General features: G+C 66.1%; 49 protein-coding genes (1 of these 49 running past the window's edge). 24 read left to right on the plus strand and 25 right to left on the minus strand.

Features of this window, described 5'->3' with window-relative positions; all coding sequences use genetic code 11:
* On the minus strand, positions 1-311 hold a 311-nt coding region (locus BLQ74_RS16495; protein ID WP_280139870.1), incomplete at its 3' end, for a serine dehydratase beta chain.
* Between the two features lie 178 nt (positions 312-489).
* On the opposite strand from BLQ74_RS16495, the gene BLQ74_RS16500 reads away from it, so the two are divergent.
* The 3 genes from BLQ74_RS16500 (at position 490) to fusA (ending at position 5,258) form a co-directional block, all read left to right on the plus strand.
* Positions 490-1,149, plus strand: coding sequence for a hypothetical protein (locus BLQ74_RS16500; RefSeq protein WP_090264071.1), 660 nt, complete (start codon positions 490-492; stop codon positions 1,147-1,149).
* 152 nt (positions 1,150-1,301) lie between these two features.
* Positions 1,302-2,348: a threonine aldolase family protein gene (locus BLQ74_RS16505; RefSeq protein ID WP_090264074.1), complete on the plus strand. Its 1,047-nt coding sequence runs from the start codon at positions 1,302-1,304 to the stop codon at positions 2,346-2,348.
* A gap of 864 nt (positions 2,349-3,212) precedes the next feature.
* Positions 3,213-5,258, plus strand: a complete 2,046-nt coding sequence (gene fusA, locus BLQ74_RS16510) for an elongation factor G (RefSeq protein ID WP_090264076.1) — start codon at positions 3,213-3,215, stop codon at positions 5,256-5,258.
* Between the two features lie 102 nt (positions 5,259-5,360).
* Here fusA and BLQ74_RS16515 read toward each other — a convergent pair whose 3' ends face one another.
* Positions 5,361-5,942 (minus strand): alpha/beta hydrolase, encoded by a 582-nt coding sequence (locus tag BLQ74_RS16515; RefSeq protein WP_090264078.1) that lies wholly within the window; start codon positions 5,940-5,942, stop codon positions 5,361-5,363.
* A gap of 192 nt (positions 5,943-6,134) precedes the next feature.
* Here BLQ74_RS16515 and BLQ74_RS16520 point away from each other — a divergent pair, with 192 nt between their 5' ends.
* Positions 6,135-6,350 (plus strand): DUF3079 domain-containing protein, encoded by a 216-nt coding sequence (locus tag BLQ74_RS16520; protein WP_090264081.1) that lies wholly within the window; start codon positions 6,135-6,137, stop codon positions 6,348-6,350.
* 1 nt (position 6,351) lies between these two features.
* Here the strand turns inward: BLQ74_RS16520 and BLQ74_RS16525 are convergent, their stop codons facing one another.
* The 15 genes from BLQ74_RS16525 to zur all read right to left on the minus strand — a co-directional run bounded on the left by BLQ74_RS16525 (position 6,352) and on the right by zur (position 20,339).
* Positions 6,352-6,999: a gamma-glutamylcyclotransferase gene (locus BLQ74_RS16525; RefSeq protein WP_090264083.1), complete on the minus strand. Its 648-nt coding sequence runs from the start codon at positions 6,997-6,999 to the stop codon at positions 6,352-6,354.
* Positions 7,000-7,105: 106 nt separating this feature from the next.
* Positions 7,106-8,431, minus strand: coding sequence for an LLM class flavin-dependent oxidoreductase (locus BLQ74_RS16530; RefSeq protein WP_090264085.1), 1,326 nt, complete (start codon positions 8,429-8,431; stop codon positions 7,106-7,108).
* Between the two features lie 7 nt (positions 8,432-8,438).
* Positions 8,439-10,775 (minus strand): TonB-dependent receptor, encoded by a 2,337-nt coding sequence (locus BLQ74_RS16535; protein WP_425287503.1) that lies wholly within the window; start codon positions 10,773-10,775, stop codon positions 8,439-8,441.
* Between the two features lie 148 nt (positions 10,776-10,923).
* A complete protein-coding gene (locus BLQ74_RS16540; RefSeq protein WP_090264090.1) occupies positions 10,924-11,985 on the minus strand; it encodes an AraC family transcriptional regulator in 1,062 nt (353 codons plus the stop codon).
* Positions 11,986-12,012: 27 nt separating this feature from the next.
* On the minus strand, positions 12,013-12,630 hold the full coding sequence (locus tag BLQ74_RS16545) for a glutathione S-transferase C-terminal domain-containing protein (RefSeq protein WP_090264092.1): 618 nt from the start codon (positions 12,628-12,630) through the stop codon (positions 12,013-12,015).
* A 134-nt stretch (positions 12,631-12,764) separates the two neighbouring features.
* The gene (locus BLQ74_RS16550; protein ID WP_090264094.1) at positions 12,765-13,166 is read right to left on the minus strand and encodes an ExbD/TolR family protein; all 402 of its coding nucleotides are present in this window, start codon (positions 13,164-13,166) and stop codon (positions 12,765-12,767) included.
* Position 13,167: 1 nt separating this feature from the next.
* Positions 13,168-13,884 (minus strand): MotA/TolQ/ExbB proton channel family protein, encoded by a 717-nt coding sequence (locus BLQ74_RS16555; RefSeq protein ID WP_090264096.1) that lies wholly within the window; start codon positions 13,882-13,884, stop codon positions 13,168-13,170.
* Positions 13,885-13,921: 37 nt separating this feature from the next.
* Positions 13,922-14,734 carry an energy transducer TonB gene (locus BLQ74_RS16560; RefSeq protein ID WP_090264098.1) on the minus strand — a complete coding sequence of 271 codons (813 nt, stop codon included), beginning with the start codon at positions 14,732-14,734 and terminating at the stop codon, positions 13,922-13,924.
* A gap of 357 nt (positions 14,735-15,091) precedes the next feature.
* Positions 15,092-15,874 carry a MetQ/NlpA family ABC transporter substrate-binding protein gene (locus BLQ74_RS16565; RefSeq protein ID WP_090264100.1) on the minus strand — a complete coding sequence of 261 codons (783 nt, stop codon included), beginning with the start codon at positions 15,872-15,874 and terminating at the stop codon, positions 15,092-15,094.
* A 73-nt stretch (positions 15,875-15,947) separates the two neighbouring features.
* Positions 15,948-16,613, minus strand: a complete 666-nt coding sequence (locus BLQ74_RS16570) for a methionine ABC transporter permease (RefSeq protein WP_090264102.1) — start codon at positions 16,611-16,613, stop codon at positions 15,948-15,950.
* Positions 16,610-17,620, minus strand: coding sequence for a methionine ABC transporter ATP-binding protein (locus BLQ74_RS16575; protein WP_090264104.1), 1,011 nt, complete (start codon positions 17,618-17,620; stop codon positions 16,610-16,612). The genes BLQ74_RS16570 and BLQ74_RS16575 overlap by 4 nt, the downstream gene beginning before the upstream one ends.
* Before the next feature lie 198 nt (positions 17,621-17,818).
* On the minus strand, positions 17,819-18,193 hold the full coding sequence (locus tag BLQ74_RS16580; protein ID WP_090264106.1) for a hypothetical protein: 375 nt from the start codon (positions 18,191-18,193) through the stop codon (positions 17,819-17,821).
* Between the two features lie 37 nt (positions 18,194-18,230).
* Entirely contained in the window at positions 18,231-19,019 is a 789-nt protein-coding gene (gene znuB / locus BLQ74_RS16585) for a zinc ABC transporter permease subunit ZnuB (protein ID WP_090264108.1), read from the minus strand.
* Positions 19,012-19,833, minus strand: coding sequence for a zinc ABC transporter ATP-binding protein ZnuC (znuC, locus tag BLQ74_RS16590; RefSeq protein WP_090264110.1), 822 nt, complete (start codon positions 19,831-19,833; stop codon positions 19,012-19,014). The genes znuB and znuC overlap by 8 nt, the downstream gene beginning before the upstream one ends.
* The gene (gene zur / locus BLQ74_RS16595) at positions 19,833-20,339 is read right to left on the minus strand and encodes a zinc uptake transcriptional repressor Zur (protein ID WP_170842818.1); all 507 of its coding nucleotides are present in this window, start codon (positions 20,337-20,339) and stop codon (positions 19,833-19,835) included. Before zur ends, znuC begins: the two co-directional genes overlap by 1 nt.
* A 71-nt stretch (positions 20,340-20,410) precedes the next feature.
* Between zur and BLQ74_RS16600 the strand changes: the two genes are divergently transcribed.
* From BLQ74_RS16600 to BLQ74_RS16610, 3 genes are all read left to right on the plus strand, one after another.
* Positions 20,411-21,331 (plus strand): zinc ABC transporter substrate-binding protein ZnuA, encoded by a 921-nt coding sequence (locus tag BLQ74_RS16600; RefSeq protein WP_090264801.1) that lies wholly within the window; start codon positions 20,411-20,413, stop codon positions 21,329-21,331.
* A gap of 153 nt (positions 21,332-21,484) precedes the next feature.
* Positions 21,485-23,632, plus strand: coding sequence for an adenosylcobalamin-dependent ribonucleoside-diphosphate reductase (locus BLQ74_RS16605; RefSeq protein ID WP_090264115.1), 2,148 nt, complete (start codon positions 21,485-21,487; stop codon positions 23,630-23,632).
* A 17-nt stretch (positions 23,633-23,649) separates the two neighbouring features.
* Positions 23,650-24,336, plus strand: coding sequence for a TSCPD domain-containing protein (locus BLQ74_RS16610; RefSeq protein WP_090264118.1), 687 nt, complete (start codon positions 23,650-23,652; stop codon positions 24,334-24,336).
* Between the two features lie 28 nt (positions 24,337-24,364).
* On the opposite strand, the gene BLQ74_RS16615 is transcribed toward BLQ74_RS16610, so the two are convergent.
* Positions 24,365-25,315 (minus strand): homoserine kinase, encoded by a 951-nt coding sequence (locus BLQ74_RS16615; RefSeq protein WP_090264120.1) that lies wholly within the window; start codon positions 25,313-25,315, stop codon positions 24,365-24,367.
* A 34-nt stretch (positions 25,316-25,349) separates the two neighbouring features.
* Positions 25,350-25,640 carry a DUF2782 domain-containing protein gene (locus BLQ74_RS16620; RefSeq protein ID WP_090264122.1) on the minus strand — a complete coding sequence of 97 codons (291 nt, stop codon included), beginning with the start codon at positions 25,638-25,640 and terminating at the stop codon, positions 25,350-25,352.
* 74 nt (positions 25,641-25,714) lie between these two features.
* On the opposite strand from BLQ74_RS16620, the gene polA reads away from it, so the two are divergent.
* Positions 25,715-28,456: a DNA polymerase I gene (polA, locus tag BLQ74_RS16625; RefSeq protein ID WP_090264124.1), complete on the plus strand. Its 2,742-nt coding sequence runs from the start codon at positions 25,715-25,717 to the stop codon at positions 28,454-28,456.
* 262 nt (positions 28,457-28,718) lie between these two features.
* Here the strand turns inward: polA and yihA are convergent, their stop codons facing one another.
* Positions 28,719-29,390 carry a ribosome biogenesis GTP-binding protein YihA/YsxC gene (yihA, locus tag BLQ74_RS16630; protein ID WP_090264126.1) on the minus strand — a complete coding sequence of 224 codons (672 nt, stop codon included), beginning with the start codon at positions 29,388-29,390 and terminating at the stop codon, positions 28,719-28,721.
* Positions 29,391-29,573: 183 nt separating this feature from the next.
* Between yihA and BLQ74_RS16635 the strand changes: the two genes are divergently transcribed.
* The 10 genes from BLQ74_RS16635 to BLQ74_RS16680 all read left to right on the plus strand — a co-directional run bounded on the left by BLQ74_RS16635 (position 29,574) and on the right by BLQ74_RS16680 (position 40,598).
* Positions 29,574-29,864, plus strand: a complete 291-nt coding sequence (locus BLQ74_RS16635; RefSeq protein ID WP_090264128.1) for a c-type cytochrome — start codon at positions 29,574-29,576, stop codon at positions 29,862-29,864.
* Positions 29,865-29,907: 43 nt separating this feature from the next.
* The gene (locus BLQ74_RS16640) at positions 29,908-30,513 is read left to right on the plus strand and encodes a c-type cytochrome (protein WP_090264130.1); all 606 of its coding nucleotides are present in this window, start codon (positions 29,908-29,910) and stop codon (positions 30,511-30,513) included.
* Positions 30,514-30,666: 153 nt separating this feature from the next.
* Positions 30,667-31,308 carry a thiol:disulfide interchange protein DsbA gene (gene dsbA / locus BLQ74_RS16645; protein ID WP_090264132.1) on the plus strand — a complete coding sequence of 214 codons (642 nt, stop codon included), beginning with the start codon at positions 30,667-30,669 and terminating at the stop codon, positions 31,306-31,308.
* Positions 31,309-31,319: 11 nt separating this feature from the next.
* Positions 31,320-32,186, plus strand: a complete 867-nt coding sequence (locus BLQ74_RS16650) for an endonuclease/exonuclease/phosphatase family protein (RefSeq protein WP_090264134.1) — start codon at positions 31,320-31,322, stop codon at positions 32,184-32,186.
* Positions 32,183-34,087 carry a GGDEF domain-containing protein gene (locus BLQ74_RS16655; protein ID WP_090264136.1) on the plus strand — a complete coding sequence of 635 codons (1,905 nt, stop codon included), beginning with the start codon at positions 32,183-32,185 and terminating at the stop codon, positions 34,085-34,087. The genes BLQ74_RS16650 and BLQ74_RS16655 overlap by 4 nt, the downstream gene beginning before the upstream one ends.
* A 207-nt stretch (positions 34,088-34,294) precedes the next feature.
* Positions 34,295-35,065, plus strand: coding sequence for a DeoR/GlpR family DNA-binding transcription regulator (locus BLQ74_RS16660; protein ID WP_090264138.1), 771 nt, complete (start codon positions 34,295-34,297; stop codon positions 35,063-35,065).
* 11 nt (positions 35,066-35,076) lie between these two features.
* Positions 35,077-36,912 carry a glutamine--fructose-6-phosphate transaminase (isomerizing) gene (glmS, locus tag BLQ74_RS16665; protein ID WP_090264140.1) on the plus strand — a complete coding sequence of 612 codons (1,836 nt, stop codon included), beginning with the start codon at positions 35,077-35,079 and terminating at the stop codon, positions 36,910-36,912.
* A 329-nt stretch (positions 36,913-37,241) separates the two neighbouring features.
* Positions 37,242-38,240: an NAD-dependent epimerase gene (locus BLQ74_RS16670; RefSeq protein ID WP_090264143.1), complete on the plus strand. Its 999-nt coding sequence runs from the start codon at positions 37,242-37,244 to the stop codon at positions 38,238-38,240.
* A 48-nt stretch (positions 38,241-38,288) separates the two neighbouring features.
* Positions 38,289-39,029 (plus strand): glycosyltransferase family 2 protein, encoded by a 741-nt coding sequence (locus BLQ74_RS16675; RefSeq protein ID WP_090264145.1) that lies wholly within the window; start codon positions 38,289-38,291, stop codon positions 39,027-39,029.
* A 3-nt stretch (positions 39,030-39,032) separates the two neighbouring features.
* Positions 39,033-40,598 (plus strand): ArnT family glycosyltransferase, encoded by a 1,566-nt coding sequence (locus BLQ74_RS16680; protein ID WP_090264147.1) that lies wholly within the window; start codon positions 39,033-39,035, stop codon positions 40,596-40,598.
* Positions 40,599-40,959: 361 nt separating this feature from the next.
* On the opposite strand, the gene BLQ74_RS28040 is transcribed toward BLQ74_RS16680, so the two are convergent.
* Positions 40,960-41,619: a lipid-A-disaccharide synthase N-terminal domain-containing protein gene (locus BLQ74_RS28040; RefSeq protein WP_139199079.1), complete on the minus strand. Its 660-nt coding sequence runs from the start codon at positions 41,617-41,619 to the stop codon at positions 40,960-40,962.
* A gap of 196 nt (positions 41,620-41,815) precedes the next feature.
* Here BLQ74_RS28040 and BLQ74_RS16690 point away from each other — a divergent pair, with 196 nt between their 5' ends.
* Positions 41,816-42,136 (plus strand): DUF2790 domain-containing protein, encoded by a 321-nt coding sequence (locus BLQ74_RS16690; RefSeq protein ID WP_090264152.1) that lies wholly within the window; start codon positions 41,816-41,818, stop codon positions 42,134-42,136.
* 6 nt (positions 42,137-42,142) lie between these two features.
* Here BLQ74_RS16690 and BLQ74_RS16695 read toward each other — a convergent pair whose 3' ends face one another.
* Together BLQ74_RS16695 and BLQ74_RS16700 are read right to left on the minus strand one after the other, a co-directional pair.
* Complete coding sequence (locus tag BLQ74_RS16695; protein ID WP_090264154.1) at positions 42,143-43,534, minus strand: heavy metal sensor histidine kinase; 1,392 nt, start codon at positions 43,532-43,534, stop codon at positions 42,143-42,145.
* Positions 43,531-44,205, minus strand: coding sequence for a heavy metal response regulator transcription factor (locus BLQ74_RS16700; RefSeq protein ID WP_090264157.1), 675 nt, complete (start codon positions 44,203-44,205; stop codon positions 43,531-43,533). Before BLQ74_RS16700 ends, BLQ74_RS16695 begins: the two co-directional genes overlap by 4 nt.
* A 548-nt stretch (positions 44,206-44,753) precedes the next feature.
* Here BLQ74_RS16700 and BLQ74_RS16705 point away from each other — a divergent pair.
* The 3 genes from BLQ74_RS16705 to BLQ74_RS16715 all read left to right on the plus strand — a co-directional run bounded on the left by BLQ74_RS16705 (position 44,754) and on the right by BLQ74_RS16715 (position 50,698).
* Complete coding sequence (locus BLQ74_RS16705) at positions 44,754-45,953, plus strand: TolC family protein (RefSeq protein WP_090264160.1); 1,200 nt, start codon at positions 44,754-44,756, stop codon at positions 45,951-45,953.
* A gap of 89 nt (positions 45,954-46,042) precedes the next feature.
* A complete protein-coding gene (locus BLQ74_RS16710) occupies positions 46,043-47,524 on the plus strand; it encodes an efflux RND transporter periplasmic adaptor subunit (protein WP_425287504.1) in 1,482 nt (493 codons plus the stop codon).
* Between the two features lie 24 nt (positions 47,525-47,548).
* Positions 47,549-50,698 (plus strand): CusA/CzcA family heavy metal efflux RND transporter, encoded by a 3,150-nt coding sequence (locus tag BLQ74_RS16715; RefSeq protein WP_090264164.1) that lies wholly within the window; start codon positions 47,549-47,551, stop codon positions 50,696-50,698.
* Positions 50,699-50,982: 284 nt separating this feature from the next.
* Here the strand turns inward: BLQ74_RS16715 and BLQ74_RS16720 are convergent, their stop codons facing one another.
* The gene (locus BLQ74_RS16720) at positions 50,983-52,305 is read right to left on the minus strand and encodes an OprD family porin (RefSeq protein WP_090264167.1); all 1,323 of its coding nucleotides are present in this window, start codon (positions 52,303-52,305) and stop codon (positions 50,983-50,985) included.
* A gap of 661 nt (positions 52,306-52,966) precedes the next feature.
* Between BLQ74_RS16720 and BLQ74_RS16725 the strand changes: the two genes are divergently transcribed.
* The gene (locus tag BLQ74_RS16725) at positions 52,967-54,268 is read left to right on the plus strand and encodes an MFS family transporter (RefSeq protein ID WP_090264169.1); all 1,302 of its coding nucleotides are present in this window, start codon (positions 52,967-52,969) and stop codon (positions 54,266-54,268) included.
* A 53-nt stretch (positions 54,269-54,321) separates the two neighbouring features.
* Here BLQ74_RS16725 and BLQ74_RS16730 read toward each other — a convergent pair whose 3' ends face one another.
* Positions 54,322-55,797 (minus strand): MDR family MFS transporter, encoded by a 1,476-nt coding sequence (locus BLQ74_RS16730; RefSeq protein WP_090264172.1) that lies wholly within the window; start codon positions 55,795-55,797, stop codon positions 54,322-54,324.
* A gap of 280 nt (positions 55,798-56,077) precedes the next feature.
* Between BLQ74_RS16730 and cfaB the strand changes: the two genes are divergently transcribed.
* Positions 56,078-56,852, plus strand: the 5' portion of a protein-coding gene (gene cfaB / locus BLQ74_RS16735; protein ID WP_090264174.1) for a C17 cyclopropane fatty acid synthase CfaB. The gene runs 410 nt beyond the window's last position; the window shows 775 of its 1,185 coding nt (coding positions 1-775); it begins with the start codon at positions 56,078-56,080; its stop codon lies off the right edge, out of view.

The raw sequence follows: 56,852 nt of genomic DNA on the forward strand, positions 1-56,852 counted from the left end.
CGCCGTTCGCCGGCCAGGTGCAGTTCGCCGCTGTCCAGCAGGGCGGCCATGCGCGGGGCGATCTGGGACGGGTCGATGCGGTCCGGCCACTCGCCCATCAGGCCCATGATCACCGCGCGGTCGGTGCCGTGCCCGACGCCGGTGGCGGAGAGCGAGCCGTACAGGCGCACTTCGAGGCGCTCGACGCGCGCGAGCAACTGGCGCTCGCGCAGGGCGCCGATGAACAGCGCGGCGGCGCGCATCGGCCCCACCGTATGCGAGCTGGATGGGCCGATACCGATCTTGAACAGGTCGAACACACTGATAGCCATGCCGGGCTTCCTCGAGTCGCTTGACGCCTGGTAGCGATTGTCCGCGCCCGCAGCCGAGAGAAAATGTCCGTTTCCGACCCGTAAATTCACCTGGACACCGACCATCCGCCAGCGCCGGCGGCTGCCCGTCGAGGCTGGCAGCGGCTAAACTGCGCGCTCTTCGTCCTGCGAGAACCCCATGAAACGCTCCCTGATCCTGCTCAGCGCCCTGATGATCGGCGCGACCCTCCACGGCTGCGGCGGTGGCGATGACAAGACCAAGACCGAGAAGGCAGCGGCCGCCGCCGCACCGGCCGACAGCTGCACCGGCCATCCGCTGGAAAAGGCCCTGCCGCCCATGGCCACGCTGTACGGCTACCCCTACCTGTCGCGCAAGTGCGGCTACAACGACGCCAGCGTCGTCTACGGCAAGGCCGACGGCAGCCAGCGCCTGGAAATCAGCCTGATCGACACCGGCATGCCGGCGCCGGCCCAGGACGGCAACAGCGATGCCGCCATCGCCTACCGTGGCGCCCAGGACAAGCTGCGCGAGATGACCCACTCCAGCCTGACCCTGCTCAACAGCACCCGCGAAGCCGCGCTGAAGAACGGCACCGCCGACAAGTTCGGCGGCGAGGACTACCTGCCGGTGATCGACACCACGCGCATGGGCGATCCGCTGGCGATCGTCGCGCCCGCCAAGGGCGAGAGCGGCGTTTCCACCCTCACCGGGCTGATCAAGAGCCGCTACGTGCTGAGCATCAGCTCCGCGGACAAGCCCAACGGCGGCAACGCCCAGGCCATGCGCCAGCTGTTCGTGCCCTTCGTCGAGCAGATGAAGCTGACCGCGCTGCCCTGAGCCTGCGCAACGCCGCGGCCGGGCTCCGACCAGGGCGTACAACCTTCGCGGTGGTATGCCCTGGCACCTCGCCTGATCGGCAGCCCCGCGGCCCCGCCCGCAGTGAACTTCGCTACGCTGCCTGGAGGATTTCCGCTTCCGAGGGCGTAGCCATGTTCGACAACTCCCAGCAATTCGCCAGCGACAACTATTCCGGTATCTGCCCGGAAGCCTGGGCGGCGATGGCCGAGGCCAACCGCGGCCATGAGCGCGCCTATGGCGAGGACCAGTGGACCGCGCGCGCCGCCGATCACTTCCGCCAGTTGTTCGAAACCGATTGCGAAGTCTTCTTCGCCTTCAATGGCACCGCCGCCAACTCCCTGGCCCTGGCCGCGCTGTGCCAGAGCTACCACAGCGTGATCTGCGCCGAGACCGCCCACGTCGAGACCGACGAGTGCGGCGCGCCGGAGTTCTTCTCCAACGGTTCCAAGCTGCTGCTGGCCAAGACCGACGCCGTGGGCAAGCTCAGCCCGGCGGCGATCCGCGAGATCGCCCTGAAGCGCCAGGACATCCACTACCCCAAGCCGCGCGTGGTGACCCTCACCCAGGCCACCGAGGTCGGCAGCGTCTACCGCCCCGACGAGCTGCGCGCGATCAGCGAGACCTGCCGCGAGCTGGACCTGCACCTGCACATGGACGGTGCGCGCTTCGCCAACGCCTGCGCCGCGCTCGACGTGTCGCCGGCCGAGCTGACCTGGAAGGCCGGGGTCGAGGTGCTCTGTTTCGGTGGCACCAAGAACGGCATGGCGGTGGGCGAAGCCATCCTGTTCTTCAAGCGCGAGCTGGCCGAAGGCTTCGACTACCGCTGCAAGCAGGCCGGTCAACTGGCCTCGAAGATGCGCTTCCTCGCCGCGCCCTGGGTCGGTGTGCTGCAGGACGACGCCTGGCTCTACTACGCGCGGCACGCCAATCAGTGCGCGTGCCTGCTCGCCGAGCGGGTCGCCGATGTGCCCGGTGTGAGTCTGATGTTCCCGGTGGAGGCCAACGGCGTCTTCCTGCAGATGTCTGAGCCGGCGCTGGAGGCCCTGCGTCAGCGTGGCTGGCGCTTCTACACCTTCATCGGTGCCGGCGGCGCGCGCTTCATGTGCTCCTGGGATAGCGATAGCGCTCGGGTCGAAGCGCTGGCGCAGGATATCCGCGAGGTCATGGCGACGGCTTGAGCCACCGGCATCGGCCTCGCGCGAGTCACAGGACAAAACGGTAGACAGCCTGTGCACAGGCTGTGGACAAGGCTCTTGGTAGAGGGGCGGGCGGCACGCTCGCGGGTGTCCCTCACGGCGCCCGATGAAAGCCCTGAACGCCAGACGCTGCAAGGGCTGCATGGGGATTCCGGCGCTTTGCGAGTTCGTCCACAGCTGCTGTGGAGCGGCCCTTGGCTTTCCTGTGGAAAAACTGTGTGCCAAGGGCTGTACCCCAGGCGCTTCGCTGCCTGCCGATAGCTGTTCGTTTTTTGCTCAATGGTCTGCGGCGGCGTGCCCGCGCGCCTGTGCATGCTTTTTTCGCTGGCAAGCCTGCGCAGCCTGTTCCCTGCTATCCCCGGAAACTGTTGGCGGCGCTGTGGGCAGGCTGTGGATAAGAGGCTCGCGAAGGCGCCTGGCGAGGCTCGCCAAGGGCTGTGCGTTTTTTCGCCAGCGCTGCCGGAAAAATCGTCCAAGCCATTGATATTCATGGCTTCCCCTGTTCGCACCGAGCCTCGGCGGAACTGTCCACAGTGGCTGTGGGGCATTTCCCGGACAAGCTGTGGAAAAGCTGTCGGCAAATGTCTCCTGAGCCGACTCTGCCTGGCCGCGAAGCTTCTGCTCAGGGAATGAGCGATAGGCCCTGCCAAGGCATCCGCGCCGACCGCCGCCATGGGTTTTCCCCAATGCCTGTGGGGCGAGCGGCAGGGATGCTGTGCAAGGGCTGTGGACAAACCGCTGTGAGCCCCGTCCGGCAAGGGCTCGGTGTGCTTGGGTGTTTTTTGTCCAGGGGCTCGGCGGGCGCCTGCCTATACTTCGGAAGACCCCGGCGGCAGGAGGTGTCCCATGAGTCATTCGGTCGAACAGATCCGCAGCGTGGCCCTGGTCGGGCATGGCGACAGTGGCAAGACGCTGCTGGCGGAGGCCTTGCTGCAGCGCAGCGGGGCGATTCCGGTCATGGGCTCGCTGGAGCGCGGCGACACGGTCTGTGACGGCGACCCGCTGGAGCGCGAGTATCACCATTCGCTGTCCGCATCGCTGGCGCACTTCAGTTACGCCGATACCCATATCCAATTGATCGACACCCCCGGCGCGCCTGATTTCATCGGCCATGCCCTGCCGGCGTTGGCGGCGGCGGACACCGCCCTGGTGGTGGTCAATGCGCAGAACGGCATCGAGCTGAGCACCCGGCGGATGATGGCCTGGGCCGCCGAGCGCGGGCTGTGCCGGATGCTGGTGGTGAACAAGATCGACGCCGAACGCGTCGATCTGCCGAGCCTGCTCGCCGACCTGCGCGAGGCGTTCGGCAAGGAAGTGTTGCCGCTCAACCTGCCGGCCGCTGGCGCCACGCGGGTGGCCGATTGCTTCTTCGCGCCGGCCGGCGAGGCCGACTTCTCGTCGGTGGCGGATGCCCACCAGGCCCTGGTGGATCAGGTCGTCGAAGTCGACGAAGAGCTGATGGCGCGTTACCTGGAACAGGGCGCGATCCAGCCGGAAGAGCTGCATGAGCCCTTCGAGCGCGCGCTGCGCGAGGGCCACCTGATCCCGCTGTGTTTCGTCTCGGCGCGCAGTGGCGCCGGGGTCGGCGAGCTGCTGGAGGTGCTGGCGCGGCTGGCGCCGAATCCCACCGAGGGCAATCCGCCGCTGTTCGAACGGGTCGACGAGCAGGGCCGGGTGCAGGCCTTCCGTTCCCGCCCCGATCCGCAGGCGCATGTGCTGGCCCATGTGTTCAAGGTGGTGATCGACCCCTTCGTCGGTCGCCTGGCGGTGTTCCGCGTGTACCAGGGCAGCCTGCGCCGTGACATGCAGTTGTTCGCCGGCGATGGCCGCAAGGCCTTCAAGGTCGGCCATCTGCTGCGGCTGCAGGGCAAGCGCCACGAGGAGGTGGTGCAACTGCTGCCTGGCGATTTCGGCGCCTTGAGCAAGGTCGATGAGCTGGAATACGACGTGGTCCTGCACGACTCCCACGACGAGGACCATATCCGCCTGCAGCCGCTGGACTTCCCCACGCCCATGCAGGGCCTGGCCATCGAGGCCAGCCGGCGTGGCGACGAGCAGCGTTTGGCCGAGGTGCTGCAACGGCTGCGCGTGGAGGACCCCTGCGTGCGCCTGGATTACAACGCCTCGACCCAGGAAACCGTGCTGCGCGGCATGGGCGAGCTGCACCTGCGCTATCTGCTCGAACGCCTGACCAGCGGCTACAAGCTGGAGGTGAGCACCCGGCCGCCCAGCGTGCCCTATCGGGAAACCGCCACGCGCGCGGCCGACGGCCACAGCCGGCACAAGAAACAGACGGGCGGCGCCGGGCAGTTCGGCGAGGTGTTCCTGCGCGTCGAACCGCTGCCGCGCGGCAGCGGCTTCGAGTTCGTCGATGCGGTGAAGGGCGGGGTGATTCCCGGGCAGTTCATCCCCTCGGTGGAGAAGGGTGTGCGCTCGGCGCTGGCCGCCGGCCCCCTGGCCGGTTTCCCGGTGGAGGACATCAAGGTCACGGTCTTCGACGGCAAGAGCCACTCGGTGGACTCCAAGGACATCGCCTTCCAGGCCGCCGGGCGCAAGGCCATGCTCGATGCCCTGCGCAACGCCGGGGCGATCGTGCTGGAGCCGATCGTCAACGTCCAGGTGACCGCGCCCGAAGCCAAGCTCGGCGATATCACCGCCGACCTCACCGGTCGCCGTGGCCAGGTGCTCGGCGCCGAACCGCTGTCGACGCACCTGTCGCTGGTGCGCGCGCAGGTCCCGCTGGCGGAGTTGGAGGGCTATGCCAACCGGCTGAAATCGATCACCGCCGGGCAGGGCGTCTACAACCTCGAGGCCAGCCATTACAGCGCCGTGCCGCAAGAGGTGCAGCAGCGCCTGGCCAGCGGCTACAAGGTGGCGCAGGAAGAAGACTGAGCGCGATTCGTTGGGTGGGGGCGTTCGCGAGGTCCAGGCCCATGGGCCGCGCTGCCCTCAACCCCAGCCGACGGGGCGCGCCGGCTTGGCGAGCGGCGCCGCTCAGGCGCGGCGGCGGGCCTGCTGGTCGATCAGGTGTTGCAGACGGAACAGGTGGCGGTAGCCGGCTTCCCAGGCGCCGTGCCCGGATTTCACGTTGATGTGTCCGGCCTGCGGCAGGATCAGCGTCTCGGCGCCCCAGGCGCGGCCCAGCTGCAGGGCGCGCTGCGGGCTGCAGGCGAGGTCGTTGTCGGAGCCGACCAAGACGCTGGGGAAGGGCAGGGCGTCCAGTGCGATGGGGGCGAAATTGCGCAGCGCGGCGTGGCAGCTTTCCCGCTCGACGTCCGCCGGCGCCACCAGCAGTGCGCCGGAGACCTGGGAGCGCACGCGCGGATCGGCGCGACGCGCCCAGGAGGCAACGGTCACGCAACCCAGGCTGTGGGCGATGAGCACCACGCGGCCCGGCAGGCGGCGGATTTCACGATCCAGTTCGGCCACCCAGTCGGCGTGACGCGGGGTGATCCAGTCCTCTTGCTCGACCCGCGAGGCATTCGGCAGGGCCTGCTGCCAGTGACTCTGCCAATGCGCCTCTTCCGAGCCGTGCCAGCCCGGCACCAGCACATAGCGGACGCGTTCGTTACGCATGGATTCACCCCTCGGCATCAAGACGGGGAGCAGTGTAAGGCCGGCGATTAGATTGATTAAGGAATAAAAAATACTTTGCTTATTCTTTATATGCTTATGCCGGTCGCTCGTTGATCGGCTTGACCTGCGGCAAGCCGATTCCCGGCGACAGGGCGCTAAATCGAAGCACTGTCTTTGCCTGGGGATAAGCTCATGGCCAAACGCTTCCCGCTGCATCCCAAACACCCCGAACGCATCTGCTGGGGCTGCGATCGCTATTGTCCGGCCGAGGCCATGGGCTGCGGCAACGGCGCCAGCCGCACCCAGCATCCCAGCGAAGTCCTCGGCGACGACTGGCTGGCCAGCGGCGACTGGGGCTTCGAGGCCGAAGCCGAGGCGCCGCCGCAGGTGCCTGACGCGGCGCGCTGATTCAGTCCGCGGACTTGCCGCAGCAGCGCGCCAGCAAGGCTTCCAGGTTGAGATCGGGCATGGCGCAGGCGCGTAGCGCGTTGACCGTCTGCTCGACGTAATCGCGGGTGCTGCCGAAGTGCCCCTGGGCGCTGGCGAACACCCGTTGCACGATGCTGTCCGGCAGCGAACCGGCGTAGCTGGGCAGGTGGCGTTCGAGGACGAAGCCCAGGGCGCGCACGCGGCTACCGTCGTCCAGGCGGCAACTGAGCCATTCCGGGCGGTAGGAGGCGTAGGGCATCTCGCGCTGCCAGAGGGCGAAGAGGTTGGCGTCGAGTTCCTCTTCGGGCAGCCGGTAGGCGAAGCCGGCGCAGGAACCGCCGCGGTCCAGGCCCAGCACCAGGCCGGGCATTTCCGGGGTACCGCGGTGGGTCAGCGACCATAGATAGAGACCCCGGTGATAGCCATGCACGCGCGCCCGGCGCGTCTCGGCCACCGGGAATTCCGGGCGCCAGATCAGCGAACCGTAGGCGAACAGCCACACCGGCCCACCATCGTGCTCGGCCATGCTGATTTCCAGCGAGGCGCGCAGTTGCTCCGCGCTGAGCCGTTCCGGCGCCCCCAGCGCCGGTGGATAGAAGGGGCCGTCCAATGCCGTCGAGCTAGTCATGCGTAACCCCCCAGTTACCTCACGCTGTCTGAAAAGTTAGCGGATGTAAGGGTTTGACTGAAGGGCTGTGTCCGTAAGACACCTTTACCCGGACGAACGGCGGCGTTCAGCCGTTTCGCGGAGCATGCGCCGGGCGTTCCAGTCCGAGGTTCTCGCGCAGCGTGCGGCCTTCGTACTCGCGGCGGAACAGGCCGCGCCGCTGCAACTCCGGCACCACCTGATCGACGAAGGCATCCAGTCCCTCCGGCAGCAGCGGCGGCATGATATTGAAGCCGTCCGCCGCGCCTTCGCGGAACCATTCCTCCAGGTGGTCGGCGACCTGCAGCGGCGTGCCGACCAGCGTGCAATGGCCGCGCGCGCCGACGATCTTCAGATACAGCTGGCGGATCGTCAGGTTCTCCCGGCGCGCCAGCTCGATGAATAGCGCCTGGCGGCTCTTCATCGCGTTGCTTTCCGGCAGCGCCGGCAGCGGTCCGTCCAGCGGGTAGGCGGACAGGTCGATGCCACCGGCCATGCCCGACAGCAGGCCGAGGCCGAGTGACGGTTCGACCAGGTTCTGCAACTCGGCGTAGAGGTCCTCCGCCTCGCTCTGGGTGCGTCCGAGCACCGGCGAGATGCCCGGCATGATCTTCAGTTGCTCGGCGTGGCGCCCGTACCGGGCCAGGCGTGCCTTGAGGTCGCCGTAGAAGGCGCGCGCCTCGGCCAGGGTCTGCTGCGCGGTGAACACCACCTCGGCGGTGCGCGCCGCCAGCTCGCGGCCCGGCTCGGAGGAGCCGGCCTGCACCAGCACCGGCCGGCCCTGCGGCGAACGCGGCAGGTTCAGCGGGCCGCGCACGCGGTAATAGGTGCCCTGGTGGTCGAGGGTATGCAGCTTGCGCGGGTCGAAGTAACGCCCGCTGGCCTTGTCGCGGAGAAAGGCGTCGTCCTCGAAGCTATCCCACAGGCCCTGGGCGACATCGATGAACTCCTCGGCGTGGGCGTAGCGCTCGGCGTGATCGAAGTGCCGTTCGCGGCCGAAGTTGTGGGCTTCCTGGTCGGTGGCCGAGGTCACCAGGTTCCAGCCGGCGCGGCCGCCGGACAGGTGATCCAGCGACGCGAAGCGGCGCGCCAGCAGGTATGGATCGTTGTAGCTGGTGGAGACCGTGGAGATCAGGCCGATGCGTTCGGTGGCGGTGGCCAGCCCGGAGAGCAGCACCAGCGGATCGAGGACTTCGCCGCCGATGGTGCGGCTGGCCAGTTCCGGGCTGCCGAGCAGGGCCAGGTTGTCGGCGAAGAAGATGCTGTCGAACTTGCCGCGCTCGGCCGTGCGGGCCAGGCGCAGGTAGTGCTGGAAGTCCAGGGCGGCGGCGTGGGCGCGGGGATGGCGCCAGGCGGCCAGGTGGTGGCCGCTGCCCATGAGGAAGGCGCCGAGTTTGATCTGTGCTTGGCTCATGTTCGCCTCAGAAGTCGTAGCGCAGGGTGACGCCGGCCATGCGGGGCTGGCCAGGGGAGCCTACATAGAGGCCGTTGGAGGCAGTGGTCACCGCCAGGTAGTAGTCCTTGTCGAAGGCGTTCTTCAGCCACAGGGAGGCGTCCAGCTGGCCGTCGCCGAGGTCGCGGCGCACGCCCACGGAGAAGTTGGCCAGGCCGTAGCCGGGGATCTTCGACAGGGCGGAGTCGTCCAGCGTGCCTTCGGCTTCGGAGCGGTAGGCGTAGCTGGCGGTCACATAGGGCTGCAGGCGGTCCTCGAGTTGCCACTGGTATTCGCCGTTGAGGTTGGCGATCCATTTCGAGGCGCCCATCACCCGCTTGCCACTGAGGTCGCAGGTGGCCGGGGCGCCGGGCTGGGTGCTGATCTCCGCCGGGCACGGGGCGTCCTTGAACGACAGGTAGGTGACGTCGTTGTAGGAGCCGTTGAAATTCAGCGTCAGGCCGCGGAACGGCAGGGCGGTGGCCTCGAACTCCAGGCCGCGCGAGCGCAGCTTGCCGGCGTTGGCCAGCACCTGGAAGCCGGTCAGCGAGCCCGGCGGCTGGTAGTAGGTGGTGGCCTGGTAGCCGTTGATGCCGGTCCAGAACAGGTTGGCGTTGAGCAGCAGGCGGCGGTCGAACAGGGTCGATTTGATCCCCAGCTCGGCATCGTTGGCGCGTTCCGGGCCGACCAGCAGCGAGTCGGCGCCGGCGCTGGGGGCGCTGCCGACGGTGAGGTTCACCCCGCCGGACTTCTCGCCATGGGACAGCGAGGCGTAACCGAGCAGGTTGTCGTCGAACCGGTAGCTGAGGCTGAGCAGCGCGGAGGGCGCGGCGTTGTGCAGGTGCAGGTCGCCGGAGTCGTAGGCGCCGGCCTGGCTGGCGCGCACGGCGGCGGCCAGGCCGCGGACCGCGGCACCGCCTTCGGGTGCGTAGCGTTGCACCTTGGCGTCCTTTTCTTCGTAGGTGCCACGCAGGCCGGCGGTGAAGTCGAGCCTGTCGGTGAGGTGCCAGGTGCCCTGGGCGAAGAGCGCGTAGCTCTGCGTATCGATCTTGCCGTAGCTGGTGCTGCTGACGTTGTTCAGCGCATTGAGGTTGGCGCCGATCAGATCGAGGTCGGCCAGCGGGCCGAGGTCGGTGAAGTAGCGGTTGCCGAGGTCCTGCTTGAAGGCGTAGGCGCCGAGCACGTAGTCGAAGGCGCCGCCGCTGGGCGAGGCCAGGCGGATTTCCTGGGAGAACTGGCGGTCATGCACTTCGTAGCCGAGGTCGCGGATCACCGGGACGTTGAGCTGGTCGGAATCGTTGGCCGGGTTGAAGTGCCAGTAGCGGTAGGCGCTGATCGAGGTCAGGGTGAAGCCGCCGGCGAGGTTCCAGTTGGCCTCCAGCGAGCTGGCGTTCTGATGCACGCTGACGTTCTGCCGGCCGTCGATGTTGGCGTGGCCGAGCAGCGGATTGGCGCCGACCAGGCTGGCGCGCTTCCAGAACAGCGCGGGGGCGCCGTAGATCACGCCGCTGCCCTGGGTGGAGTTCTCGCTGTTGTATTCGTTGATCCAGCGCAGGCTGAAGTCGTCGTCGGGCTTGAACAGCAATTGCCCACGCAGCCCCTCGCGCTCGCCGCCGAGCAGGGTGCGGTTGTCGGCCAGGTTGTTCAGGAAGCCGTCGTCGCGGGTGCGGTACACCGACAGGCGCCCGGCCAGGGTATCGGTCAGCGGCCCGGAGAAGGAGCCCTTGCCCTGGAAGTAGCCGTTTTCGCCGCCCGAGGCTTCGACGCTGCTTTCCGGGGTGAAGGTCGGCTTGCGCGTGGTGATGTTGAGCACGCCGGCGGTGGTGTTCTTGCCGAACAGCGTGCCCTGCGGACCGCGCAGCAGATCCAGTTGTTCGACGTCGAGCAGATCGAATATCGCCATGCCCGGCCGCCCCAGGTAGACGTTGTCCAGGTAGATCCCGGCGGAGCCCTCCAGGCCGTCGCTGGCCGGGTTGTTGCCGATGCCGCGCACCGCCAGGCTCGACTGGCGCGCGTGGATGTAGGCGACGTTGACGCTGGGCAGGGCCTGCTGCAGGTCCTGCAGGCGGTAGATGCGCTGCTTGTCGAGGGTTTCGCCGCTGAGGGTGGTGATCGGTGTCGGCACGTCCTGGGCGTTCTCTTCGCGGCGGCGGGCGGTCACCGTCACCGTTTGCAGGGCATCGCCGCTCACGGCGTCAGGCGCGCGGCTGTCCTGGCCGGCGCCGTCGTCGTCGGCGGCAGCGCAGGCGCTGGCCAGCAGCAGCGCCAGGGCCAACGGATGGAGCGCCGGGCCCGCTCGGCCGGCGCGGTGGGTAAGTCTGCTCATGGGATGTCCTTGCATGGCGGGCCGTGGCACGCACGGCATTGAGTCGGCAACGGAGGCTCGGGCCTCTCTGGAGGGCCATGCTAGGAAGGCGTGCTGCATCGCGATGGGCTTTGCCGGACATTCCATGGTCCGGGCCGGACAACCCGGATCAGACCGCCAGGGCCAGCGGGCCGGGGCGTGCCGACGGCCCGCTCGGCGCCCGCGTGGCCTGACCGAGGGCGCGCTGGCGCCACTGTCCGGGGCTTTCCCCGGTCCAGCGGCGGAAGGCGCGGTTGAAGCTGCTCGGCTCGTTGAATCCCAAGCGGTAGCAGACTTCGTTGACCGAACAGTGCGACTGCCGCAGGTAGTCGAAGGCCAACTGGCGGCGGGTGTCGTCGAGCAATTCCTTGAAGGTGGTGGCGTGGCGCAGCAGGTGGCGATGCAGGTTGCGCACGCTCATGCCCAGCTCCTCGGCGACCACCGTCTGTTGCACTTCGCCCTTGGGCATCTGCCGGATGATCGAGCGGCGCACCAGCTCCGGCAGAGCGTGCCGCGACAGGCGTTCCAGATAACGGCTCAGGCTGCTGTCGAGGGTGCAGGCCAGTTCGCTGTTGCCGCTGCGCAGGGGGATTTCGATCAGCCTTGGCTCATAGTCCACCGCGTTGTGCGTGGCGTCGAAGCACACTGGCAGGCCGAACAGTGCCTCCCAGCGCTGCGGATCGGCCGGGCGCGGGCGCGCCAGGTGGACGCGGCGCACCACGTCCAGACCGCCCCATATCGGTGTGGCATGGCGCAGCCCGGAGGCGATCAGTGCCTCGGTGGCCATCTGCTCGACCTGCACCCCGGCGATCTGTCGGTAGAGCAGCCGACAGTGGTCGGGGCCGTGCTCCAGGCTGACCTGCCCGGAGGTGCTGATCACCGAGGAAAAGCGCACCACGCGGTCGAGCGCCTCGCCCACCGTGGGACTGCTCTGGATGGCGAAGAGCAGGCCGTGGAAGTCGGTGGGCAGGCTGTGCGCCGCCACCTGCAGGCCGAAGCAGGCATCGCCGGTGATGCGTTCGGCGGCACGCCACAGAGCGCTCATGCGCTCCAGCGGGATGCGCAGATTGCAGTCGTGCAGGGTCGCCGGATCGATACCGGCGACCCGCAGCAGGGGCAATGGGTCATGCCCGCGAGCCTGTAGTGCCCGGGCGATGACCTGGGCCCAGGTGGCGATGGTGTCGGCGTGCATGCGGGCAGCGCTCACTGCGGAGTGGGCTCAGAGCCCCTCGGCGGCCGCGGCGCGCTGCACCGCCGGCCGCGCGCGGTAGGCCTCGCGGAAGCGGGCGAGTTCGCGCAACTGGTCGAACTCTTCGCCGATGCGCCCGATCCAGCCGGCGAACACCCCGAGGTAGGCGTCGGCGATGGTGAAGCGCTCGCCGACCAGCCATTGGCGTCCGGTCAGGTGGCGGTCGATGTGCTCGACGGCCTTGAACAGTTGCACCCGGGCCTGGGCGCGGATGCCGGGGTGCGCAGCGCTGTCGGCGGAGTAGCGTTCCGGGCGGTTCAGCGGGCGCAGCGCGGCGGCGTGCACTTCGCTGGCCAGGTAGCCGATCCAGGACTGGATTTGCGCGCGCTCGACGCTGCCTTCGGGGGCGAACAGCGGCGTGCCCGGGCGCAGGTCGGCGAGGAACGGCAGGATGGCGACGTTCTCACTGAGCAGCGTGCCGTCGTCCAGTTGCAGCGCCGGCACGCGGCCCAGCGGGTTGATGCGCCAGATCGGCGAATCCGGGGTGCGCAGGGTGACGCGCTCGACCTGGATCGGCAGGTCCAGTTCGTGGACCAGCACATGGGCGGCGAACGAGCAGGCGCCGGGAGAAATGTACAGGGTGGTCATGCAAGGCTCCTGAAGCGAGGAATAAAAAAAGGCCGCTCTCCCCTGCCTGAATCTGGAAAAGCGGCCTTGAAACGTGAATCGGTTGTGGACCTGTGTTTTAGGCCGCGCATGTTGCAGGCGTTTGACAGCCTGGCTCAGCGCGCGGTGATCACGGCCAGCTTGGTGATCCCGGCCTTCTCGATGGACGCCATGGCCTTGGCGACCTGGCCGTAGTTCACACCGTCATCGGCCTGCAGCTGCACGCGGATTTCGCTGTCCTTGGCCTTGGCCGCGGCGAGGTTGCTTTCCAGCAGCTCCGGCTGGATCGGGTCCTTGTTGATGAACCACTTGCCGCTGCCGTCGATGCTCACCACCAGCGGGTCCTTCTTCTCCGGCGGGGCCACCGCCTCGGTCTTCGGCAGGTTGATCGGGATGGCGTTGGTCAGCAGCGGCGCGGTGACGATGAACACCACCAGCAGCACCAGCATGACGTCCACCAGCGGGGTGACGTTGATCTCCGAGAGAACCTCGTCGCTGTCCTGGGTCGAGAAGGCCATCTCAGCTCGCCTCCTTCACGCTCTGGCCGGCGGCGGTTTTCTTCGCCGCGGCGGGGTGGACGATCAGGCGGAACGCGCTCTTCTGCGCCAGGCTGTAGAAGTCATGGGCGAAGTCGTCGAGGTCGGCGGCGGTCAGCTTGAGGCGGCGCAGGAAGTAGTTGTAGACCAGCACCGCCGGCACGGCGACGGCGATACCGACCCCGGTGGCGACCAGCGCCGAGCCGATCGGGCCGGCCACGGTTTCCAGGCTCGCCGAACCGGCGGCGCTGATGCCCTTGAGCGCTTCCATGATGCCCCAGACGGTGCCGAACAGGCCGATGAAGGGCGAGGTCGAGCCGACCGAGGCGAGCACCGCCAGGCCGGACTCCAGGGAGCGCCGCTCACGCTGGATCTGTTGGCGCAGGGCACGCTCCAGGCGGTCCTGGTGGTTGATCGACTGGGCCAGGTCGTGCTGGCCGCCGTCCTGTACCTGAATGGCGGCGAAGCCGGCCTGGGCCACGCGGGCGCCGGCCCCGGGCTTGCCGGCGGCTTGCTCGCCGGCCGATTCGAGGCTGGTGGCGCTCCAGAACTGCTTCTGGAAGCGGCGGTCCTGGGCCTTCTGGCGGCTGAACTGGATGCCTTTGACCAGGGCCAGGGTCCAGGTCAGCACGGAGAAGCCAGCCAGCAGCCAGATGACGGCGCCTTCGACGGATTCAACGGGATTGAGGGGCAGACTCATGGGGTTCTCTCCTGCGCGAGGGTCTCGCGGATTCGGTTCAATTCAATTTGAAGTCGATGGGTACGCTGACCCAGCCGTCCTGGGCCACGTCGCCGCGCTTGGCGGGCACGAACTTCCAGCGCTGCACGGCTTTCACCGCCGCCTGGTCCAGGGCCTCGCGGCCACTCGAGGTTTGCACCTGGATGTCGCTCGGGCTGCCGCTGGCGAGGACGTGGACGCGCAGCATCACCGTGCCTTCCCAGCCGCGTCGCTGCGCCAGGGCCGGATACTCCGGCGCCGGGTTGTGCAGGTAGCCGGCGTGGGCCGACGGCGGCGTCACGGGCGCCGGCGCCGGGGGCGCGGGCGGTGCCGGCGGGGCGGCGGGTGCCTCGGCCTTCGGCGGGGCGGGTGGCTGTTCCACCGGCTTGGGCGTCGGCTTGGGCTTGGCCACGGGTTTCGGCTTGGGTTTGGGAATCGGTTTCGGCGGCGGCGGTTTCACCGCGTTTTCGTCGACCACTGGCGGCGGCGGTTCTTCCACCACCGGCTGCGGCACCGGCTCGGGGGGCGGTGGCTCGACCACGGGCGGCGTCGGCGCGCTGAACTCGATGGTCATCGGCGGCACCTGTGGCGGCACGTCCGGCAGCGCCGGGGTGGGCTTCTGGCTCAGCCAGTAGGCGGTCGCGCCATGCAGGGTCAGGACCAGCAGGCCGAGCAGCAGCGCTTCGCGACGACTGAGCACGCGCGCCGACGCCGGAACGTGGCGGATGGCGTGCAGGGCCTGGCGCAGTGGCCGGCCGAGATCGACCAGATCGCCGCCGGGCACATGGCGCAGGAGCGTGTCCGGCGCTGCGGCGTGCTGGGGATTGGCCATGGGCGAACTCCTTGCTTCATTACGATGAAGATCCGCGCAACAGAGCGAGTCGTGCGGGGAACGGAGTTGAATGATTGGCGGGCTTGCTTATCTCTTGAAGTAATTATTTTTATTATTGAAATAACTATAAGAGCTAAGTCGGTCAGGCGTTTCGCTGCAGGCCGCATGGGCCGCGGGTTTGCTGGATTGGCGCGGGAACCGATGCTTTCCGGGCATGGAAAATATGCGTGAAAGGCTGGTGTTTTTCTGCCCGGAACGGCGCTGGAACGCCCGTGGCAGAGCCATCCGGCGTGGCGCGCCAATGAAAAAGCCCGGTCATGGACCGGGCTTTTCAGGGAGGGGCAGGTCAGGCGGCGATCAGAACGCCGGCACCACCGCGCCCTTGTATTTCTCCAGGATGAACTGCTTCACCTCCGGGCTGTGCAGGGCGGCGGCCAGTTTCTGCATGGCGGCGCTGTCCTTGTTGTCCGGACGGGCGACCAGGATGTTCACGTAGGGCGAGTCGCTGCCTTCGATGGCCAGGGCGTCCTTGGTCGGGTTCAGCTTGGCTTCCAGGGCGTAGTTGGTGTTGATCAGGGCGAGGTCGACCTGGCCCAGCACGCGCGGCAGGGTGGCCGCTTCCAGCTCACGCACCTTGATGTTCTTCGGGTTGCCGACGATGTCTTTCGGCGTCGCGGTGATGCTCTTGTTGTCCTTCAGCTTGATCAGGCCGGCCTTGTCCAGCAGCAGCAGGGCGCGGCCGCCGTTGGTGGCGTCGTTGGGGATGGCCACGGTGGCGCCGGAGGGCAGCTCGTCGAGCTTCTTGTACTTGCTGGAGTAGGCGCCCAGCGGCTCGATGTGCACGCCGGTGACAGCGACCAGGTTGGTGCCCTTGCTCTTGTTGAACTCATCCAGGTACGGCTGGTGCTGGAAGAAGTTGGCGTCCAGGTGCTTCTCGGCGACCTGGGTGTTGGGCTGCACGTAGTCGGTGAACTCCTTGACCTTCAGCTCCACCCCTTCCTTGGCCAGGATGGGTTTGACGAAGTTGAGGATTTCCGCGTGCGGCACCGGCGTGGCGGCCACGCTCAGGGTCTCGGCGGCCTGGGTCAGGGGGGCGGAGAACGCCGCGGCGGCGGCGAAGGCGGCAAGCAGTTTTTTCATGGTCGGCTCCTTTTGGGCTTGTTCCGTTTTCTTCTTCGGGAACGCTCGGCCTGTGGATAACAGGCCGGGACGCTCATTTGCGGGAAAAGTGCACCACCAGCTTGTCGCCGACGGTCTGCAGGACCTGCACGAGCACCAGCAGCATGATCACGGTGACCACCATCACGTCGGTCTGGAAGCGCTGGTAGCCGAAGCGGATGGCCAGGTCGCCGAGGCCGCCGGCGCCGACCACGCCGGCCATCGCGGTGTAGGACACCAGGGTGATGGCAGTCACGGTGATGGCGGCGATGATGCCCGGGCGGGCTTCCGGCAGCAGGGCGTTGCAGATGATCTGGCGGGTGGTGGCGCCCATGGCCTGGGTCGCCTCGATGATGCCCTTGTCGACCTCGCGCAGCGCTGTCTCCACCAGCCGTGCGAAGAACGGCGTGGCGCCCACTACCAGCGGCGGGATAGCCCCGGCGACGCCCAGCGAAGTGCCGGTGATGAGCACCGTGAAGGGGATCATTACGATCAGCAGGATGATGAACGGCAGCGAGCGCAGCACGTTCACCACGAACGACAGCAGGGCGTAGATCGCGCGGTTCTCGAACAACTGCCGGGGGCCGCTGAGGAACAGCAGCACGCCCAGCGGCAGGCCGAGGAGGATGGTGAACAGCAGCGAGCCGCCGAGCATCCAGAAGGTATCCAGGCTGGCCTGGAGGATTTCCGACCAGTCGATGTTGGCAAAGAAGTCGCTCATCCGCGCAGAACCTCCACATGCACCTCGGCGGCATTCAATTGGGCGAGGGCGGCGTCCATGTCGCCGCCGACCAGGGCCAGGGTCAGTTGGCCGTAGGGCTGGTCTTTGATGCGGTCGATGCGCCCGGCGAGGATGCTGTAGTCGACGCCGGTCTGCCGCGCCACCGTGCCCAGCAGCGGGGCGTAGGTGGCTTCGCCGCGGAAGGTCAGGCGCAGGATGCGTCCGGGCACGTGGGCGAAGTCGTCGTGCTGCTCGTCCTCGTCGACCCGTTCGGCCTCGAAGACGAAGCGCCGCGTGGTTTCATGCTGCGGGTGTAGGAAGACGTCGGCGACAGCGCCCTGCTCGACGATGCGTCCGCCGTCCATCACCGCGACGCGGTCGCAGACCCGGCGGATCACGTCCATCTCGTGGGTGATCAGCACGATGGTCAGGTTCAGCTCGCGGTTGATCTCCGCCAGCAGTTGCAGGACCTGGCCGGTGGTCTGCGGGTCGAGGGCGCTGGTGGCCTCGTCGCAGAGCAGCAACTTGGGCCCGCAGGCCAGGGCGCGGGCGATGCCGACGCGCTGCTTCTGGCCGCCGGAGAGCTGCGCCGGATACTTGCGCGCATGGGCTTCGAGGCCCACGCGCTTGAGCAGTTCGTCGACCCGCGCGGTGATCTGGCTGGCGCTGAAGCTGCCGGCGAGCTTCATCGGCATGGCGATGTTCTCGGCGACGGTCTTCGAGGCCAGCAGGTTGAAGTGCTGGAAGATCATCCCGACGCGCTGGCGGAAGCGCCGCAGGCCTTCGGCGTCGAGGGCGGTAATGTCTTCGCCGTCGACGAGGATGCGCCCGCCGCTGGGCTCCTCGAGGCGGTTGATCAGGCGCAGCAGGGTGCTCTTGCCGGCGCCGGAATGGCCGATCAGGCCGAACACCTGGCCCGCCTCGATGTTCAGGCGGGTCGGCTGCAGGGCCGGAATGTCGCGGCCGGCGACGCGGTAGGTCTTGTGGACGTCGTGGAATTCGATCACGTGGCGAACCTTGTGGGTACGGCGATGTGGGGACGCAGCCGGTTGCCGAGGGTCTCAGGCAACGAGCGTAGGCGGTCAGCCAAAACCGTGCATTTTAACCTGCTTTCTTATGGCTGATTAATCTTCGTTCGGATAAGCGGCGGGCGGAAAGGAAATAAGGCGGGCCGCGCCCTCAGGGCGAGCGCGGCGAGAGCGGCTTCAGGGCGCGCACTTGAGTGTGTTGCCGTTGCTCGGATGGCCGATGCCTTGCACGTCGGCGGCCAGCGCCGGGGCGCGCGGCATCAGCGAGCGGGCGCGGGCCAGGGCGCTGCTGGCGCCGTTGACGTCGCCACGTTGCAGGGCCGTGCAGCCGCGCTTCAGGTAGGCGTCGGCGAGGCGCTGGCGGCGCTCGGCCAATTGCGCGGCGTTCTCGTGCTCCTGGCCCAGTCGCAGCTGCGCGGTTTCCAGTTGGCCGGCGGCCAGGGCAGCCTCGAAGGAGCCCGCGGCGGGTGCCTCGGGGGCGGTGGTCTGACAGGCGCCAAGGAACAGCGCGAGGCAGAGCAGGGATAACAGGCGGATGGCAACGGACTTCATGCCTAGGGCTCTCGATTGATCAAAAAATCGCCAAATTCTACACCGTCCGCCGCGGCAGGACAAAGCTCAGCAGGAACAGCGCGGCGGCGCTGACCACGATGGACGGGCCGGCGGGGGTGTCCTTGAACCAGGACAGGCTGAGCCCGGCGCAGACCGCTAGCAGCCCCACCAGGGTCGCGCCACCGGCCATCTGCTCCGGGCTGCGCGCATGGCGCTGGGCGGCGGCGGCGGGAATGATCAGCAGCGAGGTGATCAGCAGCACGCCGACGATCTTCATGGCCACGGCGATGACGATGGCGATGAGCAGCATCAGCGTCAGACGAATGGCCGTCACCGGCAGGCCTTCGACGCGCGCCAGTTCTTCATGCACGGTGATCGCCAGCAACGGTCGCCACAGCCAGCAGATCAGGCCCAGCACCAGGGCACTGCCGGCGACTATCCACAGCAGGTCGGTCTGGCTCACCGCCAGCAGGTCGCCGAACAGGTAGGCCATGAGGTCGACGCGCACCTCTTTCATGAAGCTCAGCACCACCAGGCCCAGCGACAGGGTGCTGTGCGCCAGGATGCCGAGCAGGGTGTCGGCGGCCAGCGGCTGGCGTTGCTGCAGCGTCACTAGCAGCACCGCGAGGAGGATGCAGCCGACGGTCACCGCCAGGGTCGGGCTGACGTCGAGCAGGAAGCCCAGGGCTACGCCGAGCAGCGCGGCATGGGACAGGGTGTCGCCGAAATAGGCCATGCGCCGCCACACGACGAAGGAACCGAGCGGGCCGGCGACCAGGGCCAGGGCCAGGCCGGCGAGCAGCGCGTAAAGAAGGAAATCAGGCATGGTTGCAGTCGGGGCCGTGCTTGTGGGTCGGATCCTGGAGCGGGCGCAGTTTGCCGTGGATGGCCAGGCCGGCGCCGCCCTGCGGCACCACCTCGCCATGCAGGTCGTGGGAATGGTCGTGGTGGTGGTGATAGACGGCCAGGCTGCGCGCATCCTGGCCGAACAGTTCGGTGAAGGCCGGGTCGCCGCTGACCTGCTCGGGGTGGCCGGAGCAGCAGACGTGGCGGTTCAGGCAGACCACCTGGTCGGTGGTGCTCATCACCAGGTGCAGGTCGTGGGAAACCATCAGCACGCCGCAGCCGAGGCGGTCGCGCAGTTGCGTGATCAGGCGGTACAGCTCGGCCTGGCCGGCGACATCGACCCCCTGCACGGGCTCATCGAGCACCAGCAACTGCGGCTTGCGCAGCAGGGCGCGGGCCAGCAGGACGCGCTGCAGCTCGCCGCCGGAGACGCTTTGCAGCGGGCTGTCGATCACCTGGGTGGCGCCGACTTCCTTGAGCGCGGCGAGCGCCTGCTCGCGGCCGACACCGGGCACCAGGCGCAGGAAGCGCAGCACCGAGAGGGGCAGCGTCGGGTCGACGTGGAGCTTCTGCGGCATGTAGCCGATGCTCAGCTTGGGCCGCCGCCAGACGCTGCCGCTGTCCGGCTTGAGCAGGCCGAGCACGCTGCGCACCAGGGTGGTCTTGCCGGCGCCGTTGGGGCCGATCAGGGTGACGATCTCGCCAGGGGCGATGCGCAAGCTGACGTCCTGCAGCACCGTCTGTCCGGCGTAGCGAACGCCGACCCCTTCGAGGCGGACCAGGGCGTCGCTCATCAGGCCTCCTGCTGCTTGGGCGCGCAGGCCGCGCAGAGTCCGACCACTTCGACCGTCTGGGTTTCCACCTGGAAGCCCACGCCCTGGGCGCCCGTGATGATCGCCTGGCTGATGGCCGGGTGTTCCAGTTCGATGGCGGTATGGCAGACACGGCAGATGAGGAACTGGCCTTCGTGGGCGTGCTCCGGGTTGTTGCAGCCGACGAAGGCGTTGAGCGATGCGATGCGGTGCACCAAACCGTTTTCCAGGAGGAAATCCAGCGCCCGGTAGACGGTCGGCGGCGCCGCGCGGCGGCCGTCTTCCTCGCTGAGCACGGCGAGGATGTCATAGGCGCCCAGCGGCTTGTGGCTCTGCCAGACCAGCTCCAGCACGCGCCGCCGCAGTTCGGTCAGGCGCACGCCCTGGCGCGCGCACAGCGCGTCGGCCTCGGCCAGGGCGCCGGCCACGCAATTGGCGTGGTCGTGCGGACGGCAGGCGAGGGGGGTATTGGGCATTATCTTGTACATGCGGCGACGACGCTCGGAGTCAGAGACGTTATTATATTACCCTTTACCACCTGCCTCGTGTGAGCCTCGCCGTGACCCTGCGTCCATCCGCCCTGCTGTTCGCCTGCTGTGCCCTGTTCCTCAGCCTCGGCGCGCGCGCCGAGGTCAGCGTGCTGACCAGCATCAAGCCGCTGCAACTGATCGCCGCCGCCGTCCAGGATGGCGCCGGCACCCCGGATGTGCTGCTGCCGCCCGGCGCCTCGCCGCACAGCTACGCGCTGCGCCCGTCCGACGTGCGGCGCCTGCGCGAGGCGCAATTGTTCTACTGGATCGGCCCGGACATGGAAGTGTTCCTCGACAAGCCGCTGCAGGCCCGCCAGGGGCCGAGCGTGGCGGTGCAGGAGCTGCCCGGCATGCACCTGCGCAAGTTCGTCAACTTTGAAACCATGAGCCGCGCCGACTACGAGGATCACGACCACGATCACCGTCCCGGCAGCGTCGATGCGCACCTCTGGCTGCTGCCGGCCAACGCCCAGGTGATCGCCGCGCGCATGGCCGACGACCTGGCCATCGCCGATCCGACCAACGCCAGCCGCTACCAGGCCAACCTCAAGGCCTTCGACGAGCGCATGGAGCAGCTCGACGCGCGCCTGAAGCAGCGCCTGGGGCCGCTGGCCGGCAAGCCGTATTTCGTCTTCCACGAGGCCTTCGACTATTTTGAGGAGGCCTATGGCATGCGCCACACCGGTGTGTTCGCGGTTTCCGCCGAGGTCCAGCCGGGGGCGCGACACGTTGCCGCGATGCGCGCGCAACTGCAGAAGGTCGGCGCCGCCTGCATCTTCAGCGAACCGCCGCTGCGCCCGCGCCTGGCCGATACTCTCAGCGAGGGCCTGCCGGTGCGTCTGGCCGAGCTGGACGACCTCGGCGTGGCGCTCAAGGTCGACGCCCGTGGCTATGAGAATCTGCTCGGCAACCTGGCCGGTGAGTTCGCCGGTTGTCTGGAAAGACTCTGATCGCCGAAGTGCATCGCGAACCAGGGGCTAAGGTGTCTAGTGGGGGACCGCTGGCACAAGATGTTGATATTGGTCAGTGGTTGATAACTACATGTTGAGTACGGTGCTGAGCCATTGCGCTTACCACCCAGTCGACAGGAGGTTACTCAGCGGATGGCCAAGACCGATGCGCGCCCGCGTGGCGCAGACCAGGGCAGCCTCGCCCTGCAACCGGCCTCCCAGGATATCTGGGACAGCAAGTACCGGCTCAAGCACAAGGACGGCACGCCCATCGACGGCAGTGTCGACGAGACCTGGCAACGGGTGGCGCTGGCGCTGGCCGAGGTCGAAGGCGACGAGGCTCGACGCGAGCACTGGTACGAACGCTTCCTCTGGGCCTTGCGCAACGGCGCCATTCCCGCCGGCCGGATCATTTCCAACGCCGGCGCCCAGGGCTACAAGCCGGCCACCTCGACCATCAACTGCACCGTCTCCGGGATCATCCACGACTCCATGGACGACATCCTGCAGAAGGTTCACGAGGCCGGCCTGACCCTCAAGGCCGGCTGCGGCATTGGCTACGAATTCAGCACGCTGCGCCCGCGCGGCGCCTACGTGTCCGGTGCCGGCGCCTACACCAGCGGGCCGCTGTCGTTCATGGATATCTACGACAAGATGTGCTTCACCGTCAGCTCCGCCGGGGGCCGCCGTGGGGCGCAGATGGGCACCTTCGACGTCGCCCACCCGGATGTGCGCGAGTTCATCCGCGCCAAGCGCGAAGACGGCCGCCTGCGCCAGTTCAACCTGAGCCTGCTGATCACTGACGATTTCATGCAGGCGGTGGAAACGGACGCCGACTGGCCGCTGGTGTTCCCGGTACACCAGAAGGAGCGCGACGAGGTCGATCTGAACGATCCGCAGCGGGTGCTCTGGCGCGACTGGCCGGTGCACGACGACTACCTGCTGGGCGCCGACGGCCGGGTCGCCTGCCGCATCTACGGACGGGTCAAGGCGCGGCATCTGTGGGACATGATCATGGTTTCCACCTATGACTACGCCGAGCCGGGTTTCATCCTCATCGACCGGGTCAACCAGATGAACAACAACTGGTGGTGCGAGGCGATCCGCGCCACCAACCCCTGTGGCGAGCAACCCTTGCCGCCTTACGGCTCCTGCCTGCTCGGTTCGGTGAACCTCACCGGCTTCGTCATCGAGCCGTTCAGCGAGCACGCGCGCTTCGACTGGGAGCGCTTCCGCGAAGTGGTGCGGGTGTTCACCCGCATGCTCGACAACGTGGTGGAGATCAACGGCCTGCCGCTGGCGCAGCAGCGCGCGGAAATCCTCGGCAAGCGCCGGCACGGCATGGGTTTCCTCGGCCTGGGCTCGGCACTGGCGCTGCTGCGCCTGCGTTACGGCAGCCCGGAGGCCTGCGTGTTCACCGAAGAGGTGGCGCGGGAAATGGCCCTGGTCGGCTGGGAGGTGGCCCTCGACCTGGCCCTGGAAAAAGGCCCGGCGCCTGCGCTGGTGCAAGACTACGTGGTCACCGCGGGCATGCTGCGGCAGCGTCCGGAGATGCTCAGCGACGGCTACAAGGTCGGTGACAAGGTGCCGGGGCGGATACTCCACGCGCGCTACTCGCGCTACATGCAGCGCATCGCCGAACATGCGCCGCAACTGGTCGAGGCGCTGGCCGAGCATGGCGCGCGTTTCACCCACCACAGCTCCATCGCCCCCACCGGCACCATCAGCCTGAGCCTGGCGAACAACGCCTCCAATGGCATCGAGCCGAGCTTCGCCCATCACTATTCGCGCAACCTGATCCGCGCCGGGCGCAAGACCAAGGAGAAAATCTCGGTCTACAGCTACGAGCTGCTGGCCTACCGCGCCCTGGTCGACGCCAAGGCCGTGCCGGATGCCGAGAGCGAACGCCACCGGCTGCCGGAATACTTCGTCACCGCCGACGACATCAGCCCGCAGGAGCATGTGGATATCCAGGCGGCGGCACAGAAGTGGGTCGATTCATCGATCTCCAAGACGGCCAATGTGCCCACCGACTACCCCTTCGAGCAGTTCAAGGACATCTACCTGTACGCCTGGCGCCAGGGCCTGAAGGGCTGCACCACCTTCCGCTTCAACCCGGCGGCGTTCCAGGGGGTGCTGGTCAAGGACGCCGACCTGGAGAAGACCCTCTATCGCTTCGAGCTGGAAGACGGCAGCACGGTGGAGCTCAAAGGGAACGAGGAAGTCGAGTACGACGGCGAAATCCACACCGCCGCCAACCTCTTCGACGCCTTGAAAGAAGGCTACTACGGCAAGTACTGACGCCCTGGAGAATGCAGATGGCAGTGAAGATCACCCAGAAGATCAAGGGATTCCAGGTCGTCGACGTGGCCGAGGAAAAAGCCCGCGCGGACGCGGCCGCGGCGGCCGCCGTGGTGAAGATGGACGAAACCCTGCAGCGCCCGGAAATGCTCGTGGGCGCCACCTACAAGGTCAAGTCGCCGCTGTTCGAGCACGCGCTCTACGTGACCATCAACGACGTGGTGCTCAACCCCGGCACTCCCTACGAGCAGCGCCGGCCTTTCGAGATCTTCATCAACTCGAAGAACATGGACCACTTCCAGTGGATAGTCGCGCTCACCCGCATCATGTCAGCGGTGTTCCGCAAGGGCGGCGACTGCACCTTCATGGTCGAGGAGATGAAGGCGGTATTCGACCCGCGGGGCGGCTACCTCAAGCGCGGCGGCGTCTACATGCCGTCGATCGTCGCCGAGATTGGCGCGGTGGTGGAGCGCCACCTGATCGCCATCGGCCTGATGCAGGGACCGGAGGTCAACGAAGAGCAGCGCCTTTACCTGGCGGAAAAGCGCGCCGCCTACGAAGCCGCCCAGGGCACCAACAAGGCCGAGCCCGGAGAAGGCTTCCCTGCCGGCGCCCAGCTCTGCGGCAAGTGCAACACCATGGCCGTGGTGCAGATGGACGGCTGCGCCACCTGCCTCAACTGCGGCTACTCCAAGTGTGGGTGAGCCGGCCAGGGATGGGCGGGTGGCTCGGCTACAGGGCGAACGGCAGATGAATCTCCACCGTCTGCCGATGCGCCAGGCGCCGCTCGAACTCGCTCGGGTCGTGAATCAGCACATCCTGTCCGGCGAAGGCCTCGGCGGCGATCAGGCGCGACAGCCAGAAACGCACGCAAGCCACGCGCAGCATTTCCGGCCACAGCTCGGCTTCCAGTGCGGTGAACGGGCGCTTGCTGGCGTAGGCGGCGAGCAGCGCCTGGGTGCGGTGCGGGTCGAGTTCGCCGGAGTCCTGCGAGCACCAATCGTTCACGGTGATCGCCAGGTCATAGAGCATCCAGCCTGAGCAGGCATTGTAGAAATCGATCACCCCGGCCAGGTGCGGGCCGTCGAACAGCACGTTGTCGCGGAACAGGTCGGCGTGCAGGTTGGCGCGCGGCAGCGCCGGTTGTTCGGCCAGCAGGCGGGCGATTTCTTCCAGCGCGTCTTCCAGCAATTGCCGTGGCGCCGCTGCCAGGTGCGTGGACAGGGCCTCGCCCTGGTGCAGCATCCAGCTCAGGCCGCGATCGCTGGGGCGCTCGATGATGCGCTCGCGGCTCGCCAGGTGCAGGCGCGCCAGCAGGTCGCCGACTTCGCTGCAGTGGTGGGCGTTGGGCTGGCGCTCGTGGCGACCGGGCAGGCGTGGCTGCAGCAGCGCCGGCTTGCCTTCCAGCTGGCGCAGGGCTTCGCCGTCGCGGCTGCGCAGCGCATAGGGCACCGGCAGATCGGCTTCGTGCAGCAGGTCGAGCAGCTCGATGAAGAACGGCAGGTCCTGCACCGGACCCCGCTCCACCAGGGTCAGGACGTACTCGCCCTGCTCCAGGCTGACGAAGAAGTTGCTGTTCTCGGAGCCTTCGCTGATGCCGCGGAAATCGTGCAGGCGGCCGAGCCCGTAGGGCTCCAGGAAGGCTTCCAGGGTAGGGCGCTCAAGAGGGGTGAATACTGACATGCTCAGTCCTCGTGAGCGCGGTGGAGAGTAAGGGTTACCAGCTGAAGATCTGCCACTGTGGAATCAGTTTGTCCGGCTGGTCGGAGCGAATGAAGTTGGCGTCTGTGCCATCCGAGCGCACCAGGAAGTAGGGCTTGCCGTGCTTGGGCGTGATCTTGATCGCATAGAGGAAGCCGTTGACGCGGTATTCCTGAACAGTCTTGTCGCCCTCCTGATGGATGGTCACATCCGGCTCCGGCGACGGCGCGGTATCGTCCGCCGCCACTGCCACCAGGGGTCCCATTGCCAGCAGGCCGGCGAACAATAAGCGGTTCAACATGTGCATGATAACCTTGTCCCTTTATCGAATTGGCTAGGGTCATTCTAGCCCCTGGCCTCCGGAAAAGGTTGATTCCCCTCATGAGTCAAGCACCCCTCGTCCTCGTGGACGGCTCTTCCTACCTGTACCGCGCTTTCCATGCCCTGCCACCGCTGACCACCTCCACCGGCATGCCCACGGGTGCGGTGAAGGGCGTGCTGAACATGCTCAAGAGCCTGCGCAAGCAATACCCGGACAGCCCCTTCGCGGTGGTCTTCGACGCCAAGGGACCGACCTTCCGCGACGAACTCTTCGCCGAGTACAAGGCCAACCGGCCATCGATGCCGGACGAACTGCGCGTGCAGGTCGAGCCGTTGCATGCCAGCGTGCGCGCCCTGGGGCTGCCGCTGTTGTGCGTGGAGGGCGTGGAAGCCGACGACGTGATCGGCACCCTGGCCCGCAGCAGCGCCGCCGCCCAGCGCCCGGTGGTGATCTCCACCGGCGACAAGGACATGGCCCAACTGGTCGACGGGCACATTACGCTGGTCAACACCATGACCGGTAGCACGCTGGATGTGGATGGCGTGAAAGAGAAATTCGGTGTCGGTCCTGAGCTGATCATCGACTACCTGGCACTGATGGGCGACAAGGTCGACAACATTCCCGGCGTGCCCGGCGTCGGCGAAAAGACCGCGCTGGGCCTGCTCACCGGAGTCGGCGGCGGCCTCGACGTGCTCTACGCCAGCCTCGACAAGGTGCCCGAACTGCCGATCCGCGGCGCCAAGGGTCTGCCGGCCAAGCTCCAGGAGCACCGCGAACAGGCCTACCTGTCCTATCAGTTGGCGACCATCAAGACCGACGTGGCGCTGGATGTCGATATCGAGGCGCTGCATCCCGGCGAGCCTGACCGAGAGGCGCTGATCGTTCTGTACCGCCAGTTGGAGTTCAAGAACTGGCTGGACGATCTGCTGCGCGAGGCCAAGGGCGCCGGCGACAGCCCCGCGGCCGAGGCAGTGGAAGCCGCGCCGGTGCACTACGAAACCGTGCTCGAGCAGGCCGCCTTCGACGCCTGGCTGAAAAAGCTGCAGGCCGCTGAGCTGATCGCCTTCGACACCGAAACCACCAGCCTCGACGCCCAGCAGGCGCAGGTGGTCGGGGTGTCCTTCGCGGTCAAGGAGGGCGAGGCTGCCTACGTGCCGCTGGCGCACAGCTACATGGGCGTGCCGGCGCAACTGGACCGCGATGCCGTGCTCAAGGCGCTCAAGCCGATCCTCGAAGACCCGGCCAAAGCCAAGGTCGGCCAGCACGCCAAGTACGACATGAACGTACTGGCCAATGCCTCGACGCCCATCGCCGTGCAAGGCGTGGCCTTCGACACCATGCTCGAATCCTACGTGCTGGATTCCACCGCCACCCGTCACGACATGGACAGCCTGGCGCTGAAATACCTCGGCCACAGCACCATCCGCTTCGAGGACATCGCCGGCAAAGGCGCCAAGCAGCTGACCTTCGACCAGATCGCGCTGGAACAGGCCGGCCCCTACGCCGCCGAAGATGCCGATGTGACCCTGCGCCTGCACAACGCCTTGTGGCAGAAACTGCAAGCCATCCCCACCCTGGCCAAGGTACTCCGTGAGATCGAGATGCCGCTGGTGCCGGTGCTGGCGCGCATCGAGCGCAATGGCGCGCTGGTCGACGCCAAGCTGCTCGGCCTGCAAAGCCGCGAACTCGGGGAGAAGATGGTCGAGCTGGAGCGCAAGGCCTTCGAGCTGGCAGGTGAAGAGTTCAACCTCGGTTCGCCCAAGCAGCTCGGGGCGATCCTCTACGAAAAGCTCGGCCTGCCGGTGTTGAGCAAGACGGCCACCGGGCAGCCATCGACCGCCGAAGCCGTGCTCGCCGACCTGGCCGAGCAGGACTTCGAGCTGCCCAAGGTGATCATGCAGTACCGCTCGCTGAGCAAGCTCAAGAGCACCTACACCGACCGCCTGCCGGAGCAGATCAACCCGCGCACCGGGCGTATCCACACCTCCTACCACCAGGCGGTGGCGGCCACCGGGCGGCTCTCTTCCAGCGACCCGAACCTGCAGAACATCCCAATCCGCACCGCCGAAGGCCGGCGCATTCGCCAGGCGTTCGTCGCCCCCAAGGGGTACAAGCTGGTGGCGGCGGACTACTCGCAGATCGAGCTGCGCATCATGGCCCACCTGGCCAAGGATGAAGGCCTGCTGGATGCCTTCCGGCACGACCGCGACGTACACCGCGCCACTGCCGCGGAAGTCTTCGGCCTGCCGCTGGAGGAGGTCAGCGCCGAGCAGCGGCGCCGCGCCAAGGCGATCAACTTCGGTCTGATCTATGGCATGAGCGCCTTTGGCCTGGCCAAGCAGATCGGCGTCGAGCGCAAGGAGGCCCAGGCCTATATCGATCGCTATTTCGCCCACTACCCCGGCGTGCTGGCTTACATGGAGCGCACCCGTGTCCAGGCCGCCGAACAGGGCTTCGTCGAAACGCTGTTCGGGCGTCGCCTGTATCTGCCGGAAATCGCCTCGAAGAACCAGGCGATGCGCAAGGCCGCCGAACGCACGGCGATCAACGCGCCCATGCAGGGCACTGCGGCGGACATCATGAAGCGCGCCATGGTGACTGTGGATAACTGGCTGCAGGACAGCGGCGCCGACGCCCGCGTCATCCTGCAGGTGCACGACGAACTGGTGCTGGAAGTGCGAGAAGATCTGGTGGAAGCGGTCAGCGCCAAGCTGCGCGAGCTGATGGGGGCGGCGGCCAACCTGGACGTGCCGCTCATCGTCGAGGCCGGGAGCGGTTCGAATTGGGACGAGGCGCACTGACGAACGGTCGAAAGGCCGTCGTTTCGGGGCTTTCGGGTTGTTTGTCAAGATCTTTGGCGGGTTTGCGGAAATTTTTTTCGCGGCCCGCTGAACTTTCCCGCGAAGGGGCGGGTCAGAACTCGTGAATGGCTGGTGTAGCCCTTCGATGCTCCTTTGCAGTGTTTAGTGTTGGCAGAATCCTGGACCCCGCCCTAGCGGTCCGGACTTGAACCCCGAACTTCCCCCTCCCCATACGAAGCTCGGGGTTTTTTTTGCCTGCGATTCAGCCCGCGCTGCCCTCGCCGGCGTCTTCCATCTCTTCCTCTTCCAGAAGGCCCAGCCAGCCGGCAAGGACCATCTGCGCTTCTTCCACGCCCTGACGCTTCGGTGCCGAGAACAACTGCAGGCTGGCGACATCGCCCCAGCCCTGCTGAACTTCCCGGCGTACTTTCAGCAGCGCATTCTTGGCGGCGCCAAAGGCCAGCTTGTCGGCCTTGGTCAGCAGCACATGGATCGGTAGCCGGCTGGCCTGGGCCCAGTCCAGCATCAGGCGGTCGAAATCGGTCAGCGGGTGGCGGATGTCCATCATCAGCACCACGCCAGCGAGGCTTTCGCGGCTGCTCAGGTAGGCTTCGAGGTGCTGCTGCCAGTGCAGCTTCAGCGGGATCGGCACCTTGGCGTAGCCATAACCCGGCAGGTCGACCAGGCGACGCTCATCGTCCAGGCGGAAGAAGTTGAGTAACTGGGTACGTCCAGGGGTTTTCGACGTGCGCGCCAAATTGGCATGGGTCAGGGCATTGAGCGCGCTAGACTTACCAGCGTTGGAGCGGCCGGCGAAGGCGACTTCCAGGCCGGTGTCTTCCGGGCATTGCTCGACCTTGGCCGCGCTGATGAGGAAAGTAGCCTGTTGGCACAGGCCGAGGATTGGGTTTTTCGTAGCGTTCTTGGAGGGCATCAGGGGTTCCGCGGCGGGGTGCGACTAGGTGTCGCGGCGGCCGGTCTCGTTTCCGTTTCGGTATCCGAAGTATATAATGCCGCGGATTTTGTGTGCGCTTTATCCCCCAGGGTCGGGCGCCACGGGAACGCAACAATCGGCCGCGCAATAGAACGCGGACGTTCCCTCCCGATGAGGACGATCATGAAGAAACTGCTGTTCGCAGCTGTTGGTGCCGCTTTGGCCACCAGCGTACAGGCCGCTCAGGACCCGGAGGCGGTGTTCAACCGTGCCTGCGGCGCCTGCCACGCCGGGCAACTGCCGATGGCCCCGAAGAAGGGCGATGCGGCGGCGTGGAAGCCGCGCCTGGATAAAGGTATGGACACTCTGGTACAGCACGTGACCAACGGATTCAACGCCATGCCTCCGCGCGGGTTGTGCACCGACTGCAGTGCCGAGGACTACAAGGCGATCATCCAGTGGATGTCCAAGTAACCCGGGCCCCTATCTCTCACCCTTAGCCGTAATGGATTAGCTGATGAACAAAATTATCGTGAGTCTGCTGTTGACCCTGGGACTGACCGGTATGGCCCACGCCGCTGGTGATGCCAAGGCGGGTCAGGCGAAAGCCGCAGTGTGCGGTGCCTGTCATGGTGCCGATGGCAACAGCATGGCGCCGAACTTCCCCAAGCTGGCCGGCCAGGGCGACAAGTACCTGCTCAAGCAGATGCATGACATCAAGGACGGTAAGCGCACTGTCCTGGAAATGACCGGCATCCTGACCAACCTCAGCGATCAGGATCTGGAAGACATCACCGCCTACTTCTCCAGCCAGCACATGAGCATCGGTGCGGCCGATCCCAAGCTGGTGGCGCAGGGTGAGGCACTGTTCCGTGGTGGTAAGGTCGCTGAAGGCATGCCTGCCTGCCTTGGCTGCCATGCGCCCAATGGCGTCGGCAACGTCCCGGCCGGCTTCCCGCGCCTGGGTGGCCAGCATGCTGCCTACATCACCAAGCAGCTGACCAACTTCCGCGAAGGCGATCGCACCAACGACGGCGACACCATGATCATGCGCAGCATCGCCGCGAAACTGTCCAACAAGGACATCGCTGCAATCTCCAGCTACATCGAAGGCCTCCACTGAGGTCTTGCCGGAACCTTCGCTGGAATGAAAAAAGGGTGGCTTCGGCCGCCCTTTTTCGCATCTGGCGCCACTACAATGCTGAAACCGTTGCAGCACACCCCGGTCAATTACCAGCCGCACCGCGGCGCCCCCGATTCAGCCAAGGAGTGAACCATGCGTAACCTGATTTTCACCGCCGTACTGGCTTTCGCCGGCTTGTTCGGTCTCAGCGCGCAAGCCGCCGAGTTCGAAGCCGGCAAACAGTACACCGAGCTGAGCACGCCGGTCCCGGTGTCGCAGCCCGGCAAGATCGAGGTGGTGGAGTTGTTCTGGTACGGCTGCCCGCACTGCTATGCCTTCGAACCGACTATCAACCCGTGGATCGCCAAGCTGCCGGCCGACGTACACTTCACGCGTATCCCGGCGATGTTCGGCGGTATCTGGAACGTTCACGGCCAGCTGTTCCTGACGCTGGAGGCCATGGGCGTCGAGCACAATGTGCACACCGCCGTTTTCGATGCCATCCACAAGGAAGGCAAGAAGCTGGCGACCCCGGAAGACATGGCTGACTTCCTCGCCCCGCTGGGTGTGGACAAGGACAAGTTCCTCAGCACCTATGACTCCTTCGCCATCAAGGGGCAGATCGAGAAGGACAAGAAACTCGCCATGGCTTACCAGATCAGCGGTGTACCGACCATGATCGTCAACGGCAAGTACCGCTTCGACATCGGCTCTGCCGGCAGCCCGGAAAAGGCCCTGGAACTGGCTGATTTCCTGATTGCCAAGGAGCGCGCGTCCGCCAAGGGCGCCCAGTAAGGTAAGCGCCGATGCTCCGCCTGAGCAGTCAGCAGCACATTGCGGGGACCTGTACGGCACGGGTCAATCCGCAGGCCGCAGAAAGTCGGGACTATCCCGGCAACGGGCGGCTGCGCCTGCTCAGTTTCAATATTCAGGTCGGCATCAGTACCGAGCGCTATCGGCATTACCTGACCCGCGGCTGGCAGCATCTGTTGCCGGCCGCCGGCCGCGCCAACAACCTGCAGCGCATCGGTGACCTGCTTGCCGACTACGACCTGGTGGCGCTGCAGGAAGCCGACGGCGGAAGCCTGCGTTCCGGCTATGTGAACCAGGTGGAGCACCTGGCCCACCTCGGGGCCTTCCCTTACTGGTACCAGCAGCTCAACCGCAATCTCGGGCGCCTGGCCCAGCACAGCAATGGCTTGCTCAGCCGCCTGCAGCCGACCTTGCTGGAAGACCACCCGCTGCCCGGTCCGCGAGGGCGCGGGGCCATCCTGATTCGCTTCGGCGAGGGGGAGAACGCCCTGGCCGTGGTGATGATGCACCTGGCCCTCGGCGCGCGTACGCGCACCCGCCAGCTCGCCTACATTCGCGAGCTGTTGCACGGCTATCGCCATCGTGTGCTGATGGGCGACATGAATACCCACGCCACCGACCTGCTCGAAAGCTCGCCGCTGCGCGATCTCGGGTTGATCGCCCCGCAGGTCGAGGCGACCTTCCCCAGTTGGCGTCCGCAACGCTGCCTGGACCATATTCTGCTCAGTTCGGAGCTGACGCTGGAGCGTGTCAGCGTCCTGCCGCAGCCCATTTCCGATCATTTGCCGGTGGCGGTGGAAATCCGCCTGCCAGACGGCTGCCAGTTTGGCACCGCACTTTCCCTCAGGGACGTTGAATGAGTCGCGACGACAATCTGCGCTGGAAGGAAAAGTACCTCACCAATCTCGAACAGCAGGAACGCCTGGAGCGTCGCTGGGATTCGCGCATCGACCTGTTGCGCCGCGGTCTGGTGCGCAGCAGCCTGGCTGCCGAAGGCACCGACAAGGCGGTCGACCAGTGCATGCAGGAGCTGCGCGAGGTCTTGCGCCGCGACGATCTGGATTCTGGCCTGGCGCGATTGATCCCGCGCCTGGAAAAGACCGTGCTGGACTCCGAGCAACGCCGCCAGGAACGCATTCGCCAGAGTGTCGCGGCGTTGAACCAGATCGCCCAGCAGTTGCTCGCGCTGGACATGCCACGGGATGTACGACGGCCGCTGAAGCGTTTCGCCAAGGACATTGACGCGCGCGCTGGCCAGGCGCGCGAGCTGCCGGCGCTGCTCGGAGAGCTGGGCAGCTTGCAGCGCAGCGTGCTCGAACAGCTGACCCGTGCGCCGGAAGAGCAGCGTCCCGGTCTGTTGCAGCGCCTGTTCGGCGCTCGCGAGGTGGAGGAGTCGGTCCTGGCCGATGGCGCCTCGACCGATCAACAGGGCGGATCGCCAGCGGACCCCCTGGAGGCGCCGGCCCCGTCGATGGAGCGCAGTGCGCCGCTGGAGGCGTCGCTCAGCGAGTCCCATCCGCCCGCCGTGGCTGAGTCCGTGGTCGCCGACCCGCCGCCCGTTTCGATGGCGGAATCTCGGTCTGAGCCTGCCGGCGCAGGGATGCTGCTGGACAGCCTACCGCTGCCGGCCGACTTGATCCCCAGTGCGCCGCGGGCGGTCGTGCTGGATGCCGATGCCCACGAGCGTTATGCCTTGCCACCGATGCCGGAGCCTGGCTACAGCGCCGTGGCGCCGCATATCGAGGCCAGCCTGCTCAATCTGCTCGACGAATTGCAGTTGCCGGCATCGCACCAGCCCCAGGCCGAAGCGCTGCGCCAGCGCATTCATGGCAGCCTCAACTGGTACGAACTGGTGCCGGTTCTGGATGATCTGGCCGTCCTGGTCCTGGCGCTCAGTGACAGTGGGCAGGAGGCGTTCGAAGGGTATCTGCACCAGCTCAACGAGCGCCTGAGCGCTTTCCTTGGCAGCCTCGAGCACATGCATCGAGGGCAGGCCGGGGTGTCCAGCAGTGCCCGTGATCTGGACGCGGAGCTGCGCGACCAGGTCAGCGGTCTGCAGAGCAGCGTGCAGCAGGCCACCGACCTGGAGTCGCTGAAGCGTTCGGTGGAGGGGCGCCTGGAGGGCTTGCTCGGCAGCATGGACCGCTACCGCCAGGAGCGCGAGATGCATGAGCGCGAGGCGGGCGAACACCTGCAGGCGCTGATGTCCAGGGTCGCGTCAATGGAGGAGGAAGCCCGCACCTTCAAGGCGAGCATCGAAGATCAGCGGCAGAAGGCGCTGACCGATCCGCTCACCGGCTTACCCAATCGCGCCGCGCTCAATGAGCGCCTGGAGCTGGAAGTGGCGCGCGTGCAGCGCTTCGGTGGCGACCTGCTATTGGCGGTGCTGGACATCGACCACTTCAAGCGCATCAATGACGAATTCGGCCATCTGGCCGGCGACAAAGTATTGAAAATCATCGCCGGGGAGTTGGCCAAGCGCCTGCGCAAGACCGACTTCATCGCCCGTTTCGGCGGCGAGGAGTTTGTTGTGCTGTTGCCGTCCACGCCGCTGGACAGTGGGCGCCAGTTGCTTGAGGCGCTGCGAGCATCGGTGGAGAAGTGCCCATTCCACTTCAAAGGCAAGCCGTTGGTCATCACCTGCTCCGTTGGTCTGACGCAGCTCCGCCCTGGCGAACGCAACGAAGTCGCATTCGAGCGCGCCGACCAGGCTCTGTACCGAGCCAAGCGTGGTGGCCGTAATCGCTTGGAGTTGGGCTGACGAGCCGCTCTACCATCCTACCGGGCGCGCCCGCGCCAGCTTTTCCGCAGTGAGTTCGTGCAAGGCGCCCGCAGCGCTTTGCCTGGGCTCATCCGCGAGCAGAATTCCCGCCCGGGGCATTGCCGATCGAAAGCACAAACTTGACGAGCGAAAGATATTGGGCTTTCATTTTGCCTTCTAATCTTTCGAATCGAAACTTTAAGCTTCATGTCGAAACGCAATACACCCCAACGCCGCCATGACATCCTGGCTTTGCTCGCCGAGCAGGGCGAGGTCAGTGTGGATGACCTTGCCCGGCGTTTCGCTACCTCGGAAGTGACCATCCGCAAGGACCTCGCCGCGCTGGAAAGCAACGGCTTGTTGCTGCGCCGTTACGGCGGGGCCGTTCCCATGCCTCATGAGTTGCTGGGCGACGCCAGCCCGCCGCTGTCGCCCTACAAGCAGGCGATCGCCCGCGAAGCAGCGGCATGTATCCGCGAACATGCACGGATCATCATCGATAGTGGGCGTACCACGGCGGCACTGATTCCCGAACTGGGACGCAAGCCAGGCCTGGTGGTCATGACCAATTCGCTGAATGTCGCCAATGCGCTGCGCGAGCTTGAGCGTGAGCCGGTGCTGCTGATGACCGGGGGGACCTGGGATCCTCATTCCGAATCCTTCCAGGGGCAGGTGGCGGAGCAGGTGTTGCGCTCCTACGATTTCGACCAGTTGTTCATCGGTGCCGCCGGCCTCGATCCGGCGCGCGGCACCACGACGTTCAATGAACTGCTCGGCCTGAGCCGGGTCATGGCGGAAGTCGCCCGCGAGGTGATCGTCATGGCCGAGGCGGACAAGCTCGGGCGCCGTATGCCCAACCTGGAGTTGCCCTGGAGCAGCGTCCAGACCCTGATTACCGACGAGCGCCTGAGCGACGAGGCGTGCGCCCAGATAGAAGCACGCGGCGTGAAAGTGATACGCGCGCGCTGCGCAGACTGAAGGAGAGCCCCATGTGTGGAATCGTTGGCGCCATTGCCGAACGTAACGTCACCCCGATCCTCGTCGAAGGCCTGAAGCGCCTCGAATACCGTGGATACGACAGTGCCGGTCTGGCCCTGGTGGATGCCGCCGGGCATCTGCAGCGCCGTCGTCGCGCCGGCAAGGTGGCGGGCCTGGAACAGTCGCTCGCCGAGCAGCCGCTCAGCGGCCAGTTGGGTATCGCTCACACTCGCTGGGCCACCCATGGCGCGCCGAGCGAGGACAATGCCCACCCGCATTTCTCCAATGGCCAGTTGGCGGTGGTGCACAACGGCATCATCGAGAACCACGAGGAGCTGCGCGAGTACCTCAAGGGGTTGGGCTATCAGTTCACCTCGCAAACCGATACCGAGGTCATCGTCCATCTGCTGCACCGGCGCTTGAGCGAGCTGGGCGATCTGACCCTGGCGCTCAAGGCCACGGTCAAGGAGCTGCACGGTGCCTATGGCCTGGCGGCGATCAGCGCCGCGCAGCCGGACCGCATCCTGGCCGCACGTAGCGGCAGTCCGCTGGTGGTCGGCCTGGGCCTGGGCGAGAACTTCCTTGCCTCCGACCAATTGGCCCTGCGTCAGGTCACCGACCGCTTCATCTACCTGGAAGAGGGCGACATCGTCGAGCTGCGCCGCGATAGCGTGCGCCTATGGGATGCCGAGGGGCGCGAAGTGCAGCGTGAGGCGGTGCGTCACCGCGAGGGCGCCGAAGCGGCCGACAAGGGCGAGTACCGGCACTTCATGCTCAAGGAGATCCATGAGCAGCCGATGGTGGTGCAGCGCACCCTGGAGGGTCGCCTGGGCAGCCAGCAGGTGCTGGTGGAGAACTTCGGTCCGGACGCCGCCGCGCTGTTCGCCAAGGTGCGCAACGTGCAAATCGTCGCCTGCGGCACCAGCTACCATGCGGGCATGGTCGCGCGTTACTGGCTCGAAGAGCTGACCGGTATCCCCTGTCAGGTGGAGGTCGCCAGCGAGTTCCGTTACCGCAAGGTCGCGGTTCAGCCGGATGCGCTCTTTGTCACCATTTCTCAGTCCGGCGAGACCGCCGATACCCTGGCCGCGCTGCGTAATGCCAAGCAGTTGGGCTTCCTCTCCACCCTGGCGATCTGCAACGTCGCCACCAGCTCGCTGGTGCGCGAGTCGGACATGACGTTGCTGACCATGGCCGGACCGGAGATCGGCGTGGCCTCGACCAAGGCCTTTACCACCCAACTGGTGGCCTTGATGCTGCTGACGCTGGCGATCGGCCAGGTGCAGAAGCGTCTGGGCGAGGGCGTCGAGGCCGAACTGGTGGCGGCGTTGCGCCGTCTGCCGACCCATCTCGAAGAAGCGCTGATGATGGACAAGGTGGTGGAAAAGCTCAGCGAGTTGTTCGCCGAGAAGCACAACACCCTGTTCCTCGGCCGTGGCACCCAGTATCCGGTGGCCATGGAGGGCGCGCTCAAGCTCAAGGAGATTTCCTATATCCATGCCGAGGCTTATCCGGCCGGCGAGCTCAAGCACGGTCCCTTGGCCCTGGTGGATGCCGACATGCCGGTGGTGACGGTGGCGCCCAACAATGAGTTGCTGGAAAAGCTCAAGTCCAACCTGCAGGAAGTTCGTGCCCGCGGTGGCGAACTGATCGTCTTCGCCGAGGCCGATACCGGTCTGGGCAATGGGCCTGGCACCCATGTGGTGAGCATGCCGTCGATCCATGACTGCCTGGCACCGATCCTCTACACCGTCCCGTTGCAGTTGCTCTCCTACTATGTGGCGGTGCTCAAGGGCACCGACGTCGATCAGCCGCGCAACCTGGCCAAGTCAGTCACCGTGGAGTGACGCCTGGCCGCAAACTGACGCGCCGCTGGTCCGAGAGAGGTCGGACCAGCGCTGGCCCGCACGGGAATCAAGAAAGATTCCTTCGTTTTTCGCTGGCCATTCCCTGATGCTGTGGCAAAATTCACGCGCTTAATTTTTCGTTAAGAATTCGCCATGTCGGCGAGCGCTTGGCCGCGGCGCAGAAAATGACTCGCGTTTGCATGGCCAGGCCCGATTCTATTCAGTTCATTGTTTTGGCGACGGATGAAAGGTAATCCTCTTCTTGCTGGCACTAGCCTTGCACCGCTCGGCCGACCGTTCGTAATGCCACTCGGCGCGGGGGATGCGCGATGAAGTTCCTGGTCACCGGCGCTGCCGGCTTTATCGGCTTCCACACGGCGGATCGCTTGTGCCGGGAAGGACACGAGGTCGTCGGCATCGACAACCTCAACGACTACTACAGCGTCGACCTCAAGCTGTCGCGTCTGGAGTTGCTGCGCAAGCACGGCAATTTCCGCTTCGAGAAGCTCGACATCGGCGACCGCGTTCGCCTGGCTGAGCTGTTCCGTGACGAGCAGTTCGAGCGCGTCATCCACCTGGCCGCGCAGGCCGGGGTCCGTTACTCGCTGGAAAACCCGGATCTCTACGCCGACGTCAACCTCACCGGCTTCCTCAATATCCTCGAAGGCTGCCGGCACAATGCAGTTGGCCATCTGGCCTATGCGTCGAGCAGCTCGGTCTACGGCATGAACAGCCCGATGCCGTTCTCCACCAATGCCACCGTGGACCAGCCGGTATCGCTTTACGCCGCCACCAAGCGTGCCAACGAGCTGATGGCGTACACCTATGCGCATCTCTACCGGCTGCCGGTCACCGGCCTGCGCTTCTTCACCGTCTACGGCCCCTGGGGGCGCCCTGACATGGCGCTGTTCAAGTTCACCCGGGCCATCCTCGATGGGCGGCCGATCGATATCTACAACAATGGCGAGATGTCCCGCGACTTCACCTATGTCGACGATGTGGTCGAGGGGATTGTGCGTATCCAGGACTGCCCGCCACAGCCCGAGCAACCCGGCGAGGCGCCCGCCGCGCTCTATAACATCGGCCTCGGTGCGCCCGTTCGTTTGCTGGACATGGTGCACTGCGTCGAAGAGGCGATCGGTCAGGAAGCCATCAAGAACTTCCTGCCCCTGCAGCCTGGCGATGTGCTACAGACATGGGCCAATGTCGACGATCTGGTTCGCCGCATCGATTTCCGCCCAGTCACCCCCCTGTCCGAGGGTGTGAAGCGCTTCGTCGAGTGGTATCGCGACTATTATGGGCGGACTGCCGATCACCCCTGTGCCTGAACGCCACGCGGGCAACCCCAACAGAATTCACTTCAGGAATAGCAGAGCATGTCGAACAGCCCCTTCGTATCGGTGCTGATACCGGCCAAGAACGAGGCCCAGAACCTTCCCACGCTGCTTCAGGAAGTCCGCCAGGCGCTTGCCGGCGAAGACTTCGAGGTGATCGTCGTCGACGACGGCAGCACCGATGGGAGCGCGGCGCTGCTGCAGAGCATGCAGCGCGAAGGCTATTCGCAGCTGCGTGTCCTGGTGCATGACCGCTCGCTGGGCCAGAGTACCTCCATCTACCACGCCGCCGAGGCTGCGCGCGGCACTTGGCTGGCGACCCTGGACGGCGACGGGCAGAACGACCCGGCGGACATTCCCGGCATGCTGGCCCTCGTCCGTGCCGCTGATTGCCCGGCCAACCTCAAGCTGATCGCCGGGCACCGCGTGAAGCGCCGCGATAGCGCGAGCAAGCGCTGGGCTTCGCGCTTCGCCAACCGCCTGCGCGCCAAGCTGCTCAACGACCACACCCCGGACACCGGTTGCGGACTCAAGGTGATCGAGCGCCAGGCGTTCCTTCAACTGCCTTACTTCGATCACATGCACCGCTATATCCCCGCCCTGATTCAGCGCCACAAGGGCGCCATGCGCGTGCATCCGGTCAACCACCGGCCACGCAGCGCCGGTGTGTCCAAATACGGCAACATCGACCGGGCCCTGGTTGGCATCCTCGACCTTTTCGGCGTCTGGTGGCTGATTCGCCGCACGCGCCTGGATGCCGTACCGCGCGAACTGGAGCATTGATGCATGGCTGACGTGGGTCGGTTGTCGGGCGGCGAGGCAAGGCATCGCGGGTTCCTGGCGCGCTTTTCCCGCAGCCCCTGGTTGCTACTGCTGCTGGCGGCCCTGCTGCTGGGCGCCGGCCTTGGATTGCGTCATCCAAGCAATGTCGATGAAGAGCGTTTCCTGGGCGTCGCCCTGGAAATGCTGCAGAACGGCGATTGGCTGATTCCCCATCGCGCCGCCGAGATATACCCGGACAAGCCGCCGGTCTTCATGTGGCTGGTGGCGTTGCTGGTGCGCCTGGGGGTGAGCCCGCACGTCGCGCTGTTCCTTCCGGGCTTCTTCGCCGGCCTGGTGGCCACCGCCTGCCTCTACGACCTCGGCAAGCGCCTGTGGAATCGCCGCGTCGGCGTTTGCGCCAGCCTGCTGTTCCTCGCGACTTACCAGACCTATGCGGTGCTCCGTGACGGGCAGATCGACGGTTTCCTCTGCCTGTGGATCAGCCTCGGCTTCTACGGTCTGCTGCGGCATCTGATGTTGGGGCCGGCCTGGCGCTGGTTCTATCTTGCCTGTGCGGCCATGGGCATGGGCATCATCAGCAAGGGCGTTGGCTTCCTTCCCGCGTTGATGCTGATTCCCTACGCCTATGGTGTGCGCCAGGGCTGGAAAGGCCTGGTACGCATGCCCGGACAGGCGCGTGCCTGGTGGCTGGGGCTGCTGGTGACGCTGGCGACCATCGCGCTGTGGCTGGTGCCTTTGCTGATCCGCGTGGCGCTGGACGGTGGCGCGGATGGCCGTGCGTACCTGGACGATATTCTGCTGCACCAGACCGCCAAGCGCTTTGCCAGTGCCTGGCAGCATCAGGAACCGTTCTGGTACTTCTTCGTCAAGGTCATCCCGCAGTATTGGATGCCGCTGCTGCTGGCGCTGCCGTGGATGGTGCCGGCGTGGCGGCGACAGCTGGCGCGCCGCGATGGCCGCTATCTGGTGCTGCTCGGCTGGGTGGCGCTGGTGCTGCTGTTCTTCACCCTCAGCTCCGGCAAGCGCAAGCTCTACATCTTCCCGGCGTTGCCCGGGCTGGTCCTGGCGATGGCGCCGCTTCTGCCCTGGCTGTTGCGCCGCTGGTTCGCCGGCAGGCCCTGGGTGCGCAAGGTCTTCGTCGTTCTGGCGGTGCTCTGGTTCAGCGCCTGGTTTGCCCGCGGCTTCATCGAGCCGCTGCGCGCCGGTGGCAACGACCGCCAACAGCTGATGGCGGAGGTCGCCCAGGAAAGCCAGGGGGCCGAGTTGGTCCTTGCCGGTTGGCGCGAAGGTCACTGGCTGTATGCCCGGCAGCCGCTGGTGCACTTCGGCCTCGATACGCCGAACCAGGTGGTCATGGCTGCCGAGTGGCTACGAAGTCACCCGCAGGATGTCGCGATGATCTCCGCCGATGATCTCGAGCGTTGCTTCCAGCGGGAGCGTGCGCTGGAGGTAAAAGGCAAGTTCGAAGAGCAATGGTTCCTGGTTCGCGCGGACGCGGACAACGGCCAGTGCCACGACGTCACGCCCCACGAAACCTACCGATTCGCCTGGCGGAAGAGCTTCTTCTGAGTCCGCGCCCTGCGGCGTCAGAGACAGGCGGATTGTCCCGATGAGTGGCCTTGGACAGCGGAGCTGGTAGCTCCGCCGTCCGGCGCCGCGCTCGAATCACAGTGACTCCGAGCGATCGCCTCCGGCGCCTGGCAGACCTGTCAGTCGTGGCGATCCTGGGGTGCCGACCTCGCCCACTGCCCGCTAAATGCCTGTGGATCGGCACTGTGACTGGCCTTTGGGCCGGACGGCAGGCGGCACTGCTCGGCGCCACGAAGCGACGCGATGCTTGGCAAAGGGGGGGTTGTCTGGAGTTGCGGCGACGGACAGTCGCTGGGCGTGGGCGGCCTGCCGATGGCGCCGCCCCACCCATTGCAATGGCTCAGTTCAGCTCTGCGCTTTGCGCTGCGTCTTCGCTGCGAGCCTGGCGGCGGATCAGTGCGAGGTTGCGGAGGTACACCACGATGCCGAAGGATTGGCCGAGGATGATGATGGGATCGCGCTGCGCGACCGCGTAGGCGAACAGCATGACGCTGCCGATCATCGACATGTACCAGAAGTGGATGGGGTTGACCGGGCGGTTGGCTCGCTCGGAGAACCAGAGTTGCAGCATGAAGCGGCCGGTGAAGATCACCTGCCCGACCATGCCGATCAGGGTCCAGAGCGGATCCGCGGTGGTGATCGCATGGATGATGGGCTCCGGCTTGGACAGCCAGCCCAGGCCGATGGCCGCTGACGAAAGACCCAGCCATGGCCAGGCGAAGAACGGCGGTTGCGCGCCGGCGTAGCGGCGATCCAGTTCCAGGTTGCGCAGGTAGATGGCCAGGCCGGCCATCTGTCCCAGGCAGATCACCAGGTCGCGCTGATGGGTCGCATAGGCCAGAAGCAGAACCGCGCCGGCGCAGCTGAAGTACCAAAAGTGCACCGGCATGAGGCTCTTGCGCGCGCGCTCCGAAAGAATCCACTGCACCAGGAAACGTGCCGAAAACGCACACTGCGCCAGGAGTCCGACGACGAACCAGATCGGATTGATGCCGCTCAACAGGAAGCCCTCATACGCTGTACTCAAACCGCCGCGGTTATAGCGGCGCGGCAAGTTTACCTGATGTAGTGGGCAGTTTTCAGTTCGGGGCAGTCGCAGGCGCCGGGCGGATTACCGAATCGTCACGCCGGCATCAGCATGGCGTTAGCGCGGCGACTTTAGGGTGGTGCCGAATCCCAATGACGAGGTACTTCCCATGACCCTTTCCCGTCTCCTCTTCGTAGCGTTGCTCGGTACATCTTCCCTGGCTCTGGCACAGAGCGGCGGCGACCGGACCTTCGAACGTATGGAGCAGAACCGCCTGGCGGCCATGCAGAGCGCGGCCAACGCCGAGGCAGCCATGCAGGCGCGTCAGTATCACTACGGCATGGAACTGGACATCGCCAAGGTGCTCGCGGTCGTACCGAGCGAGGGCTGTGGCGTGGTGCCGGTGCGCATGCGCTACCTGGACTCGCAAGGTGCCGAGCAGGAGCTGCAATACCGCGCCGAGCGCGTCAGCTGCAACCGCGGCAAATGAGCTGATTCAGGCCCGTGGGAGCGGGAAGCGGAGGAGGAACAGCGTCGGGCCAGAGGCCGAACTCTCCACCGCCACCGTTCCTCGATGCAGACTCATGATTGAGCGAACGATCGCCAGGCCGAGACCGGTGCCACCCTCGGCGCGCGAACGGCTGCTGTCGACCCGATAGAAACGCTCGAACAGCATCGCCAGGTGCTGCTGTGCGATACCGGGGCCCGGATTGCCGACACAGAGCCTGACCTGTGCGTCGTCGGCATCGATGCGAATCGAGACCAGGCTGCCGGGTGGGCTATGACGGATGGCGTTGGACAGCAGGTTGGAGATCGCCCGCTGGATCATCAGGCGATCGCCCATCACCCAGCCTTCGCCAGTGATCTCTATATCCACCTGCTTCTCTTCGGCGGGCAGCAGGAACAGCTCGGCAACCTTGTACGCCTCTTCATCGAGCGCTACCCGTTTGAACCCGGCCTGGGCCTGCGGCTGGCTGACCTGGGCCAGGAACAGCATGTCGCTGACGATTCGCGTCACCCGACTCAGCTCCTCGACACTGGAGGCCAGCACCGCCTTGTACTCCTCGCATGCTCGTTCCCGCGACAGCGTGACCTGGGCCTTGCCCAGCAGGTTGCTGATGGGCGAGCGCAATTCGTGGGCAAGATCGTCGGAAAACTGCGTGAGTTGCTGCACGCCGCTGTCCAGGCGGTGCAGCATGACGTTCAACGCATGGGCCGCTTCTCTCAACTCCAGCGGCAGCCTCTCCAGCGGGATGCGATGACTGAGATCTTCCGTGGAGACGCGCGATGCGACCTTGCGGAAGTGCCGCAGCGGTGACAGGCCGCGTTGCACGATGTACCAGGCGCCGAGTCCGACCAGCAGTAGCAGGAAGGGCACACTGGTCAGCACCAGGTGGCGGAAGGCTTCGAGCAGGCTGGCATCGGCCGAGCGGTCGAGGGACAGCAGGATGCGCACAGGCGTGCCGTCTTTCAGCTCTGCGCGGGTGCCGACGATGAGCAGCCGCGCGCCGTCGGGGTCGCTCCACTCGTAATAGGACAGGCCGCTGCCAACCTGGAGCCCATCCAGCGCTTCGTTATTGGCGCCGGTGCTGGTGTCCAGCAGCGGGGTTTCGCCCTTGGCCAAGGGCAGCACCGTCAGGCTGAGGTTGTCGTGGCCCAGTACCAGATCGAGCAGGCTGTGCGGTTGCCGGGCCAGGGCGCTGTTGTCGAAGCCCTCCACCAGGCTGTGCCGCACTTGTCGCAGCTTGTCCGTCATCGCCCTGTGGGCGCGGGTTTCCAGTTCGTGGCTGAGGGCTGCATAGGCGAGCAGCGCCAGCATCACCACCAGGGATGCGCACAGCAGGCTGACGGCGATGCCCAGCCGGCTCGACAGGCTGGCGGGTTTCACTCGCGCTCCTCGAGGACGTAGCCGACGCCTCTCAGGGTATGGATCAGCTTGTTCTCGAAGGGATCGTCGACCTTGATGCGCAGGCGGCGAATGGTCACTTCCACCACATTGGTATCGCAGTCGAAGTTCATGTCCCAGACCTGGGAAATGATCTGGGTGCGGGTGAGGACTTCGCCGGTGCGGCTCATCAGCAGATGCAGCAAGGCGAACTCCTTGGTGGTCAGGTCTATGCGCCGGCCCTCGCGGTAGGCGCGGTGGCGCGCCGGGTCGAGTTCCAGGCCGGCCACCTTGAAGACCTCCGGTACCGACACGCGCTCGCTGCGCCTGAGCAGGGTGCGGACGCGGGCGAGCAGTTCGGGGAATTCGAAGGGTTTGACCAGGTAGTCGTCGGCGCCCAGTTCCAGGCCGCGGACACGGTCGGCGAGGCGGCCTCTGGCGGTCAGCAGCATGATCCGCGTATCGCATTCGCGCCGCAGATTCTGCAGGACTTCCCAACCGTCCATTTGCGGCAGATTGACGTCGAGTATCACCAGGCCGTAGGTGCCTTGCTGAGCGAGGTACAGTCCGTCGACACCGTTGTTGGCCCGGTCGACGATGAAGCCGCTCTCGCTGAGCCCCTGATGCAGGTAGTCGGCGGTCTTGGATTCATCCTCTACAACTAGAATTCGCATGAGTTCAATGACCTTTTCTGGGGGATTTCGTGATTTTGTGCATCCGGCTCGTGGGAAAGTCGGGAAAGTTAATTGGGAAAATTCTGATATTTAAAATGGGGCGAAAACGCTAATACCTATAGCGACTTCAGGGTCAATCCTTGGTGGGGTAGAGGGTGTGTCCGCGTATTGCGGAGTTGCTTGGATTGAATGCGCAATCCACTGTGGATGATGTGTTGGCAGCGTTCCCGTAGGTCGCTGCAACTGCTCGGGAAGGCCGATGTTAGCGTTTCAACGCCTGTATTCAGGCTCTATTGCACATTTGTAATTGCCTGGTCACGTTGCCGATAAAGCGGGAAAACTACTGTTGCTGCGCATTCGCGGAAGTTGCGGAAAGTGCACTTTTAATTATTCAAAGAGCGCCGTCTGTAAATGCCTCTGCATTGCAATTCATATCCAAATGCAGTTTCCAGAGGTGTGCCGTTTTGTTATTCGCAATTGGCTTTTCTCGCTGGTGTCATAGAGAAAGCGTTCCACGCTTGATCGATCTTTCTCGACGGCTACTGCCAATGCTCCTCCTGGCCCTGGCTCCCGCTGCACTCTCGGCGCCGTTGCCGTCATTGAGTCTGGACGCCGCATTGAATGCGGCAATGGCCGGTAACCCTGAGCTTTCGGCGATGGCGCGCGCTCAGGGCATTGCCGAGGGCGAGCGGCGCCAGGCTGGATCGAGGCCTAACCCCCGTCTCTCCTGGGAGGCCGAGGACACCCGCGCGGACAGCCGCACCACCACGATCAGCCTGACCCAACCCATCGAACTGGGCGGCAAGCGCGATGCGCGCATTGCGCTCGCCGAGCGCGGTCAGGCGCTGGCCTCGGCCGAGCTGGAACTGCGCCGCAACGGTCTGCGCAGCGAAGTGCTGGATGCTTTCCAGGCGTCGTTACGGGCACAGGAGCGGTTGCGCCTGGTCGATGAGTCGGTGGCCTTGGCGCTGCGCGGCCTGCAGATTGCCCAGGGACGGGTCGGAGCCGGGAAGGCGGCGCCGCTGGAGGCGACCCGCGCCCAGGTCCAGCTCGCCGACGTGAAGCTGGAGCTGGACCGTGCGGAAGTCGAGCGCAACGGTGCCTATCAACGCCTGGCCACGCTCATGGGTGTGCCAGAACCGAATTTCTCCCAGGTGCGCGCGGACACCGCCGCATGGCCCACGCCACCTCCCTCGGCCGTCCTCCTGCAACGTCTGGGCGAGACCGCGGACATGCGCATGGCGATGCTCCAGGTCGAGCAGCGCGATGCCGCCCTGGCGCTGGCCAAGACGCAGCGCATCCCAGACCTCGATGTCACCCTGGGCAGCCAGTACGACCGCAGCGCGCGCGAGCGGGTCAATGTGGTCGGCCTGTCGCTGCCGCTGCCGCTGTTCGACCGTAACCAGGGCCGCATCCTCGCCGAGTCGCGGCGTGTCGATCAGGCCCGTGATCTGCGCGTTGCCGCCGAGTTGCGTGCGCGTCGGGAAACCCTGCTGGCGCTCGACTTATGGGGTTCGGCGCAACGCGAAGCGCAGAGCTTGCGCGAAACCATCCTGCCTGCCGCGCGCCTGGCGGTGGAGAGCGCCACCCGTGGTTTCGAAATGGGCAAGTTCGGCTTCCTCGAAGTGCTCGATGCGCAGCGCACCTTGATCCTCGCGCGTAACCAGTACCTGCAGGCCCTGGCGCAGCTCAGCGATGCCCGCAGCCGCACCGAGCGCATCTTCGGCGACCTTGCCGATCTGCGCTGACGCCCGATCGTTCGCCCCCAGGGGCGTTGTCACCGCCGCTGACTGCCTGACTCGCCGCGCCGACTCAGGCCTGCCTTCCGAGAGTACCCATGACGCCAAGACAGAAAAAAATCGCTGTATTCATTGCCCTGCTGACGGCGCTCGCTATCGCCGCCGTGCTGTGGTCCAGCCGCCGTTCGCCGCCGCCCGGGCCTGAGCTGGCGGTGCCCGAGGCGCCTGCCGAGGCGAGTATGCGTGGTCCGCACGGCGGTTTGCTGCTGCAGGATGGGGAAAACCGTGCGGAGCTGCTGATCGCCGAAGAAGCCGGCGCCAACCCCGCATTGAGCCTGTACCTGTTCGCCAATGGCGAGCCGTTGGCGACTGCCGCGGCGCGGGTCAGCCTGACCCTGCGGCGGCCTGGCGGCGAGCTTTCGCGTATCGAGTTGCAGCCGCGCGAGGGCGTTTATGTGGGCACGGAGCCCATCGCCGAGCCGCACGTGTTCGACGGCGAGGTCGTGGTCGAATGGAATGGTGCCCGCCAGCTCTACGCGTTCTCCCGTAGCGATGGCCTCCTCGAACTGAGCGAGGAGCAGGCGCGCGCCACCGGTATCGAGGTGGTCGAAGCAACTGCGCGCGAGGTGGCAACGCGTCTCGATTTGCCTGGCGAGATCGCTTTCGACGCCGACCGCACCGCGCACCTGGTGCCGCGTGTCAGCGGTGTGGTGGAGCGGGTCAGCGCCGAGCTTGGCCAAGCGGTGAAACGCGGCGAACTGCTGGCGGTGATCGCCAGCCCGCAGGTGTCCGAACAGCGCAGCGAGCTGGCCGCCGCGCAACGACGGCTCGAACTGGCGCGGACCACCTTCGCCCGCGAGCGGCAACTGTGGCAGGAGAAAATCTCCGCCGAGCAGGACTACCTGCAAGCCCGTCAGGCCCTGCAGGAGGCGGAGATCGCCTTGGCCAACGCGCAGCACAAAGTCAGCGCGCTGAGTGGCGCCAGTGCGCCGGGCGGCGGCAACCGCTACGAGCTGCGCGCGCCCTTCGACGGGGTGGTGGTGGAGAAGCACCTGGTGACCGGCGAGGTGGTCAGCGAGACGACCAATGCCTTCACCCTGTCCGATCTGTCGCGACTCTGGGCGACTTTCAGCGTGACGCCGCGCGATCTGGCGCGGGTCAGGGTGGGCGAGGCGGCGACGGTCGAGTCGGCGGAGCTGGGCATGACGGTCGAGGGCCGTGTCGCGCACGTCGGCAGTCTGCTCGGCGAGCAGACGCGAATGGCCACCGCGCGGGTTGCGCTGGATAACCCTGGCAGCGCCTGGCGCCCCGGCCTGTTCGTCAAGGTGCGACTACTCGCCGAGTCGCGCCAGGCCGCGGTGGTGGTCCCGGAGCAGGCGGTGCAGAGCCTGGATGAGCGTCCGGTGGTGTTCGTTCGCGTGAAGGGGGGCTTCGTCGCCCAGCCGGTGCGCCTCGGCGCCCGCGACCAGGGCCAGGTCGAGGTGCTGCAAGGCCTCGTCGCCGGTGTCCAGGTCGCCGCCAATGGCAGCTTCATCCTCAAGTCGGAGCAGGGCAAGGCCTCGGCCGAGCACGCTCACTGATCCTTTGCCCGCGAGTGCCTTCCCATGTTCGAACGTATCATCCGCTTCGCCATCGAGCAGCGTTATCTGGTGCTGCTCGCCGTACTCGGCATAGCCGCGCTGGGCGTCGCCAGTTACCAGAAGCTACCGATCGACGCGGTGCCCGATATCACCAACGTCCAGGTGCAGATCAACACCGCCGCCGCCGGCTATTCGCCGCTGGAAGCCGAGCAGCGCATCACCTATCCCATCGAAACCGCCATGGCTGGCTTGCCGGGGCTGAAGCAGACCCGCTCGATCTCGCGCTCCGGGCTGTCCCAGGTGACGGTGATCTTCCAGGATGGCACTGACCTGTATTTCGCCCGGCAATTGGTCGGCGAACGCCTGCAACAGGCCCGCGCGCAACTGCCCGAGGGCGCCGAGGCGATCATGGGGCCGATCTCCAGCGGCCTCGGCGAGATATTCCTCTGGACGGTCGAGGCCACCGAGGGCGCGCGCAAGGAGGATGGTTCCGCCTATACGCCGACCGACCTGCGGGTGATCCAGGACTGGATCATCAAGCCGCAACTGCGCAATGTGCCGGGCGTCGCCGAGATCAACACCATCGGCGGTTACGCCAAGCAGTTCCAGGTGGCGCCCGACCCACAGCGCCTCGCGGCGCATCGCCTGACCCTGGCCGATCTGGTCAATGCCTTGCAGCGCAACAACGCCAACGTTGGCGCCGGCTATATCGAGCGCAACGGCGAGCAGTTGCTGATCCGCGCGCCGGGGCAGGTAGCCGGGTTGGCGGATATCGCCAACACCGTGGTGACCACGGTCGGCGGCACGCCGATCCGCATCCGTGATGTCGCCGAGGTGGCGATCGGCCGCGAGTTGCGCACCGGCGCGGCCAGCGACAACGGCCGCGAGACGGTGCTCGGCACGGTGTTCATGCTGATCGGCGAGAACAGCCGTAGTGTGGCCCGGGCGGTGGCTCAGCGTTTGGAGGAGATCAACCGCGGCCTGCCTGCCGGCGTGCGCGCGGTGACGGTCTACGACCGCACGCAACTGGTCGACCGGGCCATCGCCACGGTGAAGAAGAATCTCATTGAAGGGGCGGTCCTGGTCATCGCCATTCTTTTCCTGTTCCTCGGCAATATCCGCGCGGCGCTGATCACCGCCATGGTCATTCCTCTGGCGATGCTGTTCACCTTCAGCGGCATGTTCGCCAACCGCATCAGCGCCAACCTGATGAGCCTGGGCGCCCTGGATTTCGGGGTCATCGTCGATGGCGCGGTGGTGATCGTGGAGAACGCCATCCGCCGACTGGCCCATGCGCAGCAGCGTCACGGGCGCATGCTCAGCCGCGCGGAGCGCCTGCACGAGGTTTTCGCTGCGTCCCGCGAGGCACGCCGTGCGCTGATCTTCGGCCAGTTGATCATCATGGTGGTGTATCTGCCGATCTTCGCCCTCACCGGGGTGGAGGGGAAAATGTTCCATCCGATGGCCTTCACCGTGGTGCTCGCCCTGCTGGGCGCCATGCTGCTCTCGGTGACCTTCGTCCCGGCGGCCATCGCGCTGTTCGTCACCGGTAAGGTCAAGGAGGAAGAGAACCTGCTGATGCGCGCTGCCCGCCGTGGCTATCAGCCGGTGCTGGCCTGGGTCATGGGCCACCGGGCGCTGGTGTTCGCCGGCGCCGCCGTGCTGGTGGTCTGCTCCGGGCTGCTGGCCGGACGCCTGGGCAGCGAGTTCGTGCCGAGCCTGAGCGAAGGCGATTTCGCCCTGCAAGCGCTGCGCGTGCCCGGCACCAGCCTGTCGCAGTCGGTGGATATGCAGCAGCGCCTGGAGCGCCAGGTACTGCAGCAGGTGCCGGAAGTGGCGCGTATGTTCGCCCGCACCGGCACTGCGGAAATCGCATCCGATCCAATGCCGCCGAACATCTCCGACAGCTACGTCATGCTCAAGCCGCGCGAGCAGTGGCCCGACCCGGACAAGCCGCGCGCCCAACTGGTGGCGGAAATCCAACGCGCCGCGGCGTTGGTGCCGGGTAGCAACTACGAGCTGTCGCAGCCGATCCAACTGCGCTTCAACGAGCTGATTTCCGGGGTACGCAGCGATGTCGCGGTGAAGGTCTTCGGTGACGACATGGCGGTGCTGAACAAGACCGCCGAAGCCATCGCCGGGACGCTTCGGCAGGTCGCCGGCGCCTCCGAGGTGAAGGTCGAGCAGACCGACGGCCTGCCGGTGCTGACCATCGCCATCGACCGCGACAAGGCGGCGCGTTACGGCCTCAACGTGGGCGACGTGCAGGACACCATCGCCGTGGCGGTGGGCGGGCGGCAGGCCGGCACCCTGTTCGAGGGCGACCGTCGTTTCGACATGCTGGTGCGCTTGCCGGAGCGGCTGCGCACCGATGTCGACGGGCTATCCCGCCTGTTGATTCCGGTGCCGGCGCTGGCTGGCTCGGGCGATTCGCGCATCGGTTTCATCGCCCTGCGCGAGGTGGCGCGGCTCGATCTGTTGCTCGGGCCGAACCAGGTCAGCCGGGAGAACGGCAAGCGCCTGGTGGTGGTCAGCGCCAACGTGCGTGGTCGTGATATCGGCTCCTTCGTCGCCGAGGCGGAGCGGCGCATCGCCGAGGGGGTGAAGGTGCCGTCCGGTTACTGGACCGCCTGGGGCGGCCAGTTCGAGCAATTGCAGTCGGCCGCCGAGCGCCTGCGCATCGTGGTGCCGGTGGCGCTGCTGCTGGTCTTCGTCCTGCTCTTCATGATGTTCAACAATCTCCGCGACGGTCTGCTGGTGTTCACCGGCATTCCCTTCGCCCTCACCGGCGGGGTGCTGGCGCTGTGGCTGCGCGACATTCCGCTGTCGATCTCCGCCGGCGTCGGTTTCATCGCCTTGTCCGGTGTGGCGGTGCTCAACGGCCTGGTGATGATCGCCTTCATTCGCAACCTGCGCGAGGAGGGCCGCGGCCTCGACGCGGCGATCCACGAAGGTGCGCTGACCCGCCTGCGTCCGGTGTTGATGACCGCCCTGGTGGCGTCCCTCGGTTTCGTCCCCATGGCCCTGGCCACCGGGACTGGCGCGGAGGTACAGCGACCGCTGGCGACGGTGGTGATCGGCGGCATCCTGTCGTCCACCGCGCTGACCTTGCTGGTGCTGCCGGCGCTGTACCGCTGGATGCACAGGCGCGACGAAGAGGCCGCGGAGGCTTGAGCGGCGCGGGTCGTGGCGGTGGAGGAAAGACCTTGGATAAAAAAAGGCGCCCGGTCGGGCGCCTCAGGGTCTGCCTGTCACCAAAGGAGCCGCGGGGTAGCTTCCTAGGCAGACGTCAGTTTGGGCATCGAAAACTGACCCTTGGGATTTAACCGCGTGCTTCCTAACAGGACGCTGAGCCGATGATGACGATTCTGCAAATGACTACTCAGGTTGCGTGCTGCCCACCGAGCCTTCGACGGGCAGCGAAAAGGCCCCCGCAGGGGCCTTCCGTCGCTCTGGGTTCAGAGAACCTGCAGGGGGTATTCGACGATCAGGCGGATTTCGTCCAGGTCGGACTCGAACTGGCTGGCGCGGGTGGTGGCCTGGCGGATACGCAATGACAGATCCTTCAGCGATCCGCCCTGCACCACGTACTTGGCCTCGATATCACGTTCCCAGCGCTTCTGCCCGGTCAGTGGCTGGCCATTCTCGTCGCGCCGCATGTAGATGGCGTTGGCGTGACTGTAGTCGGCGTCGGTACCTTTGCCGTAGCGGGTCATGAAGCTCAGTCCGGGGATGCCGAAGGTCTGCATGTCGATGTCGTAGCGAAGCATCCAGGAGCGCTCCTTCGGTGAGTTGAAGTCGGTGTACTGGATGGAGTTGTCGAGGTAGATGGAGTCGGCCTGGCGCAGGTAGTCGAAGTCGTTGTTGCCGTTGTTGCGCTGGTGGGTCAGCGCCACGCTGTGTGCGCCGAAGCGCACGCCGAGCTTGCCGCTCCAGATATGCGTGTCGAACTCGCCGAGCAACTGGCGGCCGTCGTCGACCGACTTGTAGTAGTTGAAGCCGCCGAACAGCGCCAGCTCGTCGGCCAGCGGGTACTCCAGCGTGGTGCCGGCGTAGTACTGATTCCAGGCGTCTTTCAGGCGGCTGCCGTAGAGGCTGACGCTGATCCGCTCGGTCAGCGCGTAGTCGCCGCCCAGGTAGGCGATCCAGGGCGAGTCCACCGGCCCACCGTAGAAGGTGGCGAAGCCGTCGCGCAGCTTGCGGTCGCTGGGTTGGCTCATGGAGTGCAAGCGTCCGCCCTGCAGCTTGAGGCCGGCGACGCTCTGGTTTTCCAGGGTCACCCCGCGGAAGGACTCCGGCAGCAGGCGCGAGTCGCCATAGTGCACCACCGGGGTTTCCGGGAAGACATCGCCCACCTTCAGCACGCTGTCGAACAGACGGACCTTGGCGGCGCCGCCGGCCTTGGCGTATTGGCTTTCGGTGCGCCCCTGGTTGTCGACCGGCAGCACGTTGAAGGAGCCGCTGCCGCCGTTGCGGCCATCGCCGCTGTCCAACTGCAAGCCGAGCAGGACGAAGGCGTCGATGCCGAAACCGACGCTGCCCTCGGTGAAGCCTGACTGGTAGCGGCCGATCAGGCCCTGGGCCCAGGCCTCGGAATAGCCGTTGCCCTTGGGGCTGGACTGGCCGTGGCGGTCGTCGCGGTTGTAGTAGAAGTTGCGGTTGAGAATGTCCAGGCGGCTGCCTTCGAGGAAGCCGTCGGCGCTGTCCTCGGCGGCGCTGAAGGGGCTGGTCAGGCTGGCGGCGCAGAGGGACAGCGCCAGGGGAAGTTTCCGCTGTTTCATCGATTGCTCCGGGTGCGTAGGCAGTCGGTTGCTTGGGCGCAACGCGTTGTTGTTGTCAGGAGCCCGAGCGGAAGGACCCTGCGCGGGCAGGGATCATCCTGAAGACGGCGGGATAACCCGGAGATGAGGCGCAAGTGACAATTTCGTCAGTGCTGGCGGCGTGGGCGAATCGAGCGCAGGGGCTGGCGATCGCCTGGTGCGATTGGGCCGATGACGACTGGGTGGCGGAAGGAGGGAGACCGGCATTCCCCCGGTGCCGGCGCGTCCGGGGGTGTGGACGGGGCACCGAGGCTGTGCGGCAGGGGCCGCCTTACGAGGGGAAGTAATCGACCTTGTCTTGTGGACAAGGTCGGACCCTGCGGCCCGCCGAGGGGTACCTGACAAGTCTCCCGGCGAGCGCGATAGGGTGGCCAAACGATAGAAGCTGACCATGAGCCGGTCAATCAGGAAAATCGAACGTATGTTCGATATTCGCCCCTGAATGGCCGATTCAGACGGTTCTCTCGGGCTTTTTCGTTAGCTGGCTATCGGCGTCTGACTATACTGGTTACCAGATGTGTCGGCGCCCCTGCCTTGTGAAATCGGGTCGCCGCCCCTGACTCGGCGGTACAGGGAGGCTCCGTCGTACAACTCCAAAAACCTGAATGACGAGAGAGCCAGAATGAACGCAATCATTCCGCAATATTCGGCCGAGGAGCGCAGCAAACGCATCTTCGCCATCGTCGGCGCCTCTTCCGGGAACCTGGTCGAATGGTTCGACTTTTACGTCTACGCCTTCACCGCCATCTACTTCGCCCATGCCTTTTTCCCCTCGGACAACCCGACGGTGCAACTGCTCAACACCGCCGGTGTATTCGCCGCCGGGTTCCTCATGCGACCGATCGGCGGTTGGCTGTTCGGCCGCATCGCCGACAAGAAGGGCCGCAAGACCGCGATGATGATTTCGGTGCTGATGATGTGCGGCGGCTCCCTGGCCATCGCGCTGATGCCCACCTACTCCAGCATCGGCGTGATGGCGCCGACGCTGCTGCTGGTCGCGCGCCTGTTCCAGGGTCTCTCGGTGGGCGGTGAGTACGGCACCAGCGCCACCTACATGAGCGAGGTGGCGTTGAAGGGGCAGCGCGGTTTCTTCGCCTCCTTCCAGTACGTCACCCTGATCGGCGGCCAACTGCTGGCGGTGCTGGTGGTCGTGGTCCTGCAGCAACTGCTGAGCAACGACCAATTGCGCGAGTGGGGCTGGCGGATTCCCTTCGTCGCCGGTGCCATCACCGCGGTGATCGCCTTCTACCTGCGCCGCTCGCTGAGCGAGACGGCCAAGGACGAGAACCTGCATCGCAAGGAATCGGGCACCCTCACCGAGCTGTTCGCCCACCACAAGCGCGCCTTTTTCACCGTGCTCGGCTTCACGGCTGGCGGTTCGCTGATTTTCTACACCTTCACCACCTACATGCAGAAATACCTGGTGAACACCGCCGGCATGGACGCCAAGACCGCCAGCGGCGTGATGACCTTCGCGCTGTTCGTCTACATGTGCCTGCAGCCGCTGTTCGGCATGCTCTCCGACCGTATCGGGCGCAAGACCTCGATGCTCTGGTTCGGCGTCCTGGGGATGCTCTGCACCTGGCCGATACTCGCTGCGCTGAAAACGGTGAGCAGTCCCGTCGTCGCCTTCCTGCTGATCATCCTGGCGCTGGCGGTGGTCAGCCTGTACACCTCGATCAGCGGGCTGATCAAGGCCGAGCTGTTCCCGCCGCAGATCCGCGCGCTCGGCGTCGGCCTGTCCTATGCGGTGGGCAACGCCATCTTCGGCGGTTCGGCGGAGTACGTCGCCCTGGGCCTGAAGACCCTGGGCCGGGAGGAGTATTTCTACGCCTATGTTTCGGTCATGTGCGGCATCGCGCTGATCGTCTGCCTGCTGCTGCCGGACCTGCGCAAGGTCAGCTACCTCAACGACGAGGACTGAGCCCGCCGTGGCCGCGCGTGGGCGCTGAGCGTTCGCCCCCGCGCGCCGCGGGCTCAGGCGGGGCTGCCGCGCAGCGCATGGTTGGGCAGGCAGAGGGCGATCGTCAGTGCCAGCAGGCCGATGCCGGCATTGACCAGGAACAGCCAGCGGAACACCTCGTCCAGTGCCTGGCGCTGCGCTTCGTGGCCGCTGCCGCCGAGACTGCTCAGCAGTGCGCTGGCGGACAGGCCGTGGGCGATGCCTTCCTGCGTCGCCAGGGGTTGCAGCATGGCCAGCAGGATCGCCGACATCAGGGCGATTCCGACCGCACCGCCGAGGGAGCGGAACAAGGTGGTGGTGCTGGTGGCGACGCCCAGGTGATGCGGTTCCACGGCACTCTGCGCGGCCACCAGGCTGGTCGGGAACTGGGTGCCGGCGGCGATCCCGCAGAGCAGCATGAACAGCCCGGAAAGCAGCATGGACTGCGGCGATGTCAGTGCCAGCCCGGCGATCGCGCACGGCAACAGCAGGGCGCCGCCGACGATCTGTGGCTTGTAGCGGCCGATGGTGGCGGTCAGTCGGCCGCAGCAGTAAGCCCCGAGCGGCACGCCCATGGCCAGCGGCAGCAGGTGCACGGCCGCGCTGTCGGCGCCGGCGCCGGTCACCGACTGGAAACGCAAAGGCACCAGCACCGACAGCGAAATGGACTGGAAGCTGGCGAAGAAGCCGACCAGCCAGCTCAGGGTGGCCGCGCGGATGGCGAACAAATGCATCGGCACCAACGGCTCGCCGGTACGCCGCTCATGCCAGACGAACAGCAGTAGCAAGAGCAGCGCGCCGGCGAACAGCCCGAGCAGACCCGGATCTTTCCAGGCCGCGCCTTGGCCGACCTGGGTGATCGCCAGCAGTAGGCTACCGAGCCCGGCGATCATCAGCAGGGTGCCCGGGTAGTCGATCCGCGGCCGCCGCCCGGCCACCGGCAGACCGACCAGGGTGCGCCGCGACACTTCCAGGGCGAGCAGGCCCACCGGCAGGTTGATCAAGAACACCCAGCGCCACGACAGGTGCTCGGTCAGCAATCCGCCGAGTACCGGGCCGGCGATGCTGGCGACCGCGTACATGCTGCTGAAATAGCCCTGGTAGCGACCGCGTTCGCGGGGCGGGACTATGTCGCCGACGATCGCCTGGCTCACCGACATCAGGCCGCCCGCACCGATGCCTTGCAGCACGCGCGCCAGCACCAGTTGCTCCATGCTTTGCGCAAGGCCGCAGAACAGCGAGGCCAGGGTGAAGAGGACGGTGGCGAAGAGCATCAGGCTGCGCCGGCCATAAAGGTCGCCGAGCTTGCCGTAGATCGGCATGGCCACGGTCATGGCCACCATGTAGCCGGAGATCACCCAGGCCAGCAGGTCGAAGTTGCCGAAGCCCGAGGCGATCGCCGGCAGCGAGACGGCGACGATGGTCTGGTCGAGCGCACCGAGGAAGATGGCCAGCATCAGCCCGACGAGGATGGTGCGCACCGGCGGACGCGGCTGGCTGAAGGTATTCACGAGGCCCCCTTGTACGGCGAGGTGACTCCGGCCGGATGCACCGGAGAACTGCCAGTCTACTGGATCATGTGCGGCATGCCGTCGCACTTTTTCAATCGGGGCAAGGCTCTATCTCGATACGGTCGGGCGATCTGTCCGGAATCTCCTGCTACGCTTTTTCAACGCTTTGCGGGCAGTCCGGCGCCAAGCCGATCGATAGTCACCAGCCTGGCCAGGCCATCGCGAGAGGCTTTGGACGTTCTGGCCTATAGTTTTGCTGATTCGTAACCAGGAGGATTGCATGAAAGCCAACCTGCCCTCTGAGTTGCTGTCCTTGCAGTTGCCATTGCGGATTCGCATCGGCGACGCCCAGGCGTTTGACCTCGGTCCCGACCCCGAGGTGACGCTGATCATCCGCGACCCCACGCTGTTGGCCGAAATCGGTCATCCCAGCCTCGATGCCCTGGGGCGTGCCTATGTCGAGAAGCGCATGGACATCGAAGGTCCGATCGGCCGGGTGATCGCCATGGGCGATGCGCTGAGCGAGGCGCTGGGTGCCGACGACGGCGACAGTGACTTCGTGCGTGAAAGCCACGACAAGGACACCGACGCCGAAGCCATTCACTACCACTACGACCTCTCCAATGACTTCTACCGGCTCTGGCTGGACCCGGAGATGGTCTATTCCTGCGCCTACTTCGAAACCGGCAGCGAGGACCTGGCGACCGCGCAATTGGCCAAGCTGCGCCACCTGTGCCGCAAGCTGCGCCTGAAGCCCGGCGAGCGCCTGCTCGACGTCGGTTGCGGCTGGGGCGGCCTGGCGCGCCTGGCGGCGCGCGAGTTCGGCGTCGAGGTCCACGGCATCACCCTCAGCCGTGAGCAGCTCAAGCTGGGGCGCGAGCGGGTCAAGGCCGAAGGCCTGGAAGACAAGGTCACCTTGGAACTGCTCGACTACCGCGACCTGCCGCGCGACGGCCGTTTCGACAAGGTGGTCAGCGTCGGCATGTTCGAGCACGTCGGCCATGCCAACCTGGGCCTCTACTTCCAGCAGCTGTACGACGCGGTGCGTCCCGGTG

This window comes from Pseudomonas panipatensis, from assembly GCF_900099785.1.
Lineage (GTDB): Bacteria > Pseudomonadota > Gammaproteobacteria > Pseudomonadales > Pseudomonadaceae > Pseudomonas > Pseudomonas panipatensis.

Bases quoted from the DNA above. Each gene is read 5' to 3' on its own strand.
- BLQ74_RS16565 (WP_090264100.1), bottom strand. From the start codon at position 15,874: ATGAAAAAACTGCTTGCCGCCTTCGCCGCCGCCGCGGCGTTCTCCGCC.
- BLQ74_RS16680 (WP_090264147.1), top strand. From the start codon at position 39,033: ATGGCTGACGTGGGTCGGTTGTCGGGCGGCGAGGCAAGGCATCGCGGG.
- BLQ74_RS16675 (WP_090264145.1), top strand. From the start codon at position 38,289: ATGTCGAACAGCCCCTTCGTATCGGTGCTGATACCGGCCAAGAACGAG.
- BLQ74_RS16570 (WP_090264102.1), bottom strand. From the start codon at position 16,613: ATGAGCGACTTCTTTGCCAACATCGACTGGTCGGAAATCCTCCAGGCC.
- glmS (WP_090264140.1), top strand. From the start codon at position 35,077: ATGTGTGGAATCGTTGGCGCCATTGCCGAACGTAACGTCACCCCGATC.
- yihA (WP_090264126.1), bottom strand. From the start codon at position 29,390: ATGCCCTCCAAGAACGCTACGAAAAACCCAATCCTCGGCCTGTGCCAA.
- BLQ74_RS16640 (WP_090264130.1), top strand. From the start codon at position 29,908: ATGAACAAAATTATCGTGAGTCTGCTGTTGACCCTGGGACTGACCGGT.
- BLQ74_RS16540 (WP_090264090.1), bottom strand. From the start codon at position 11,985: ATGCACGCCGACACCATCGCCACCTGGGCCCAGGTCATCGCCCGGGCA.
- BLQ74_RS16580 (WP_090264106.1), bottom strand. From the start codon at position 18,193: ATGAAGTCCGTTGCCATCCGCCTGTTATCCCTGCTCTGCCTCGCGCTG.
- BLQ74_RS16505 (WP_090264074.1), top strand. From the start codon at position 1,302: ATGTTCGACAACTCCCAGCAATTCGCCAGCGACAACTATTCCGGTATC.
- BLQ74_RS16660 (WP_090264138.1), top strand. From the start codon at position 34,295: ATGTCGAAACGCAATACACCCCAACGCCGCCATGACATCCTGGCTTTG.
- BLQ74_RS16515 (WP_090264078.1), bottom strand. From the start codon at position 5,942: ATGCGTAACGAACGCGTCCGCTATGTGCTGGTGCCGGGCTGGCACGGC.
- BLQ74_RS16715 (WP_090264164.1), top strand. From the start codon at position 47,549: ATGTTCGAACGTATCATCCGCTTCGCCATCGAGCAGCGTTATCTGGTG.
- BLQ74_RS16555 (WP_090264096.1), bottom strand. From the start codon at position 13,884: ATGAGTCTGCCCCTCAATCCCGTTGAATCCGTCGAAGGCGCCGTCATC.
- BLQ74_RS16520 (WP_090264081.1), top strand. From the start codon at position 6,135: ATGGCCAAACGCTTCCCGCTGCATCCCAAACACCCCGAACGCATCTGC.
- dsbA (WP_090264132.1), top strand. From the start codon at position 30,667: ATGCGTAACCTGATTTTCACCGCCGTACTGGCTTTCGCCGGCTTGTTC.
- BLQ74_RS16535 (WP_425287503.1), bottom strand. From the start codon at position 10,775: ATGAGCAGACTTACCCACCGCGCCGGCCGAGCGGGCCCGGCGCTCCAT.
- zur (WP_170842818.1), bottom strand. From the start codon at position 20,339: ATGTACAAGATAATGCCCAATACCCCCCTCGCCTGCCGTCCGCACGAC.
- BLQ74_RS16500 (WP_090264071.1), top strand. From the start codon at position 490: ATGAAACGCTCCCTGATCCTGCTCAGCGCCCTGATGATCGGCGCGACC.
- BLQ74_RS16700 (WP_090264157.1), bottom strand. From the start codon at position 44,205: ATGCGAATTCTAGTTGTAGAGGATGAATCCAAGACCGCCGACTACCTG.
- znuC (WP_090264110.1), bottom strand. From the start codon at position 19,833: ATGAGCGACGCCCTGGTCCGCCTCGAAGGGGTCGGCGTTCGCTACGCC.
- BLQ74_RS16530 (WP_090264085.1), bottom strand. From the start codon at position 8,431: ATGAGCCAAGCACAGATCAAACTCGGCGCCTTCCTCATGGGCAGCGGC.
- BLQ74_RS16705 (WP_090264160.1), top strand. From the start codon at position 44,754: ATGCTCCTCCTGGCCCTGGCTCCCGCTGCACTCTCGGCGCCGTTGCCG.
- BLQ74_RS16710 (WP_425287504.1), top strand. From the start codon at position 46,043: ATGACGCCAAGACAGAAAAAAATCGCTGTATTCATTGCCCTGCTGACG.
- BLQ74_RS16650 (WP_090264134.1), top strand. From the start codon at position 31,320: ATGCTCCGCCTGAGCAGTCAGCAGCACATTGCGGGGACCTGTACGGCA.
- BLQ74_RS16605 (WP_090264115.1), top strand. From the start codon at position 21,485: ATGGCCAAGACCGATGCGCGCCCGCGTGGCGCAGACCAGGGCAGCCTC.
- fusA (WP_090264076.1), top strand. From the start codon at position 3,213: ATGAGTCATTCGGTCGAACAGATCCGCAGCGTGGCCCTGGTCGGGCAT.
- polA (WP_090264124.1), top strand. From the start codon at position 25,715: ATGAGTCAAGCACCCCTCGTCCTCGTGGACGGCTCTTCCTACCTGTAC.
- BLQ74_RS16690 (WP_090264152.1), top strand. From the start codon at position 41,816: ATGACCCTTTCCCGTCTCCTCTTCGTAGCGTTGCTCGGTACATCTTCC.
- BLQ74_RS16550 (WP_090264094.1), bottom strand. From the start codon at position 13,166: ATGGCCTTCTCGACCCAGGACAGCGACGAGGTTCTCTCGGAGATCAAC.
- BLQ74_RS16525 (WP_090264083.1), bottom strand. From the start codon at position 6,999: ATGACTAGCTCGACGGCATTGGACGGCCCCTTCTATCCACCGGCGCTG.
- BLQ74_RS16620 (WP_090264122.1), bottom strand. From the start codon at position 25,640: ATGCACATGTTGAACCGCTTATTGTTCGCCGGCCTGCTGGCAATGGGA.
- BLQ74_RS16635 (WP_090264128.1), top strand. From the start codon at position 29,574: ATGAAGAAACTGCTGTTCGCAGCTGTTGGTGCCGCTTTGGCCACCAGC.
- BLQ74_RS16610 (WP_090264118.1), top strand. From the start codon at position 23,650: ATGGCAGTGAAGATCACCCAGAAGATCAAGGGATTCCAGGTCGTCGAC.
- znuB (WP_090264108.1), bottom strand. From the start codon at position 19,019: ATGCCTGATTTCCTTCTTTACGCGCTGCTCGCCGGCCTGGCCCTGGCC.
- BLQ74_RS16615 (WP_090264120.1), bottom strand. From the start codon at position 25,315: ATGTCAGTATTCACCCCTCTTGAGCGCCCTACCCTGGAAGCCTTCCTG.
- BLQ74_RS16725 (WP_090264169.1), top strand. From the start codon at position 52,967: ATGAACGCAATCATTCCGCAATATTCGGCCGAGGAGCGCAGCAAACGC.
- BLQ74_RS16560 (WP_090264098.1), bottom strand. From the start codon at position 14,734: ATGGCCAATCCCCAGCACGCCGCAGCGCCGGACACGCTCCTGCGCCAT.
- BLQ74_RS16655 (WP_090264136.1), top strand. From the start codon at position 32,183: ATGAGTCGCGACGACAATCTGCGCTGGAAGGAAAAGTACCTCACCAAT.
- BLQ74_RS16545 (WP_090264092.1), bottom strand. From the start codon at position 12,630: ATGACCACCCTGTACATTTCTCCCGGCGCCTGCTCGTTCGCCGCCCAT.
- BLQ74_RS16720 (WP_090264167.1), bottom strand. From the start codon at position 52,305: ATGAAACAGCGGAAACTTCCCCTGGCGCTGTCCCTCTGCGCCGCCAGC.
- BLQ74_RS16670 (WP_090264143.1), top strand. From the start codon at position 37,242: ATGAAGTTCCTGGTCACCGGCGCTGCCGGCTTTATCGGCTTCCACACG.